Genomic DNA, 44,688 nt, shown 5'->3' with positions numbered 1-44,688 from the left:
TTGTTTCTCTTTTGTTAACTCGTTTCCTTGTTAGCGGGTGCAAATATAAAACCCTTTTTTAACTCTCACAATAGTTTTTTGATTTATTTTAAAAAGTTTTTTTTAACTTCCTAAAAACAACATCCAAACCTTTAATATGAGCGTTTTGCTATCTGCGATAATTACCGTTTTTAGCGGCTGCAAATCTACAACCTTTTTATTAACTCTTACAAGTGATTTTGATGTTTTTTTTGAAAAGTTTTTTCAACCTTTCTAAAACCATTAATCAACCTTTTATGAACGTTCCCTTAAACACTTATTGCGTTTTTAACGGGGTGCAAACTTACTATCCTTTTTTATTTTGACAATGACTTTTTTTATCTTTTTTTTACTTTTTTAATACCACTCCTTTAAAAGACTTATTTACTGCTATTTACAACACAAAAAAAACACTTTATAAAAAACCCCTAACCTCTTTTTATGTTTTACAGAATTGTTTACCCTGATATTACTTGTTTTGTCCCTTAATCTATCTTTACAATTACATATTATACCTATCTGATCTAGACTGTATTTATATGAGACTAGGTAAGTTTTTAATCGTTCTTGTTATTATATAGCGCATAGCCTCCTAATTACATATACATAATACACGGTGATAGACATTATTATTTACTCTACCTTAATACTAGTATGATTGGTTAGCTTTATTGTATAGAACAAGCTTACCTCCCTCCCAACCTTCCATATAATGTATGTTAAGCTTACTCCTTTAATAAACAGGATAAAAGATTCAGTTTTTATAATGTACTTATATAAAAGGATTCACTTATTGTTAATCGTTTAGCTAGACCATTACAGACATACCCGCGTTAGGGATAATAATGGAAAGCCCACAGCCCGACGAAGGAGGTGCGAGGACTTGAAATGGATAGCCCGACCCTTGGGTAACGCCCTATTTAAAAATTTATACCTATATATATATAGTGTTGGTTTGTTTATACTTTTATACTCATTATCTTTGCACCCGAATTTCAATTTAATTTATGATACATATTACTTTACCTGATGGTAGTGTGAAAACGTTTGACGAAGGCGTTACACCAATGGATGTTGCAAAAAGCATTAGTGAGGGATTTGCTAGAAATGTTATTTCGGCGAGTTTTAATGGTACAACTGTAGAAACGGTTACGCCATTAACAACGGATGGCTCTTTGGTTTTATATACCTGGAGAGACGATGCTGGTAAAACTGCTTTTTGGCATAGTAGTGCCCATGTTTTGGCTCAAGCTATTGAGGAATTGTATGATGGCGCGAAACTTACCATTGGACCTGCTATTGAAAATGGGTTTTATTATGATGTAGATTTTGGTGAGCATACGGTATCTGAAAAGGATTTTAAAGCTATTGAAACTAAAATGTTAGAGATTGCGCGTGGGAAACATGACTTTAGTTTAAGAGCGGTTTCGAAGGCGGATGCTTTATCCTTATATAAGGACAATGCTTTTAAAACTGAATTGATTGAGAATTTAGAGGATGGCACGATTACGTTTTGCGACCACTCTACGTTTACTGATTTATGTCGTGGTGGCCACATACCTAATACTGGTATTATAAAAGCGGTTAAGATATTGAGTGTTGCTGGTGCTTATTGGCGCGGTGATGAGAACAAACCTCAATTAACTCGTGTTTATGGAATTTCTTTTCCTAAACAAAAGGAGTTAACGGAGTATTTAGCCATGTTGGAAGAAGCTAAAAAACGTGACCATAGAAAATTAGGTAAAGAGTTGGAGCTTTTTACATTCTCGAAAAAAGTTGGACAAGGTTTGCCTTTATGGTTACCTAAAGGTGCTGCTTTACGTGAGCGTTTAGAAAATTTTTTGAAAGCTGCACAGAAAAAAGCTGGTTACGAAATGGTAGTTACACCACATATTGGACAAAAGGAGCTTTATGTGACTTCTGGACATTATGAAAAGTATGGTGAAGATAGTTTTCAGCCCATTTTAACACCTAAAGATGGCGAAGAGTTTTTATTAAAACCTATGAATTGCCCACACCATTGCGAGATATATAATAGTAGCCAATGGAGTTATAAGGATTTACCTAAGCGTTATGCTGAGTTTGGTACTGTATATAGATACGAGCAAAGTGGCGAATTACATGGTTTAACCCGTGTACGTGGATTTACTCAAGATGATGCTCACTTGTTTTGTATGCCAGAACAATTGGATAAAGAATTTAAAGATGTTATTGATTTGGTACTTTATGTATTTGGATCGTTAGGGTTTGAAAACTTTACTGCACAGGTTTCTGTAAGGGATCCAAAAAATCCAGACAAATATATAGGTGATGTAGCAAACTGGGAAAAAGCCGAACAAGCTATTATAAATGCTGCAACTGATAAAGGTTTAGATTTTGTTATTGAAGAAGGTGAAGCTGCTTTTTATGGCCCTAAGTTAGATTTCATGGTGAAAGATGCTTTAGGAAGACGTTGGCAATTAGGAACCATACAGGTAGATTACAACTTACCAGAGCGTTTTGATTTAACGTATAAAGGTAGTGATAACGAGTCGCACCGACCAATTATGATACACCGAGCTCCTTTTGGAAGTATGGAACGTTTTGTAGCATTATTGCTAGAACATACTGGAGGTAATTTCCCGCTTTGGCTAATGCCAACTCAGGCTATTATATTATCAATTAGTGAGAAATATGAAAAATACTCTGAAAAAGTTTTAAATTTGCTAGAAAATGACGAAATTCGCGCCCTTGTAGATCATAGAAATGAGACTATAGGTAAGAAGATTAGAGAGGCCGAAATGCAAAAACACCCGTATATGATTATAATTGGGGAGCAAGAAGAGCAAGAAGGCAAAATAACTGTAAGACAACACGGTGGAGAAGATTTAGGCATGATAAGTGTAGAAGCCTTCTCTGAAATAATAAAAGAAGACATTAAAAAAACGTTGAAAACGTTTTAATACATAAAAAGATAATAAGTTTAATTTAAAACCATAAAGCCATAGCAATTAGAAGAAGACAGCAACCTAGAAGGGTTTCGCAAGAAGATAAGCATAAAATCAACTCGAAGATTACTGCTCAAAAAGTACGTCTAGTTGGAGACAACGTAGAAATTGGAATATACACCAAAGGAGACGCTATGCGAGTAGCCAGTGCACAAGAGTTAGATTTAGTGGAGATTTCTCCAAATGCTGACCCACCTGTTTGTAAAGTTATGGACTATAAAAAGTTTCTTTACGAACAGAAGAAACGTGATAAAGCTTTAAAGTCTAAAGCGACTAAAGTTATTATTAAAGAGATTCGTTTTGGTCCTAATACAGATGATCATGATTACGAATTTAAAAAGAAACATGCTGAGAAGTTCTTAAAAGAAGGTGCAAAGCTAAAAGCATTTGTATTTTTTAAAGGACGTTCGATCATATTTAAAGAAAAAGGGCAAATCTTATTATTAAAGTTAGCTCAAGATTTAGAGGAATATGGCAAGGTTGAACAAATGCCTCGATTAGAAGGTAAACGTATGACCATGTTTATTGCTCCAAGAAAGTAATAAAATTTAATTCTGAATACTACATTAACTTAAGTTGATAGTGTAAATAAGAATAAAGATAAGATGCTGAAACACCAACAGCACTAAAATAATTAAGCGAAATAATTAAAAACTAGGAAAAGAAAATGCCTAAAATGAAAACAAAATCGAGTGCCAAAAAGCGTTTCAAGCTTACAGGTACTGGTAAGATTAAAAGAAAGCACGCTTTTAAGAGTCACATCTTAACAAAGAAGTCTAAAAAGCGTAAGCTTAAGTTAACTCATGATGGTTTAGTACATAAAGCAGATGAGGATAACATTAAAACAATGATGCGTTTAAAGTAACATTCGTTTTAATCGGTTAAAACAATTAATAAACCCTGGAGTTAGGCTCAATTAAAAGTGTCATGTATTTGACCGCCTACTACAAAACACATTTAAAATTATGCCAAGATCAGTAAATTCTGTAGCCAAAAGAGCCAGAAGAAAAAAGGTGCTTAAACAAGCAAAAGGTTACTTTGGAAGACGTAAAAACGTTTGGACAGTAGCAAAAAATGCGGTTGATAAAGCGATGCAATACTCGTACAGAGACCGTAGAGCAAAAAAGAGAACATTCCGTGCATTATGGATTACGCGTATTAACGCTGGAGCCAGATTACATGGTTTATCTTATTCTCAATTTATGGGGAAATTAAAAGCTAATGAAATTGAATTAAACCGTAAGGTTTTAGCAGATTTAGCTATGAATAACCCTGAGGCTTTTAAAGCCGTAGTTGACAAAGTAAAATAAGGCGCTTAGCCTATTGTAAAACATATTATTCGCTTAATAAAAAATCCGATTCGAAAGAATCGGATTTTTTTGTACTTATATTAGTTCTCGATACATTTTTTAGTTGAACTACCACTCAAAATGACATAAGAACATAATTAATATTAAAATTAGCCTATGGATTTATCGAACATAAAACTTGTTGTTACCGATTTGGATGGTACTTTACTTAACTCCAAACATGAAGTTAGTCCCTTATTTTTCGAATTATTTAAATCTTTAAAACAACACAACATTTTGTTTGTCGCTGCAAGTGGAAGACCTTATTACAGCATTACAGAAAAGCTACAAACCATAAAAGATGATATTATAATTGTTGCCGAAAATGGTGGCATTGTTATTAATAAAGACAAGCTTTTACTATCAACGCCTATAGAAACCAATAACTTAATTGAGTTAGTACATTTAATAGATAGCAATAACCACATTCATCCTGTTTATTGTACGCCATCAAAAGCTTATTTTAGTAAAAAATCTATATCCAATGGTTTACTAAATACATTGGAAGAGTATTATCCTAACCATTCAGTAATTGAAAATATAAAAGAGATTGAAGAGGATATAATAAAGATAGCTTTATACCACTCTCAAGATTCTGAAAAGTATATTTACCCCGTATTTAAACCTTTTGAATCGCATTATAAAATAAAAGTATCGGGAAAAAACTGGGTTGATATCTCCGATGATTTAGCAAATAAAGGTCATGCTATAAACATGCTACAGGAAAATTATAATATTTCTCAGGATGAAACTTTAATATTTGGCGATTACAATAATGATATTGAAATGCTAAAACTAGCTACCTATAGCTTCGCCATGGAAAATGCTCATGATAATGTGTTAGCCATAGCCAACCATAAAACAAAAAGTAACGATAATTTTGGTGTGGAATACATTTTAGATAAACTAATAAAAGCTAAACGTTAAGTGCCATAAACTGTAATTACAAGATTTCTTGATCCACCATAATCGCGATGTTCACATAAATAAATACCTTGCCAAACCCCTAAATTGGGTGTTCCGTTTGTAACTGGTATCTGCACAGATGTACTTAGTAGTGATGCTTTAATATGCGCAGGCATATCGTCTGGACCTTCATAGGTGTGTTTGTAATATGGTGCATTTTCTGGAACCAATTTATTAAAATGACTCTCAAAATCCAACCTTACGGTGAAATCTGCATTTTCGTTAATGGTTAAACTAGCAGACGTATGTTTAATAAACACCTGCATCTGCCCTATTTTTATTTCTTTAATTTCAGGAATAGCATGTAAAATGTCGTCTGTAATTAAATGAAAACCTCTACTAAACACTTTAAGTTTTAACTCTTTTTGGAACCACTTCATATTTGCAACACAGAATTAATCAATATCTTTTGCCATTTCTGCTATTGCTTTTTTAAATTCTTTCCAGTTTATTTCACCATCTCCATCTTTATCATAACCACTAATAAGTGTAGAGCCTACTAAGCCTCGAATAAAACCACTAATTTCTGCTTCCTTTAAAAGCTTTACAATTTCAGCTTTAGACAATTTACCATCTCCATTTTTATCAAAAAAATTAAAAGCAGCTTGAGGAGAATCGAAATGCTTAGTTAAAACAATTTGTATTTTTTTTATAATTGCTTTTTTAGATGCCATAGTATTATATTTTTATTTTTAAACACAGAAAAAGTGCCTTATTTGAAATTAGTATATGTTAAAGGGATAATTAAAGAATCTAAATTTTACACCCCACTTATATACTATATTACTAAAATTATGTAACTTAAACAAAATTTTAGCTTACATAGTATGAGTATAAAGGGCACACAAAATTAAATAATAAATTTTAATGCTTTTATAAATGATTCAATCTATGCCGTTTTGCAAGACTTGAATATTTGTTATGTATTAATATAGATGCGATTAACTAATAATTAAAACCAAAGATAATTTACTTAAACCTGTTGTAGATAAAATTTATAAACCCTAACAACATTTATAAATCTCCTTTTTTTCTCCCCTAAAAACATACAGAATATTTTAAAAATGTTATGGATTAATAGCGTTAACTATAAACCAACATTTATAAAAAATGAAACAACTAATCCAACAACCCAATACTTTGGAGCTTATTGTTAAGTTAGTAGAAATTCTCATTTGGCCATTAACCCTGCTTATTATTCTGTTTCTATTCCGGAAATATCTAGCAAAAACTTTTGAGCGCTTAGGTTCTATTAAAGCAGACCGTACTGGACTTTCGTTAACTTTCGAAAAAAAATTAACCGAAGCAAAACAACTATTACAAAACATACAGCCCAATGCTGTTTCTAAATCGGCTCCTCAAATTTCCATTACACCAAATGGCTCTAAATCACCCTACCAACAACTAGTAGATTTAAAAGTAAATTTAGAAAACCAATTGGTGTCTTTAGCAAAATCAAATACGGTGGATCCCGAAAATTTAACAAGCATCATGCTAAGCGACAAACTTAAAGAAACTGGTGTATTAAGTATAAATAACGAAAAACTAATTTCGGCCATTTTAGATATAATTAATTCGGCAGACTCATCAATAAGCCAACAACAAGTAAACGAGGTAAAAACACTATACAATAATGTAAAATTTAATTGAACATAACTTATGTCGACTTTAAAAAATGCTTACGCTTTACTTATTGGAATTGGAAACGATTTACCTGTTACTGTTAAAGACGCCAAGGCTATATATAATATTTTGGCCGATGAAAAACTAGCTGGTTATCCTCCTGAAAACATTATACTTTTAACCGAAAAGGCCGCCACAAGACAAGGTATATTGGATGCTTTTGATGAATTAATACAAAAAACGGCCCCATCTTCTTCCGTTATGCTTTTCTATTCCGGACATGGTGGTTTTTACGAACCTTGGAAACAATTTTATTTAGTTCCAAATAATTTTGATCCTGTAAACTATGAAAGCACTTGGGTAAAAGCTGAAGAGTTAAGAGAAAAAATAGCCCAAATAAAATCCAAACGCTTAATCTTTTTTCTAGATTGCTGTCATGCCGCTGGAATGACTAAATCGGTTGAAAACGCATCTACCCAAAACCCAGAAGACCATTTGGATCAGGCCGATGGTTTGGCGCAGCGTATTGACGATGGACAAGGCATGTCAATTGTTTCATCGTGCAGAGAAAACCAACTTTCGTATATTTTAGAAGGGGACAGCAACAGCCTATATACAAAATGTTTAATTGAAGTTTTAAAAGGAAAGCACAAAAACCATTTTGACGAACCTTTTGTGAGGATTTCTGAAGTGGTGCAGTATATATTTAAAAAAGTACCAGAGCGCAACCCTATTCAAAATCCGTATGCCAACCTTCAAATTTATGACGATTTCATATTAAGTAGCATTCCAACTAATTCAAAAAACATAATAAACCAAACCGTTACCGCTGCCATTGAAGCAGATAAAAGTACACAAAAAGAACTGATTACTGTATATAAGGAAACCGAAACTGCTAACAATGTTATTTTGTTTGTACATGGATTTTCAGGAGATGCCACTGAAAGTTTTGGAAACATACCAAATTATTTGGCAAAAGAAAAAAAACTAGACGGATGGGATATGTTTCCTCTTGGATACAGTAAAAATGTGCATCCCGAACTTGGAAAAAGCATTTGGGCCTCTAAAAACGACATTAATATTAATACCGATTATTTAAAAACATCGGTTAAACATAAATTTGGTAAATACAGCCGCATAGCCATTGTTGCTCATAGTTTGGGCGGATTGGTTGTACAACGGGCTATTTTAGATTTGGATAAAAGTCTGCGAGATAAAATAAGCCATGTTTTTTTATTTGGAACACCCAATAATGGCTTAAAACAATCTACAAAAAATAACGCGTGGCAAACCATTTTAAAAGATTTAAGTAAAAACGCCCCTTTTATAAAAACCCTTAGAAACGATTGGAAGCAACATTTTAAAAGTGGCTATCCGTTTACCTTAAGAGTTGTTTCTGCAACCCACGATGAATTTGTATCTACAAAATCGAACTTTAGCGCTTTTAACCCAGAAGAATGCGTAACGGTTGCTGGCACTCATTTTTCAATGGTTAAACAATTAAAAAAAGACAATGATACCTACACTTTAATAAAAAACACACTTACAAATAACTCATTTTCTAACACATACACTTCAGAAGAAGAAATAAATATTTTACTTGGCCAATACAATACCGTAATAAACAAACTTTTACCAATAATAGAACATATAGATAAACGTGGACTTGAACAATTAATTTTTGCATTAGAAGGCATGGGCAGAAACGAAGAGGCCTTAAGCCTATTAAAAACACATCCGCTGGCCAAAAACAATTCGAACTTATTAGGTATTTTGGCTGGACGATATAAACGAAAATATTTAAACGATTTTACTTCTAATGATGGTAATGAAGCTCTTAAGTTTTATAGCAAAGCACTAGAAATTGCTAACGAAAACAAAAATTACGACCAAATATATTACCACGCCATTAATTTAGCTTTTTTAAACCTACTTATTAATCAAGATTATAACCAAACAAAAACCTATGCACAACTTGCCATTGATGCAACCGAAAAAATACCGCTAAACACCATGTGGAAACTTGCCACCTTAGGGGAAGCTAATTTATATTTAGGCGATTTGGAAACCTCTAAAGCTTATTACGCTAAGGCCTCAAAAATGGCTGGAATTCGAGAAAAAATATCCATCCACACCAATGCTTTTACTGCCTACACAACCATGATGAACACGGAAAACATTGATGATGAGTACATTAAATTCTTAAAATTGAAATTTTTGTCGTAAATTAATTAAAATTTTATAAGATGCTCAAATTTACAAAAGGTAAGCTTCCAGAATTGGAATTCAAAAAAGCGGTAAAGAAGCCTATTCCTGTAAATTGCATTCAAATAAAAGAGCCTTTTGAAGTAGAAACCATGGAAGGCATAATGAAAGGTAAAAAAAACGATTGGCTCATGATTGGTATACATGGTGAGATGTACCCATGCGATAACTCAATTTTTAAAGAAACCTACGACCTGTTATAGATATACTTATTATTAGAATTAATTAATAGCACAAATTTTAATCTAATATTAATATAACATATAAACATGTCAAAAAACAAAATTTTTTTCAGCTACTCGCGTGATAATTCGGAGTTCGTGTTAAATCTCGCTAAAGATTTACGATTAGCAGGAGCCGATATTTGGTTGGATCAACTAGACATAAAACCAGGGACACGTTGGGATAAATCCATAGAAAAAGCATTAGCCGATTCCAATACCCTATTAGTTATTTTATCGAAAGGTTCTGTAGAATCTACCAACGTCATGGACGAAGTTTCTTTTGCCCTAGAAGAAAACATGATAGTGGTTCCTGTACTTTTAGAAACCTGCGATATCCCATTCCGACTAAGACGTCTGCAATATGCAGATTTTAGTCAAGACCATAAAAAAGGAATAAATGCCTTAATAAAAACCCTTGGTTTAGAGCAAAATGTCGCATCTAAATTGGTTGATGTAGCAGCATCAAATAGCAGTAATGTTACAGCCGCAGAAACCCAAAAAGCAGAACAGATAAAAAAGGAAATCCAAGAAAAAAAAGAAACTACCGCCCATACCAAACCCATAACCCATACCTATCAGCAACCTACAACTCCTACTCTATCCAAAAACAATACAGTTTACTATGCTATAGGTGCTATCGTTTTGTTATGTGGCATATTATACTTTTCGGGAGTTTTTAATTCAGCCCCAGGCGATAAGAACCAAAAACTTGTAAAAACGAGTATAGAAAAGGCAGATGCTTTTACAAAAGCAGATTCCGTGAAAAAAGCGGACTCCATTAACAAATTAAATTTGGTAAGAAAAGCAGACTCTATTAATAAAGCAAACTCCATTAGAGAAAGAGACTCTATTAAAGAAAGAGATTCTATTAAAAATCTAGAAGTCATAAAAGATTCAATAGCGAAGGCAGCTCCTCCAAAACCTGTTACTAATATTTATGATGCAGATTGGGCCTTTGCAGCACGTACGAACTCTATTGATGAGTATTTAAATTACATGAAAAAATACGGTTCAGATAACCCGCATTTTGATGAAGCCAACACAGCCATAGATTCAATTTTTGAAAAAGAAGGCTTTATTCAATATAAAGAATCCAATGGTAACAGTTTATTTTTAAAATATTTTTGGAAAGATGTCAATGGAGAATTCAGCTTTAATGAAGACAGAGGAAACCCCAACAAAGAAGACATTGTTATAGCAAAACAAGCAAGAAATGTTAGAAAAGGCGTTATTGGTGTGCATTCAAACTCTGCTAGAAATGGTGACGTTATAAAAAAAGGTGAAAAAGTACGAGTAACAGATGTAATTAAAAGCGGTAGCACTATTTGGGTAAAAATTATCTATAGTAAATAAAAAAATATAAATCATGTCTTCAAGAATTTTTTTTAGCTACAGTAGAGATAATTCAAAATTTGTATTGAATCTCGCCAAAGAGCTGAGGAGTGCTGGTGCAGACATTTGGCTTGATCAACTAGACATTGACCCTGGAGCGCGCTGGGACAAATCCATTGAAAAAGCGTTAAAGACCTCGCCAGTTCTTTTAGTTATTTTATCCAACAGCTCTGTAATGTCCCATAACGTAATGGATGAGGTTTCTTATGCCCTTGAGGAAAACAAAAAAATAGTTCCTGTACTTATGGAAGCCTGCGAAATTCCTTTTAGGCTACGCCGTTTTCAATATGCCAATTTTACCGAGGATCACCAAAAAGGTATTAATAGTCTTATAAAAGCTCTTAATTTAGAAACCGAAGTTGCAGAAAAACTATCGGATATTTCTGTAGAAGTTGACAACCACGAACAGAAGAAAAAAGAGGAAGAAGAAAAACTCAAACGGGAAGCGCAAGTAAAAGCAGAAGCTAAATTAAAAGAAGAAAAGCTAAAAGAAAAACAACAGAGAGAGGAGCAACAAAAAGCCCAAATTTTAAAGGCCCAACAAAATAAAGTAACTAAAAGTTCTGGTTGTAGTACAACGGTAATTATCATTGGAGCTATAATTACTATCATTTTTTGTTTTCTAGTATTTTTATTCGTCCTTGGCTCTATGGATGAAGGTGATTACGATACCGTTACCCCTTATCAAGAAGTAAATTCCACAGTATATGATGCAGATTGGAATTTGGCTGTGAAAACAAATACGTTACAAATGTATTTGACCTACGTCTCTACATACGGCCAAGGAAACGAGCATTATTTGAAAGCTGCAAATGCAATAGAAAAATTATTAGTAAAGTCTGGCTACATCCCATACACAAATGCAAATAACACGCAACGCTATTTTAATCGTATAGATGAAACAGCTATAGATGACTTTCCTAGGCCAAACGATTTTATTATTGCGCTTACCAATTCCAAAGTTTGGACTTCAATGCCTAGTTATGATACAAATGCTAGCCTTAACGGCGACATTATTTATTCAGGTGAAATCGTTTTTGTAGTAGATGTTATATATGAAGGTTTGGCGGCATGGGTACAAGTACGTTATCCAAATTAAAAATATTTAAAGCATTTCCCTGTCTTAAAATAAACCTGCATAACATTTAAAAATTAAAAACACATGAGTAACAATCAACCAAAACGAATTTTAGCTTTAGATGGTGGCGGCATTAGAGGCGCTATTACACTTGGCTTCCTTGAACGTATTGAAACCATTTTACGCGAACGGGAAGGAAACCCAAATCTTAAATTATGTGAGTATTACGATTTAATTGGGGGTACTTCTACAGGAGCTATAATTGCATCTGGGTTGGCCATTGGCATGACTGCTTCAGAGATTAAAGATTTGTATCTAAATATTGGAGATAAAATTTTTGGTGTAAAAAGAAGCTGGCTCTTAAACCCCTTAAAACGGTATAAAGCAGAATTTGATTTTAAGCCTCTTGAAAACGCATTAAAAGAAGTATTTGGAGACATAACAATGGGAAGCGACAAAATAAAAACAGGGTTATGTTGTGTTACCAAACGTGCCGATACCCTAAGTACCTGGCCTATTCTTAACCATCCTGAAGGAAAGTTTTTCGAGCAAAATAAAGACATTTTACTAAGAAATGTAATACGTGCAAGTGCGGCAGCTCCAAGTTATTTTATTCCTCAGAAAATTGATGTTGGAAATGGAGAGATTGGAGCTTTTATTGACGGTGGAGTTAGTTTAGCAAACAATCCCGCATTGCAATTATTTTTAGTGGCTACCTTAAAGGAATATCCTTATAAATGGGAAACTGGTGAAGATAACCTATCTCTACTATCGTTAGGAACCGGAACTTTCACAAAACGTTATAATGCCGAAAAAATTTCAAAAAAAGGACTTTTAGGTTGGGCTACCTTAATACCCGAAATGTTTATGGAAGATGCCAATTACCTAAACCAAACGATATTGCAGTATCTTTCAAATTCCCCGGTTCCGCGGAAAATAGATTCTGAAATATTAGATTTAAAAAACGATTTACTCACTCCAAAACCCGCTTTAAGTTATGTAAGATACAATGTTATGCTTGAAAAAGAAGAAATGAATATGTTGGGATTGAATTATACTGAAATAGACCTGATGTCACTTCGAGAAATGTCGGATTCTAAAAATAAAGATAAGTTGTACGAAATAGGCTCTAAGTCCGCTGCAATTCAAATTAAACCAGAACATATTGTATAATATAACAAGAGCTCAAACAACCTATATAATTATAGACTAACGGCATTAAGAGCTATAAAAATTAACAGATGAAAAAAACATGTTTTGTAATCATTGGATTTGGAACGAAAACCGATTTTGAAACGGGACGTACCATAAATCTCGATAAAACCTTTGAAAGCATTATTAAACCAGTTTTTGAAGACTTAGATATTTTTTGTTTCAGATCCTGCGATTTGCCGCAATCTGGCGTAATAGATGTAAAAATGTATGAAAGTATATTTAAAGCAGATTTTGTAGTAGCAGACATTTCAACATTAAATGCCAATGCCTTGTACGAACTGGGAGTTAGGCACGCCTTAAGACCAAACACAACTATTGTAATTGCCGAAAACAAGGTTAACATACCATTTGATGTAAACCATATTCTAGTTCATTTTTACGAACATTTAGAATCGGATATTGGGTATTCTGAAGTTGTAAGGTTTCAAAAACACCTAAAAATACAAGTCGAAAGCTTTTTGTCTAAACCTGAAACTGACAGCCCTATTTACACCTTTCTACCAAATTTAAAACCGCCTAATTTTTCGGAAAATGAGATTGAAAAAATAGAGGAAACCGTTAAAAGCGAAAGCCATTCAGTTTCGGATTTATTGGATCTGGCCGAACGTAAAACAAAGGCTAGGGAATTCCAATTTGCCAAAGATTTATTTAAAGAAGCCATTAAGAGCAAACCCAATGATAGTTTTATTATTCAACGATTTGCATTAACGACCTATAAATCCAAACAACCATCGGAAGAAGAAGCTTTAAAAGAGGCTCTTAAAATATTAGAATCGCTTAATCCAAAAACCACTACCGATCCCGAAACATTAGGTTTATTGGGCGCCATTAACAAAAGGCTTTACGAAAACAAAGAAAATTTATCGTTTTTAAATGAAGCTATCCATTTTTACGAAAGAGGCTATTACGTAAAACAAGATTATTACAATGGTATTAACGTTGCTTTTCTTTACACTATAAAAGCTAGTTTAAGTACAGATCAATTTGATAAATATGCCAACTACGGACAAGCCAAAAAAATATGGAAAGCGTTACTAAACAAGTGGAGTAAAATTGTGGAAGCTCCAGAGTTTGTAAACAGAGGCGATAAAGAGTGGATTTATGTTACACTTGCAGAAGCCTGTTTTGGTTTAGGCGATTTGGCCAACGAGCAAAACTATTTAAATATGGCTAAAACCATTCCTGATACCGATTTTGCCATAAACACTTATAACGAACAAAAAAATAAGATTCAAAACGCAATGGATACCCTAGACATTATTGAATAATAACATAGATTATGTTTTTTGCTTCTTCTTTTTTGCGGCAGGAAATAAAACATTGTTTAAAATAAGTCTGTAACCTGGTGAAGTAGGGTGCAAATCTAATTCGGTTTTAGCATCCCCTACTCTATGCTGGTAATCTTCCGGATCGTGACCACCATAAAATGTAAAAAAACCTTTCCCTTTTATACCATGGATGTATTTGGCTTCGCCATTTATTTTAGTTTCACCAAGTACCAAAACGTTAGATTTTATTTCTTCTCTATTAAAAGATGTAGTTTGCCCCATAAAACCTTTTACTAAGGCCGTATGATTTTGACATAACATAGTTGGTATTGGATCCCATTTAGCTGAAAATTCCATTAAAGAAAAGTAGTCGGTTGTTTTAGGAATCTTACGTTTTCTCGTCATATCGATGGATGAAAACTCATAAACTTTTGGATTTGTTTCTAGAATATAATTTTTAAATGCAAAGGTTTTATTAAAATCTATTTTGTTTTGATAGCCCGCATCGCTACCATCGCCATCAAACATAGGTTCGCAAATATCAATACCTTCTGCAGAGAGTGCAATATCAAAACTATCAGTCGCACTGCACATGGCAAACATAAAACCACCACCTACAACATAATCTCTAATTTTTAATGCTACGGCCAACTTTTCGTCCGACACTTTACTATATCCTAATTTTTGAGCTAAAGCTTCAGCTGCTTTTTTTTCTTCTATGTACCATGACGACGCTCGATATTGCGAGTAAAACTTCCCGTATTGTCCCGTAAAATCTTCATGGTGAAGATGCAACCAATCGAAAAGTAACAAACCATCGTTTAAAACCTCTTCATCGTATACGGTTTCATAAGGAATTTCGGCATATTTTAAAACCATAGTAACAGCATCATCCCAAGGTTGCTTCCCATTTGGTGTATAAACCGCAATTTTTGGAGCTTTTTCTAAAACCACAGCTTCCATATTTTGACTTGGGCTCGCTATGTCTGCTAAAATTTGTTCTGCTTTAGCATTAGAAAGCACCTCGAAAGACACGCCCCTAATTTGGCATTCTCGCTGAATAGATTCGGTATCTGGTAACAAAAAAGAACCTCCTTTATAATTAAGTAGCCATTTTACCTTTAGCTGTTTATTGAGTGTCCAATACGTTATTCCGTATGCTTTTAAATGATTTTTTTGACTTTCCACATCCATAGGAATTAGGATGTAAGACGCAAACATTTGTGTAGAACAGAATATTATTAATATGAATAGGGCTTTCTTCATAGGTTGAAAGATACTCAAAAAATATGCCTGATTAAAAATTTTATAAAAATATTAGATGTTAAAAAATACCGCTACAACTAGAACCACGTTCACTTAAAAAAATGAAAGGAATTAAGGTTATTCAATTTAAGTTCTTCGATAATTAAAACGGTACTTCGTTATCATCGTCATCATTAAACGAACTTCCAAAAGCTTGATCTGGACTTGCTTTAAAATTATCTGTTTTAAAAGTATCATCATTAGCGGCCGCATTCATTTTAGAATGAAACTCGAATGGTGAATCAAAATCTTCTAGGTTATCAAATTTACCTAAGTGTCCAATAAACTTTAAACGAATATTTTCTAAACCACCATTACGGTGCTTTGCTACAATAAATTCGGCTTGACCTTCGGTTGGCGAACGCTCTTCATCATCCCATTCGTCAATTTTATAATATTCTGGTCTAAAGATAAAGCTTACAATATCGGCATCCTGCTCGATCGCTCCAGATTCACGTAAATCTGAAAGTAACGGACGTTTACTTCCTCCACGAGTTTCAACCGCACGCGATAACTGCGAAAGTGCGATAACCGGAACCATAAGTTCTTTTGCTAAGGCTTTAAGGTTTCGAGAAATCATCGATATTTCTTGTTCACGGTTTCCACCATGATTACTACCACCCGTCATTAACTGTAAATAATCAATCATGATTAATTTAATACCATGTTGCGAGGATAAACGACGTGCTTTTGCTCTTAAATCGAAAATAGAAAGTGATGGCGTATCATCAATAAACAATGGTGCTTTTTCTAAGCCCTTAACTTTAACGTTAAGTTGCTCCCATTCATGTTTTTCAAGTTTACCTGTTCTTAATTTTTCAGAAGAAAGCCCGGTTTCACTTGAAATTAAACGGGTAATTAATTGTACAGAAGCCATCTCTAAAGAGAAAAATGCCACTGGCATATTTTGATCTACAGCAATATTTCTAGCCATAGATAATGTTAAAGCTGTTTTACCCATACCAGGACGTGCAGCAATAATAATTAAATCTGAAGGTTGCCAACCAGAAGTTAACTTATCTAATTTATTGAAACCAGTTGGAATTCCACTTAGACCTTCTTTATTTGAAATTTCTTCAATTTTCTTTTTAGCCTGAATTACTAAATCTTGCGCAGTTTCACTTGACTTTTTAATATTACCCTGTGTAACTTCGTACAATTTGGATTCTGCTGTATCTAATAAATCGAAAACATCTCTAGTTTCATCGTAAGCCTCTTCAATAATCTCACTTGATATTTTAATTAAACTACGCTGAATAAATTTCTGTAAAATAATACGTGCATGGAACTCGATATGTGCAGAAGAAGACACCTTTTGAGTAAGAGAAATTAAATAAAAATCGCCTCCAGATAATTCTAGTTTTGAGTTTTTCTTTAATTGCGTAGAAACGGTTAATAAGTCGACCGGCTCGCTATTTTCAAATAACTGAAAAATAGCTTCAAAGATATGTTGATGGGCTTCTTTATAAAATGCATCTGCACTTAAAATATCGATAACTTCATCGACACCTTTTTTATCAATCATCATTGCACCTAGCACAACCTCTTCTAAATCAAGAGCTTGCGGTGGTATCTTACCTTTTTCTAGGTTGATAATAGTACTTTTATCAACTTTATAGCCTTGTAAATTATTGGGTTGTTTCATAGCAACGAAAGTAATTAAAAAGAAAATGGTTTTGGTAAATAATCGTATTTCAATGTTCACCACTCGTTAACAATTGAACTGTTAATAAGTCATAAATATTGTGAATAAGCATAAAAAAACTGAAGTTATTCACCTCAGTCTTTTCTAATAAATTTTGTTTTAAAAGTTCTAGCCTTTGTATACGCCCATTTGAGCATATTTATCCATACGTTGTGCTACTAAATCTTTTGGAGATAAGTCTTTTAACTCATTATAATTTTTCACGATGGCATCGCTAACAGATTTAAATGTTTTTGCTCTGTCTCTGTGTGCACCTCCTAAAGGTTCTTTTATAATACCATCAACTAACTTCAGTCTTTTCATATCTGTAGCAGTTAATTTTAACGCTTCGGCAGCTTGTTCTTTATATTCCCAGCTTCTCCATAAAATAGAAGAACAAGATTCTGGCGAAATTACAGAGTACCACGTGTTTTCCAACATTAAAACTCTATCTCCTACTCCTATTCCTAATGCACCTCCTGAAGCTCCTTCTCCTATAACAATAGTTATTACAGGTACCTTAAGGCGTGTCATTTCTAAAATATTTCTAGCAATAGCTTCTCCTTGTCCGCGCTCTTCAGCTTCTAAACCAGGATAAGCACCAGGAGTATCTAAAAGCGTTACTACAGGAATGCCAAATTTTTCGGCAGACTTCATTAAGCGTAAAGCTTTTCTATAGCCTTCAGGATTTGCCATCCCGAAATTTCTATATTGTCTTGTTTTAGTATTAAAACCTTTTTGTTGACCAATAAACATAAAGCTTTGGTCCCCAATTTTACCTAAACCACCAATCATTGCTTTATCGTCTTTAAAGCTTCTATCGCCGTGTAATTCTAAAAAAGAAGAACCACAAATGGCTTTAATATGATCTAAAGTATATGGGCGTTCTGGATGGCGTGACAATTGTACACGCTGCCAAGGTGTTATATTTTTATAAATTTCTTTTTGAGTAGCCGCTAACTTCTTTTCAATCTGTTTACAAGTTTCTGTAACATCAACTTCACTTTCATCTCCAATGACCTTACACTTTTGTAACTGGTCTTCTAGTTCTTTTATTGGCAATTCAAATTCTAAATATTCCATAAGAATTTCTTTTTTGGCTATTAGCTTTAGTTAGATGGCAAATATAAAAACTTTAATTTTGTTTAAGGGCTATGGCGTCTTTCTTTTTAACTTTTTACTGTTTTTAAGTATCCCGTTTAAAAGCACAACACTAATTATAACAAGTGCTCCATAATAAAATGATGTACTCATTTTTTCTGTTTCTGGAAATAAAATAAAGGCCATTGCAATACCATAAACAGGCTCTAAATTATAGGTTAATACCACAGTATAAGGACTTATGCTTTTCATTATATATACTGAAGCTATAAATGCATAGGCCGTACAAACAGAAGCTAGAATGAACAAACTCCAAAAATCTGATAGGCTTAAAATAAAGAAATCCTTGGTAAACCCTTCGCCAAATAACATAATATAAATACTAATAAATGCTACGCCACTAATAAACTCGTAAAAGGAAATAACAGTTGCAGAATGTTTTTTTAAAAAATGACCGTTTAGAACAGCAAATAACGAAGACAAAAAGGCCGATAAAATCCCTAAAACAATTCCTGTAAGGTATTTTATTTCACTTTGTGTAATAATGAACACTCCTATTATTACAATAACGCCAAACAGTATTTCGTACCAAATAATGGAACGCTTATAAATAATAGGTTCTATTAATGATGCAAAAAAAGCACCTGTTGAGAACATGGCTAATGTTATGGATATATTTGAGGCATCGATGGCCCCAAAAAAGGTAATCCAGTGTAATGCAATAATAACTCCAGCCACAAATAGGCTTAAAAACGATTTTAAAGTTATTTTCAGTTTAACTTTAACTAATAAAACATAAATAAAAATTAACACGGTAGCCATTACCATTCTAAACCAAACTAAAGGAATAGCCGTAATAGTTATTATTTCACCTAAAATAGCTGTAAAACCTGCTATAAAAACTAAAAGGTGAAGGTGAAGAAAGTTTTTTATTTTATCGCTTAGCATTATACAACATATATGCTGCTAAAATACCAAATAAGATATTAGGAAACCATACCGCAATAATTGGGCTGAAATCGGATTGCTCTGCCATAACACCAAAGATTTTATCAAAAAAAACAAAAACCATAGCAATACATATACCTATAGCTAAGTTAACGCCCATTCCACCACGTCGTTTTTTTGAAGACACCGCCAAAGCAATAATAGTTAAGATAAAAACAGAAACCGGTAAACTCCATTTTCTATATAATACCAATTTAAAACGCCCCACGTTTGAGGATCCTCTTGCTTCTTCTTTATCTATAAATTCTTTAAGCTCGCCATACATTTTAGTTTCGGCAGCATAAATTTCAGGGATTAGCTCATCGACATCAAAAGCGAACAATGTATCTTTTCTTCTTAGAACTTCGATTTCATCCTCGTGTTCTCCAATATCACGCTTTAAATAGTTTGTTAATCTATAAATAGTATCTTCGGGCAAGTATCTAATATTACTAGCTGTAATTTTATATTTAAGTTTATTATCTTCAAAATGCTCTAAAGTAAAGTTATTACCTACTTTGTTTTTCACATTAAAATTACTAACATAAATAATTTCGTTGTCATTAATTTGCCTAAACACATTGGTGTTATCGACAGCGCTTTTTCCTTTTTTAAAGTACTTATAACTAAAATCGTTAAAACCTTCGCTAGCTTTAGGTGCTAAATATAAACCTAGAATTATTGAAAAAACAGCAACAATAGCAGCTCCAATTAAATATGGTCTTAAAAACCTAGAGAATGACACTCCAGAACTTAAAAAGGCAATAACCTCTGTATTGTTAGCTAATTTTGAAGTAAACCAAATTACAGAAATAAATAGAAAAAGAGGAAAAAGTAAATAACTAAAGTAAATAGTAAAATCTAATAGGTAAGCCATTACCTCTCCAAAAGGCACTTCGTTTTCAAGTATTTTACCAATTTTTTCAGCAAGGTGAACTGTTATCATTATTGGTATAAATAATAATAGCAACATGGTAAAAGTAAACAAATACCGTTTTAATATGTACCAATCAAGTATTTTCATTTTTTGCTTTCCTTCAAAAAAAAGATATCAATAACGCTTAAATAATTAATATCTATTTATGTTTTACAAACGGTTATCCATTTGTTTAACCATTTTATCTTTCCAGGTTCTAAAATCTCCTGCTAATATATGTTTTCTTGCTTCTCGAACCAACCATAAATAAAACCCTAGATTATGTATTGTTGCTATTTGTTTACCCAACAACTCATTAACAGTAAATAGATGTCTTAAATAAGCTTTACTATATTCGGTGTCCACGAAAGTAATTCCCATGTCATCAATAGGAGAAAAATCGTCTGCCCACTTTAAGTTTTTAATATTTATGCTTCCATGCGCTGTAAATAACATACCATTTCTAGCATTACGAGTTGGCATAACACAATCAAACATATCTACACCTAACGCAATATTTTCTAAAATATTGATTGGTGTACCCACACCCATTAAATATCTTGGTTTTTCTTCGGGTAAAATAGAACACACTACATCGGTCATGGCATACATTTCTTCTGCAGGTTCACCTACTGAAAGTCCTCCAATAGCATTACCAACAGCTCCCGAATTTGCTATGTATTCTGCTGATTGTTTACGTAAATCTGTATATGTACTTCCTTGAACAATAGGGAAAAACGCTTGGTTATAATCGTATTTCAAAGGTGTTTTTTCTAAATGATTTATACATCTATCTAACCAACGATGCGTCATGTGCATAGATCGTTTTGCATAATTGTAGTCGCATGGATATGGTGTACACTCATCAAAAGCCATAATAATATCGGCTCCAATGGAACGTTGAATTTCCATTACATTTTCTGGTGTAAATGTATGGTAGCTTCCATCAATATGCGATTTAAACTTTACACCTTCTTCCTTAATTTTTCTATTGGCCGATAAAGAATAGACTTGGTAACCTCCAGAATCGGTTAAAATATTTCTATCCCAATTCATAAATTTATGAAGTCCGCCAGCCTTTTCTATAATATGAGTTTGAGGACGTAAATACAAATGATAGGTATTACCTAAAATAATATCGGGATTTATATCATCTTTCAATTCGCGTTGATGCACTCCTTTTACTGTTGCTACAGTACCTACTGGCATAAAAATAGGCGTTTCTATAACACCATGATCTGTAGTTAATTTCCCTGCTCTTGCTTTGCTTTGAGCGTCTTTTGCTAGTAATTCGAATTTCATTATTTCAACAGTATAAAGCGGCAAAGATATAGAATACCCATTACCAAATAAAATAAGTGCAAGTAATAAGTTTTTTTATTTTAGAAATACGTAATATTTGTATTATTTTACCATTTGAAAATAAGGTATATGAATACTAAAAAACAAAAATGATAGCTTAAAAACGAAATAAATTACTTTTGGCAACGTTTTTGTTACTGTTAATGAAATCTAAAAAAACGAACATTATGAAAAGTTTACAAAACTTTCACGACCACTTTAAAAATTATAGTGGCGTGAGTAAAAATCTATTTTTAATTTTAATTACTGCTATTGCTTTACCTATAACTGCAATGGCTCAAACACAGCAAGGTATTGGAATAAAAGGTGGACTAAATTACAATGCTAATGGCGATTATTTTGAATCTATTAGCGATAATTACAGCAACCCAGATAGAAATGTAGGATATCATATTGGGTTATTTGGTAAAGTTGGAGAAGACATTTACTTTAAACCAGAAGTAGTTTATACCAGCACAAAAAGTGATTATAATGACGACACGTTTAGTATGCAAAAGTTAGATGCACCGCTTTTGGTTGGTATAAAAATTTTAGGGCCAATTAGTGTTTTTGGAGGACCTTCGTTACAATACATTTTAGATACCGAATTTGAAGGTATTACTATAGATAATGTAGAAGAAGATTTTTCGGTGGGCTTAAACTTTGGAATTGCTCTTAACTTTAAAAAGTTAGGAATAGATTTAAGATACGAACGCGGATTTAGTGAGAACGAAGCCACATTTATAGGTAACAATGGTATTAATGTGGATAGACTAGATACAAGACCAGATCAGCTTATTTTAAGTTTATCGTTGTTGCTTTAATAATTGCAATTCTTATAAAACTAAAAAACCTCGCTTTTGCGAGGTTTTTTAGTTTTATAAAGTGTTGTTGCTTTACTAGTAATCGTCAGTATTATTTATTTCTATAATATCTGCATCTAAATGATCTCCAATATTATTACCGTTTGAATCTACAATTTTTAAAGTTTTAATAGTAATTACACCTTCAACTTCAGTTCTCCCTACTTCAAACTCCATGGTATCATCTAAAGTTGGTTCTGCGTCACCATTATTAGTATCTACTACATAGGTATTAGATTGTAATTCGTCTCTAGTTAATACACCATCGGCATCATCATCAGAATCACCATAATTTGCAAAGCCATCACCATCAGTATCATCATCAGTTTCATCTGTTAAATCTTCGTAATTAACAGTGTATTCACCGTCGCTTCCTGGTGTACCATCTGCTTTATATAAATCTTCAAGATACGATGGGATACCATCAAAATCATGATCATTTTCAAATGTTTGTAACAAATCAAACTTAAATACTAAAGGTGAGTAAGAAGAAATACCCGTTGTAGCTCCAGAAAAATAACCTAATCCAGAAGGTAAAAACATAACACCTACACCACGGTTGGTAAAGTTAACAACACCATCGTCTCCATCCATAAAACCTTCTGCTACGTTAAAATCTACAAGAACTTTTCTCCAAGCTGGAATTAACGAAGTTAAATCAAAATCTACAGGGGTAGCCGCACTATCAAATACACTATTCTCTAGAGTAAACCCCTCATAATTAACACGAACTGTATCAGAAAAGTTTGGAGAATCAGCCCCTCCACCTTGATTTAATTTCAAAATATAAATTTTGTATTCTGTATCTAAATATTCAACTGTTTTAGTAATTAATGCAGAACCAGGAACATCTAATAAATCGCCTAGCAACGTGTTACCATCTTCTAAAGTTTCTCCATCTAGAAGTTCTTCTATATTTAAATCAGCAAGACTTGGGTTGGTATTAGAGTCGCCAAAAGCACTAGAGTTATAATAGTGTCTTTCTAAATAATCAACTAATAAAGAATCGTCTATAACCTGTTGTTCTGTTCTATCGGCAACTTCAATGGTAACAGTTGTACTACCATTATCGTCGTCTTTCTTACAAGAAGAAAATATTAAAACAAAACTTAATATAAAAAAACCTATTTTTCTTAAACTCATTATTACGTATTTTTGAGGCTGCAAGATACAATTTTAATATAATCTTGCACAACATTATTAACGCCCTTTAACACATTAATTATATGCGTGTAGATAAATATTTATGGTGTATTAGATATTATAAAACAAGAACAATAGCCACAACTGCTTGCAAAAAAGGACAGGTTAGGGTGAATGATGATGTTGTTAAACCTAGCCGCGAGGTTTACCCTTTAGACACTATTCAATTAAGAAAGGAACAAATAAATTATAAGATAAAGGTTAATGATATTCCAGAAAGTAGAATTGGAGCAAAACTCGTAGACCTTTACCGAACAGATATTACACCAAAAGAACAATTTGAGGCCAAGGAACTTTTAAAATACTCTAAAGACTATTATAGAAAAAAAGGAACTGGAAGACCTACTAAAAAAGATAGACGAGATATTGATGATTATACAGATGAAACAACGATAACTGATATATAACTATTTACTATAATTTATATTACTGTTAAATTTGACCGCCGAATAAAATATAATAAACAAATAAAAATGAGTAATTTTAACCTTTAATTTATATAACCAAAATTATGACTGTTAAGACTAATGTTATTCTTAATCACAACGAAATTAACCATAAAATAAGACGCATTGCCTTTCAAATTTATGAAAGTAATGTTAATGAAAAAGAGGTTGTTCTTGCTGGAATAGACAAGAATGGTTATGTATTTGCAAAAAAATTAAAAACTGTACTTCAAAAAATATCTGATATAACACCAGTACTTTGTAAAGTTAGTATTGATAAAAAACACCCTTGGCAAGAGGTAAAAACATCTATTAAAGAAGAAGAATACAAAAACAAATCTATTGTACTCGTGGATGATGTTTTAAACTCTGGCACCACTTTAATTTATGGTGTAAAACACTTTTTAAATGTGCCATTAAAACAATTTAAAACAGCTGTATTAGTAAATAGAAACCATAAAAAATACCCTGTAAAAGCAGATTTTAAGGGTATTTCATTATCTACCTCGCTACATGAACATATAGACGTGGTTTTAGAAGGTAAGGTGTTTAGTGCTGTTTTAGAATAGTTGAAGAACGATATCCTCGACAACATCATCTTTAGTTTTATTATCAATTGAAACTTTAATTTCAGCTCGACTGTAATACTGAGAGCGCTCAAACAAATGCTTCCCTATAAACTCGGTCATCTCCTCTATAGTTTCTATATGAGAAATTAAAGGACGTTTTGCTTTTTTTAGCAATAGTTTATTTGCCAATGTTGGTAATGTGGCCTTTAAATAGATACACTTAGCATGTTCTGATTTTAAAATAACATCCATATTACCACTATAACACGGTGTTCCTCCACCAACTGATAAAATAGTGTTATTTTCAGACTCCAATAAAGCTTTTAAATAATGCGCTTCTTGCTTTCTAAAATAGATTTCTCCTTTGGTTTTAAATATCTCACTAACCGACATATTTTCTTTTTCTTCTATAAAATCATCTAAATCTAGAAAATTATAATTCAATTTTTTTGCTAATTTCTTTCCAATTGACGTCTTTCCAGATGCCATATACCCTATTAAAATAATTATCATTTTCTCGTTATAAATTGATTCTTAAAAACATACGTATTCCGAGTGCAAAAAAACAAAAATTTATTTAAAAAAACCCTTGTATAATTAAAAATAGGTACTATATTTGCACCCGCTAACAACAACGTATGTTATGTTAGTTTGGAATAATGACCTGGTAGCTCAGTTGGTAGAGCATCTCCCTTTTAAGGAGAGGGTCCTGGGTTCGAGCCCCAGCCCGGTCACAAACAGAAAGCCTGAAACTTTAGTTTCGGGCTTTTATATTTTTAACTCTTTTCTATTTACCTCCTCCCTATTAAAGCTCAAGACATCTGTTTTATTAATATTTTTATTCTAAATATTCAAACTCAAACTTAGGTTCCACGTGCCTCAAATTCCGTTTCCAAATATTGAAGTTAAAAAATCCTTGCATAATTAAAAATAGGTACTATATTTGCACCCGCTAACAAAAACACATGTTATGTTAGTTTGGAATAATGACCTGGTAGCTCAGTTGGTAGAGCATCTCCCTTTTAAGGAGAGGGTCCTGGGTTCGAGCCCCAGCCCGGTCACAAACAAAAAGCCTGAAACATTAGTTTCAGGCTTTTTTATTTTAATCTCTTATTTTTTCCAAGTCCTAATAGCAAATTAAACTTTTTTAAATTGCGTTAACCACAGTAAACCAACTAAATATTGGCTTATTAAACAGTAATTCGCTTACATACAACCAAAAACCCCACATTTCAAAAGATTAAATTATTTAATTATTTTGGAAAAATTAAGTTACCCTATATTGCTTAACTTTTTATACTTTTGCCATCCTTATAATGCGCACGTGGCGGAATTGGTAGACGCGCTGGCTTGAGGGGCCAGTATCCGTTTTAGGATGTGGAAGTTCGAATCTTCTCGTGCGCACTTTTTTACCAAAAACAACACTACAATTTTTCCTACTCTTACTTCGAAATATACTTTTTATTACTAAAAATTAGAGAATTCACATTAAAAAAACATACTTTTGTTTAACTTAAATTCATTTTAGATGAACAACATTAAAGTTAACTTTAGTATTAAAGACCTCGAAAACCTTACAGGAATTAAGGCACATACCATTCGTATTTGGGAAAAACGCTATAATTTACTTAGTCCACAAAGATCTGACACCAATATTAGAAACTACAGTTTATCTAGTTTTCAAAAACTATTAAATATATCTTACCTTAATAATAATGGATTAAAAATTTCGAAGATTGCAGACCTTAAACCCGAACAAATCCCTATTAAAGTTAGAGAAATAGCCTCTAGAGCTCGCGCCGAAGACTACTCCATTAACGCACTAAAAATGGCTATGATAAACTTTGATCAAGTTTTATTTTATAGCACTTATAATAATCTTTTAGATTCAAAAACATTTAGCGAAATTTTCTATTCTGTATTTCTTCCATTGCTAGAAGAAATAGGCATGCTTTGGCAAACAAACACTATAACTCCAGCTCATGAGCATTTTATATCGGTACTTATAAAACAAAAAATCCTTATAAACACAGAACGTTTACAACTATTAGAGCCCAAACCAAGTACTAGTACTTTTGTTTTATTCCTTCCGGAAAACGAAATTCATGACATAGGCCTTCTATTTATTAATTACCAACTTAGAAGTAAAGGCTACCATACTATTTTTCTTGGTGAAAGTGTACCTATGGAAAACTTAAATAATTTACTTGAATTCTTCGATGAAATTACTTTTGTATCCTATTTTACAGTATATCCGGAAAGTAAAGACATTCAAGATTATTTAGATAAATTTAAAAGTTTAATTTTAAATAAGGAAAACACCAGACTCATGCTTTTAGGTAAAAAATTTTCTGATGTGCATGTAGAAAATATTCCGGAAAAAATATCTATCTTTAATTCAATTGAAAATTTAGTTAAACCTTTATAAAAATTTTAATATTGTTTAATTTTTAACTAAATTTGTTAAACAATATGAAAACAACTGTAAATATAATAGGTTCTGGTTTCTCCTCTTTAGCATCAGCATGCTATTTAGCTAAAGCTGGCTACGAAGTAACAATTTTCGAGAAAAACAAAACCATTGGTGGTCGTGCAAGACAACTACAAACCCAAGGTTTCACTTTTGATATAGGTCCAACATGGTATTGGATGCCCGATGTTTTTGAGCGTTTCTTCTCAGATTTCAATAAAAAACCTTCCGATTACTATACTTTAGAAAAATTAAATCCAGCGTATAGCGTTTACTTTGGTAAGGACGATTTTATTACCATAGAAGATACCTTGGAAAAAATTATAATAGCTTTCGAGAAGGAAGAACCTGGAAGTTCAAAAAAACTTAAAACGTTTATTGAACAAGCTAAACACAATTATGATATTGCCATTAAAGATTTAGTATACAATCCTGGTGTCTCGCCTCTAGAGCTAATAACACCGGCTACTATTAAAAAGATAAATCAGTTTTTTAGCACCATAAAAAAAGATGTTAGAAAGTCTTTTAAAAATGATAGGTTAGTAAAAATACTTGAATTCCCTGTATTATTCTTAGGCGCTAAACCTAGTGATACGCCATCATTTTATAGCTTTATGAATTATGCCGATTTTGGACTCGGCACATTTCATCCTAAAAAAGGGATGTATCAAGTTATATTAGCCATTGAAAAGTTAGCAAAATCACTTGGTGTTATTATTAAAACAGAAAACTCTGTTGATAGAATTATCGTAAATAACAAAAAAGCAATAGGTATAGAATCGAAAGGAACAAAATATTATTCTGATGTTGTAGTAAGTGGTGCAGATTACCACCACACCGAAACCTTACTTGATAAATCTTTAAGACAATATACGGAGTCCTATTGGCAGAAGAAGACCTTTGCACCTTCTTCTCTCCTATTTTATGTAGGATTCGACAAGAAACTAAAAAACGTAAACCATCACACTTTGTTTTTTGATGTAGATTTTGATGTACATGCAAAAGCTATTTATGACCATCCCAAATGGCCAGAAAATCCGCTTTTTTATGCGAGCTTTCCCAGTATAACAGATGAGCATGTAGCGCCAGAAGGAAAAGAAGCCGGTATATTTTTAATACCATTAGCTCCAGGACTAGAAGATACTCCTGAATTAAGAGCAACCTATTTTAATAAAATTATAAAACGATTTGAAGAACTAACCTCTCAAAACGTAAAAGATCATGTAATTTTTAAGGAAAGCTTTTGTATTAACGATTTTATAAAAGATTACAACTCATACAAAGGGAATGCTTACGGAATGGCAAATACATTGTTACAAACCGCCTTTTTAAGACCTAAACTAAAAAGTAAGAAAGTAGATAATTTATTTTTTACTGGACAATTAACGGTTCCTGGACCAGGTGTACCACCATCGTTAATCTCTGGAAAATTAGTAGCAGATTTAGTAACAAAACACCATAAACTATTAGTATGAAGTCCTTATTTGATACCGTTTCTTACAGCAGCAGTAAGCTTGTAACTAAGACTTATAGCACATCGTTTTCTTTGGCTACAAAAATGCTATACAAGTCCATTCGTGCCGATATTTATAACATATATGGCTTTGTTAGGTTTGCCGACGAGATTGTTGATTCTTTTCATGATTATGATAAAGAATTATTATTCAATAAATTTTCTGAAGACTTAGAATCAGCATTAACGCATAAAATTAGTTTAAACCCTATATTAAATTCTTTTCAACATACGTTTCATAAATACAACATTGACAAGTCGTTTGTAGATGCCTTTATGAAAAGCATGCGGTTAGATTTACATAAATCCAATTATTTAACCGAAAACGAATATAAAGACTACATATATGGTTCTGCCGATGTAGTTGGCTTAATGTGTTTACGCGTTTTTGTAAATGGAAACGAAGAGAAATTTAACGAGCTTAAAGACACTGCTATGTCTCTTGGCTCTGCGTTTCAAAAAGTGAATTTTTTAAGAGATTTAAAAGCCGATTTTGAAGGTTTAGACCGTACCTATTTCCCCAATACCGATTTAAAAAATCTAGACGAAACATCCAAACAATGTATTATTGACGATATTGAAGCCGATTTTAAAAAAGGATTAAGCGGTATTAAAAAACTACCTATCGAAGCTAAATTTGGCGTTTTTATGGCGTATAGGTATTACAGTCAACTATTAAAAAAGCTTAAAAAAACACCAGCGCTTAAAATTAAAGATTCTAGAATTCGGGTTTCTAATCCGAAAAAAATAGAACTTTTAATGCGTAGTTACGTAAAATATCAATTAAATTTAATGTAAAATTACAACATGCAAACTTTGTATTGGATACTCATATTTATAGGCACCTATTTGTTCATGGAATTTATGGCATGGTTTACACATAAATACGTGATGCATGGTTTTTTATGGCGTTTACACAAAGATCATCACCACAAAGATCATGATAGTTGGTTTGAACGAAATGACGCCTTTTTTATATTTTACGCCGTAGTTAGTATAGGGTTCTTTTTACTATGGAAACATACAAGCTTTTGGGCAGGCTTACCTATAGGTTTAGGTATTTTTGCTTATGGCCTTTCCTATTTTATAGTGCATGACATTTTTATCCATCAACGATTTAAACTTTTTAGAAACGCCAACAATTGGTATGCAAAAGGGGTAAGACGCGCTCATAAAATGCACCACAAGCATTTAGGAAAAGAAGATGGAGAATGCTTTGGCATGCTGTTTGTCCCTTTTAAATATTTTAAAAAATAGATTTCCCAACTTGCATTAACAATGAGTAAAACCCATTTCGACTATATTATTATTGGAAATGGATTGGCTGGTTTACAATTGGCATTAAAAATAGCATCCGATTCTTATTTTAAAAATAAAAGCATAGCGCTTATCGATCCTTCTAGAAAAGATACGAACGATAAAACCTGGAGCTTTTGGGAAACCGAACCGTCAGCATGGAACCATTTACCCCATAACTCGTGGGCTAAAGCTTCAGTTATTACAACAAATAAACACATTGATTTAACCTTAAAACCTTACAGCTATAAATCAATACGCTCTATAGACTTTTATAAGCATGCAATTAGCACGCTCTCGAAAAAAGATAATTTTACGTTCATTATAGAAGAGGTGACGGAGGCACAGGAAAATCAAAATGTACGTGTTTCTACTTTAAAAAACATCTATACGGCCTCTCATGTTTTTGACAGTCGAATTCCTGAGTCTTTTTCAATACATTCAGAAAAAAACATTTCTATAATTCAACATTTTAAGGGATGGGTTATTAAAACCGATAAAAACACTTTCGATAAAAACAGGATTATCATGATGGATTACAGACTGAAAGACGGCGAGCAAACCACATTTACATACGTATTACCATTTTCTGAAACCGAAGCCTTAGTTGAATTCACCTATTTCACCTCCAATATAGTTTCTGAAGAAACTTATGATAATTATATAAAACAATATATAGAGAAGTATTTAAAACTTGAACGTTATACGATAACTGAAACGGAAAGCGGCCAAATACCTATGACTACTTTTCCTTTTGAAAAATTTAATACTAAAAAAGTAACTAAAATTGGTACAGGTGGTGGTTGGGTTAAAGGATCTACAGGCTATTCCTTTAAGCATACCGAAAAAAAAGTAGCTCAAATTATTGAAAATATTAAAACAAACAACACGCCATCTAAACAGCTTTTTAAGGCCCGCTTCAAGTTTTACGATAAGATATTTTTAAAAGTTTTAAAGGATGAAAATTATAAAGGCGAATGGATTTTTGAAAAATTTTATGATAAAAACAGCATTCAAACTATGTTTCGCTTTTTAGACGAAGAATCCACTTTCGTTGAAGAATTAAAAATAATGAGCTCTTTATTTTCGTGGAATTTTATAAAGGCATTCTTTAAAACACTATAATTAAATGTTTAAAAAACGAATTACTTATTAACCACATTAATAGGTTTTCCTTCTAAATAAGCTTTTAAATTTTCAACAGCAGTTTGCATCAATCTGTTTCTAGATGCTTTTGATGCCCAAGCAATATGAGGTGTAATAATACAGTTTTTAGCGCTTAATAACGGGTTATCTGCCTTAATAGGCTCCGAGGAAACAACATCGACTGCAGCTCCAGACACCTTTCCTGAATTTAGAGCATCTTTTAAATGATCTTCAACTATCAACCCGCCACGAGATGTGTTTATAATCATTACGCCATCTTTCATTTTATCAATATTTGTTTTATTGATAATTCCTGTTGTAGCATCGGTTTGCGGACAATGTAAACTAATAATATCCGATGTTTCTAGTAATTCATCCAAAGACACATATTTACAAGTTTCTGTTTCTAGATCTGGATTTTTACTTCGGTTAAAGGCAACAATATTTAAGCCAAAAGCCTCTCCTATTTTCGCAGTAGCTTGCCCAATTTTACCAAAACCAATAATTCCTAAAGTTTTGCCGTCTAGCTCTATAAGTGGTGAATTCCAAAAACAAAAATCTTTAGATTTCGTCCATTCCCCATCCATTACAGCAGCGGCATGATTACCAACATTATGGCACAACTCTAGCAGTAAAGCCATGGTAAATTGCGCTACAGCCTGAGTACCGTAAGTAGGTACATTAGCAACTGTAACACCCAAATCTTTGGCAGCATTTACATCTACCACATTATAACCGGTAGCCAAAACTCCAATATATTTTAATTGTGGCACTTGTTTTAATACCTCTTTAGGAAGTGGTGTTTTATTGGTAAAAACAATTTCGGCATCGCCAATATTCTTTACGATTTCTTTGGTATTATTTCCTGTTCTGTCATAAACAACTACATCACCAAATTGTTCAATACCTTCCCAACTTAAATCTCCTGGATTAAGTGTAAAACCGTCTAATACAACTATATTCAATTTGCTATTTGTTTTTAATTACACAATAAAATTATAGTAAAATTTACGAAAAATTTAGATGGCATAGCTATTTATTTTTTAAGCAAAGTATCAATAGTCTCCCTAACGGTTTCACTATTCCAGTTAGAAGCGCCTGTTTTATCAATTACTATATTTCCTTTTTTATCAATTAGAAATGTTCTAGGAATACTAGAAACATTAAAAACTTCAGGAAATTTGGAAATGGCTTTATACGAACTAAATGAAAATTTATTTTTAATTAGGAAGCTATGCGTAGTTTGAAAATCTTCATTGGTAACAAAAACAAACTCTATTTTATCTTTATAATCCTCATACAATAATTGCATACTAGGCATTTCTGCAATACACGGCGGACACCAAGTGGCCCAAAAGTTTAGCAAAACGACTTTGTTCTTGGTTGTAGTAAAGTTAAAGTTCGTATTGTTTTCACCTTTTAATAGCCATTTATAATCTGTTATTGTACTTAGGTTTGAAGCATCAATTGTAGACGGAGCAAAAAGCGCAAACCCTTTATTTACTAGTATTTGAATAGGTTTTCGAGTTTGTGCCAATAACAAGGCCCCAATTAAAACGAAAAAAACAATATTCTTTATTCTACTTTTATTCAATGTCATATATTAAATCAATAAGGCACAGTTTCAATAATTGAAACCATGCCTTAAATCTAACAAAAAAGTTTAGGTCTATCTAGTAACTGTACCTGTTAAAATAGTTACAGGACCTGTTCCCATAGAAATTACAGTATGGTCGGCTGCGTTATCCGGTACAACATGCGCTAATGGTTTTAAAGTAAAAGGCGCTGCACTATTATCTGGACTTGGCTCTACAGAAATAACAACCGTTTTACCTTTTAAATCCGTTGGAAATGTTACTCCTGTGGCAGTACCCATTACGTAATCCTCTCCTGGATACCCTGGTCCGTTACCTACACTACCTTTAAAAGGTGAAGTAGCTGCATTATCGTCTGCCATAGCAGGATCTAAAAACGTGCCAGTTGATACCGGAGTGCCATCAAAAACAACCCATCCTTCGTATTTCCAGCCCGCCGAAAGGGTTGGTAAATCAAGACCTGCAACGGCAGAGCCACTAGAGTTATCTAAAAACCAAACACCACTAGACTCATTAGTATCATCTTCATCTGTTGGAGTTGCCAAAATATAGTTTCCGGAAACGGAAGCAAAATCTGCAACAATGCCCGCAGAACTTACATTTGCAGAATCTCCTGAAAAATCTCCAATTAACAATTTAGTTTCTGCTGGTGCTGGATCTGGATCGACTGCTGGTTCAATGGTTAATACAAAATTTGTTGCTGCATCAAGCGTCTCTTTTAAAATTGAAAAACTAGTTTCAGATAAATTTCCGTTATCATCTACTGTAAACACGCCCGTAGACACCGGATTCCCATCAACAATTATCCATCCTTCATAGACAAAGTCGTTTCCTAAATTTTCTAATCCATCTAATGAAATATTTAATCTTGATGTTACGGTTCCGTCGTCATCATTACTACAAGAAGTGGCAAAAACTCCTGCCACTAATACTGCTAAAAACATTTTTTTAATCATGATATATTTATTTTAGTTATTTTATACTTCAAAAATATATCACCTATGTTTTATAAAATGTTAGCTATCTAACATTAAGCCGTTTTATGATGGATTCTTATCTCTTTTCTAGTAAATTGAATGATATTTTCTTCCTTTAATTCGTTTAGAAGAATATTTAAAGTGGGTCTTGATGTACCTATTAATGATGCAATATCTTTTTGAGTATATGGATGATGAATAATTTTATCGCCCGTTTTTTCGCAATCGTATCCGTAATCTGAACATAACTCGTCTAAAAACTCAATAAGTCTAGTTTTTGCATCTTTAAAAAGTAAAAGCTGTAATCGTCGTTCTAGTTTTTTGAGCCTAAACCCAATAACCTTATATATTTTTAAACTGAAGGTTTGATTGTCTCGCATTAAATTATGCATGGTATTAACTCCTACAGGGCAAATGCTCGTGTTATTATCTACAGATTGGGCAAATTCTTCTCGCTTTTCTTCACCTAGAATAGCAGTTTCTCCAAAAATTTCGCCACGAGTTAAAATGGCTTTAATAACCTCATTACCATCTTCGCTGTAATAGCCAATTTTTACTTTTCCTTTTTCTATTAGATATACTTTGTTTGCAGAATCCTCCTCAAAGTAGATGTAGTCTTTCTTTTTATAGGCATCAAAATCATGACCTTTTTTATAGGCTTTAAACTTATGCGGACAAAGTACCTTAAATAGGTTTACATCGTCAAAGAACCAGAGAGATTTCATTATGTAAGATAGTTTTGTTAGGTACTAACTGGTCGTAATTTTTTATAACACCTTACAAAAACGCATAAAAAAACCTTCAAGATTTGAAGGTTTTAATTGTAATTATTTATTTTATTTATTCTTCTTCGTCTGCAACAGTTTCAGCTTCTGTAGCTTCTAAACCATCTAACATGTTATGCTCTTGCAATAAGTTATACCACTGAATTACTTTTTTAATATCGCTAGCATACACTCTATCTTCATCGTAATCGGGTAAAACATTAAAGAAGTATTCTTCTAATTTATCTTTACTGTCTTTAGGCTTTACAGATGTTTTCTCTCCGTTTTCCTTCTCTTTAATACTTTGAAAAACTTGACGTAAAGGCACCTCTTCGGTTAATGTATAAATAGCAATTTCACTTAATACACTTACATTGTTTTGCATACTAACCGAAATACGTTTGTTATCTATTAACGATTCTGCTACAAAACCTCCTCTTGTTTGGGTAATTAATTTGTATAACCCTGGTTTTCCTGAAATTGAAATTACTTTTTCTAAGCTCATAAATTATTTTTTGAAAGAGACAAATATCAACTGTTTATTGATGTATTGCAAATATTATCGTTTCTTTTTTTGGTCTGGAAATCGCATGCGGTAGTCTACATTTATTTTCCCTTTAGAAATGTTAGTAAGTCTACCTTTTATTAAACGCTTTTTTAAGCTCGATAACTTATCGGTAAACAAAACACCTTCAATATGGTCGTATTCATGCTGAATTACTCGAGCAATTAACCCATCAAAAGATTCTTTATGTGCTTTAAAGTTTTCGTCTAGATATTCAATAGTAATTTTAGGTTTTCTAAACACATCTTCTCTAACGTCTGGAATACTTAAACAACCTTCGTTAAAAGCCCACTCATCACCTTCTTCTTTAGTAATTTGAGCATTAATAAAAACGCGTTTAAATCCGTTTAGCGCTTTTTGCTCATCTTCACTTAAATCTTCATCTTCTGAAAACGGCGTAGTATCAACCAAAAACATACGAATAGGCAATCCTATTTGAGGGGCCGCAAGACCTACGCCATAAGCATTGTACATGGTTTCGAACATGTTTTCTAGCAACCCTTCAAAATTGGGGTAATCCTTAGTAATATCTTTTGCTTTTTTCTTTAAAACGGCGTCTCCGTAAGCTACAATAGGTAAAATCATTCTCTAAATTATTATTCTTTGCAAAAATACAATACTTATAGTTTATGCTTTGTATTTAATAAAAATTTATTCTCTTTTTTGTTTAGCTATTTAGAATATAAATAACTCTGTAGAATTAGTGTTGCACTAATTTCGTCAATTAATGCTTTGTTTTTTCTCTGGCTTTTTTTCAAGCCACTATCTATCATGGTTTGAAATGCCATTTTAGATGTAAAGCGCTCGTCTACACGTTTAATTGGTATGTTTGGGATTGCTTTTTCTAATTTAGCAAGAAACTTTACAATATGAACTTCGCTTTCGGAAGCAGAATTATCCATTTGTTTTGGTTCGCCAACTAAAAACAACTCAACACTTTCTGTAGCCACGTAGTCTTTTAAAAATACAATTAACTCTTTAGTATTAACTGTAGTTAAACCCGATGCAATTATTTGTAACTCATCTGTAACAGCTATTCCTGTTCTTTTAGTACCAAAGTCTATTGCTAAAATTCTTGACATATTTTTTTTTCAAAAATAACTTAATAAAACAAGAAAGGCCATCCTAGTGGACAGCCTTTTTCGATATTTAACCTTAATTATTAATATTTGAACATTATCGTTTATGCTCTAGTAGCTTTATTCATTTCTCTAAAAAGTAAATTGATATTACTTACTTTTCTTTTGCGATTTAAATATACTCTAATATCGCTAGAACTACGAGCAATTGTTTCGTTTATTTGAGAGGCATCAATTAATAATGAATCATTTTTTACAGTAGAAACTTCTGTTTCGTTTGATACAGAAACTATCACATTAGTATCATTACTTACAACTTCATTAGTGCTTTGTGCATTTCCTAAAGAGAAGCTTAATAATAAGATGAATAAGATGTAAAAATTAGTTTTCATTGTGTTTATCATTGTTTGATGGTTCAAATATATAACCACAACCATGTTCAACTACAAAAAATTAGTCGTACGCCACGAATTTTCGTTTATAAGAGAACCGACATGTTTTTGACGATAAACAGACCAAAAACCAATTTAAACGCTAAAAAACACAAAACCACACTGCAATTTATTATTTGTCTGCATTTCTAGGAGTATATATGTATTTCATCTTAAAAACAGCATTTTCCTAATTGTTTTATGAAGCTTTTTTACTTAAAAAAATTCAATTTAAACGCCTTTTTAAATGATAGCCATTATATTTGCCAAAAATTATTATAGCAATGACTGAATTACAACAAACAATCGAAAGCGCTTGGGATAATAGAGATCTTTTAAAGGAAGAAAAGACCACCACAGCAATAAGACACGTAGTAGATTTATTAGATAAAGGCGAGTTAAGAGTTGCAGAACCAGTAGCAGATGGTTGGCAAGTAAACGAATGGGTTAAAAAAGCTGTTGTTTTATATTTCCCAATTCAGAAAATGGAAACCTTAGAGGCAGGCATTTTTGAATATCATGATAAAATTCCGTTAAAAAGAAACTTTGCAGAGCGTGGTATTAGAGTTGTACCTAATGCTGTTGCAAGACACGGTGCTTACATTTCTGCAGGTACTATTTTAATGCCTAGTTATGTAAATATTGGAGCTTATGTAGACGAAGGTACCATGGTAGATACTTGGGCAACTGTTGGTAGTTGTGCACAAATTGGTAAAAATGTACATTTATCTGGTGGTGTTGGTATTGGAGGTGTTTTAGAGCCTTTACAAGCTGCTCCAGTAATTATTGAAGATAACGCATTTATTGGTAGCCGTTGTATAGTTGTAGAAGGTGTACGTGTAGAAACCGAAGCTGTTTTAGGCGCTGGAGTTGTATTAACTATGAGTACAAAAATTATTGATGTTACTGGTAATGAGCCAAAAGAATATAAAGGTGTTGTTCCTGCAAGATCGGTAGTTATTCCTGGTAGTTACGCAAAAGAATTCCCTTCTGGAAGTTACAATGTACCTTGTGCTTTAATTATTGGAAAACGTAAAGAAAGTACTAACAAGAAAACTTCGCTTAACGATGCACTTCGTGATCACAGTGTTGCGGTTTAAATTTTAAAGCTCCAAAAACTAAATTCCAAATTCCAACACGTTAAAAGTTGGAATTTGGGATTTTTTGTTTGTAATTTGATGCTAGGATGAAAATTTTAATAATTCAACAAAAAATGATTGGCGATGTGCTTACAAGTAGCATATTGTTTGAAAGTCTTCGCCATAAATTCCCTGAAGCACAATTGGATTATTTAATAAACACACACACCTACCCAGTTGTTGAGAATAATCCGTTTATAGACAATTTTATTTTTATTACACCTGAAATAGAAAAAAGTGAACTAAAGTTTTTTGCTTTTTTAAAAACATTACGGAAAGCAGAATATGATGCTGTAATAGATGTTTACGGAAAAATAAGTAGTGCTTTAATATGCCTATTTGTTAAATCTAAAATAAAAAGTGCTTACTATAAAAAGCATACAGCATTTATTTACTCCCATACAACTAAACGCTTAAAACACCCCGAAAACAATTCTAGTCTAGCCTTTGAAAACAGATTCAAACTTCTAGAACCCCTTCAAATAAATTTTAATACTATAACACCAAAAATTTATTTAACGGCTACCGAGATTAAGGACGCTAAATTATATTTAATCAAACATAATATAGATCTAACAAAGCCATTATATATGATAAGTGTTTTAGGAAGTAGCGAAAATAAAACCTACCCTAAAAATTATATGGCCCAATTGCTAGACACAATAGTAGAGCAAAAACCAGATTCTCGAATACTTTTTAATTATATTCCGAAACAGAGAGAAGATGCTAAAGCCATCTTTGATGCTTGTAACCAAATAACACAACAACATATTTTATTTGATATATTTGGTAAAAGTTTACGTGAATTTTTAGCTATTACAAAACACTGTACAGCACTAATTGGTAATGAAGGTGGTGCTAACAATATGGCAAAAGCTTTAGGTATTAAAACTTTCACTATATTTTCGCCTTACTTAAATAAAAAGAATTGGTTTGGAGATGTAGAAAGTGACAACCAACATGTAGCAATTCACATTTCAGATTTTATACCATATTCTGAAAATGATATCGCATTGGCTAAAAAAAATATAGAAGCCTATTATTTAAAATTTAAACCAGAGTACATAAAACCAAAGCTAATTAGCTTTTTAAATAAATAACTACCAATGGGTTATAAGTTTTTAATTTACATATCTTATAGTTACGCCATTCCTATTGGTAACCCTTTGGAACAAGAGATTTTAAAACGAGGTTATGAAGTTAAATGGTTTAGTGATCTTGATAAAAATAATCCTGATTTAAACCTCAAGGAAAATGTTTTAAATGATATTACAGAAGTTATAAATTACCAACCTGATATCGTTTTAGCGGCTACAGATGATGTACCAGATTTTATTTCGGGTATAAAAGTTCAGATATTTCATGGATTTTTATCTTTTAAACGTCCGGAAAAAAATAACGGAGAAGCTCATTTTAGAATTAGAGGTTTCTTTGATTTGTATTGTACACAAGGCCCTTCGAGTACAAACGGTTTTAAATTACAACAACCTAAGCATCCGCATTTTGATATTGTAGAAACAGGTTGGAGTAAGGTTGACCCTTTATTTCCTATAACGGAAAAGAACCACTCCAAAACACCAACTATACTTATTGCTACAACTTTTACTAAACGATTAAGTTTAGCTTATAATAATGATGTTTTTAACGAAATAAAACAGTTATCAAGGCAAGGGAATTATAACTTTTTAATGGTAATGCATCCTAAGTTACCAGAAGAATTGAAGTTGAAATGGCAAAGTTTAAATGGTGAAAATTTCACCTTTTTTGATACCACTAATTTAATTCCGCTATTTAAAAAATCGGATATCATGTTTGCAGATACCACTTCTGCAATTCAAGAATTTTTATTACAAAAAAAACCTGTAGTTACTTTTAACCACACGTTTAATCACAATTATTTAATAAATGTTACAGAAACAAATGCTATTGAGTCTGCATTTAAAAAAGCATTAACCGCCCCTAATAGTTTGATTAAAAACATAGAAGATTTCATTAATAATTTACACCCCTATTTTGATGGAAAGTCATCCGAACGTGTTATTACGGCAACCATCGATTTTTTACATAAAAACAAAAACCACCTTAAAAAGAAACCTTTAAATCTAATTCGAAAATATAAAATTAGAAAACGCTTAAATTACTTTACTCTTAAAAGTTATAACAGCCCTTTTACTAAATAATTTTAACCTGACTTTTTTTTTGAAAAACAAGCAAAACATAACGGCTTTAATAATCACTTTTAATGAAATAAAACACATTGAGAGCGTAATTAAAAATATAGATTTTGCCGACGAAATTATAGTAGTAGACTCTTTTAGTACCGATGGCACATTTGAAAAACTTCAGCAATTAAAGAACGTTAAAACTATACAACGGAAATTTAAAAACTTTGCTGATCAACGAAATTACGCTCTTAAACAAGCGACCCACGAATGGATTTTATTTATTGATGCAGATGAGCGTATTACTGAACCTCTTAAAAATGAAATCCTAGAAGCAATAAACACGCCTAAAGATAGTGTTGCATTTATGGTTAAACGCCTCTATTTTTTTAAACAGAAAAGAATTCGTTTTAGTGGCTTTCAAACTGATACCACTTATAGGTTATTTAAAAAGGGAACAGTAAATTATATTGAAGATAAAATTGTACATGAAATGCCTGAAATTGATGGCGAAAGCAAATTGTTTAAAAACACGATGTTACATTATTGCTTTGATAGCTCTGCTCATTATAAATCTAAAATGGAACGTTACGCTAAGCTAAAAGCTTTAGAACTATTTAATAAAGGTAAAAAATCGAGTCCATACCATTTATACTTACGCCCTGTAATTAAATTTGTAACTAATTACATTTTTAGGTTGGGTATTTTAGATGGTAAAGAAGGTTTTCAAATATGTTATTTAAGCGCTTATGGTGTCTATTTTAGATATCAAGAATTAGAAAAATTAACACGCTGATTTCCAAAAGCCGTTTTTGTTAATTTCTGTGTTTTTGTTACTAACCTAATAGACTTATTTACTGCTATCATTTCTGGGTTTACATAACCTCTTTCATGATATAAATGTAAACATATCGCACTATACCTAACGCGCTTAGCCTTCATTCCTGCGTTTACCAAACGTTCTCCTAATTCTCTGTCTTCACCACCATATTGCATACGTTCGTCATAGCCATTTACATTAAGAATATCTTTTTTGTATGCTGAAGAGTTGTGGCCATTCCAAGTGCTTTTAGTTGGAGTTATAAAATTTAAAATATTCATTTTCAAACCCCTAGCTGTTAATTTATTATTTTTAAAAGAAGATTTTAAACCATGCTTTTTAAGCCATTTTATGTCGAAACAGGATTGATTATAAATATCGTCCTTAGAAATTAACTTACTTATGTGTTCTGGCAATTTAAAATAACCACCAGATAAATAACATCCCGCCTTTCTATTTGCCACGTGTACTTCTAAAAAATCTTTTCTAGCAATACAATCTCCATCTGTATAAACTAAATAATCACCTTTACTCGAAATAGTAGCTTTATTTAAAATAATCGTTTTTTGAAAACCATTATCCTCATGCCAAATATGTTGTACAGGATAACTCAACTTGTTCTTTATAGAAGCAATAAGTTGCATAGTTTCTTCGCCTGAACCGTCATCTGCAATAATAACTTCAAAATTTTTATAAGTCTGCGTATCATAACTCCATAAAACCTTTTCTAACCACAAAGGACTATTGTATGTGCTAATAATTACAGATACTTCAATTTTCATAGCATCAAAAATAATTTAATTTATACCTAGACACGAATTTTCTAAAATAAATTTTCACATGAATGAAAATCGTTCATTTCAGTCTTCCTGATTTGCAAAATCACTCCTCTAAATAAACTAATTACAATTGGAATTTATTTTTAACACGAGTAACAAAACGATTAAAATTAATGGAGTTATTTCCAGAATTTCATTTTGGTTTTTAACCGTCTCTTTCGGTGGTATCTAGCTTGAAAGTCTTCAGTTTCTTGCCACATTAAATTAAATACCTTATTATAATCTTCACCGGAGCATTTTGCATATTCATCGCTCATTACCTCAACCATAGATTTATGAACTGTTAAGCGAGCAAAATTTTTAATTCGCGTTTCAAAATTCATAGCTTTAAATTCCATTCGGTTTAAATCAACTAAATAAAACAAATACTTTCCATCGACTTTCTTTATTAAAGTATTACCTGGGGAATGGTCTAAAAAATTAATACCATTTTCATGCAATTTATAAGTAAACCTTGTAAACTCGCGTAAAATAGTTTCATGATCTGGATAATTAAAATCTGTAGTAAGTTCTCGATAAGTTATATCGTAATTTAAATGCTCACTTATATAATAACTTTTTTTGAATAAAAAAGGCGTTTTAAACTCGAAATAAGCAATTGGCTGTGGTGTTCCTATATTTAATTCGGTAAGTTTTTTAGCATACTCGAAAGAGCGTTCCGCTTTACTTTTTCTGAAGAATTTATAAGCAATTTGGTTTACAATATTGGGAATTCTAAAGGACTTAATATTTACCAAACTATCATTTAAGGTAAACAGCTTTAAACTGTTACGCTGTTGATTGCCAAAATCTTCTCCTTCATTATCAAAGTTGAAAATAAAGTTATCTATTTCCGTTTTATAAGGCTTAAAATGATCATGAATTACTGAATTCTTCATACCGCAATATTACAATATTTTACGTTTTTTATTATAAAGTTTCAACAATTTAGATATATTATTTTACATTTGATGAATACAAATTTATATGAGATTACTTCAAATAACAGCTTCTAGTGTATGGCGCGGTCATGAACAGCAAATTGTTTATTATTATGACGCTTTCGATAGTAAAATAGAGCATCAAGTTTTAATTTGCCCTACCGAAACCAAATTAGCTGAAATTGCGGCTTCAAAAAATTATAATGTCCATGCGCTTCCTTTAAAATCGGAATATAGTAGAAGTTGGATAAAAAAAATCAAACAAGTTGTAAAGGAAGAAAAAATCGATTTGGTTTTAATCCATAATAGTACCGCACATACCTTATGTGTTATTGCTTCGCTCCTATCCATTAAGAAAACACCATTGGTATTTTTTAGAACCTTAATAAAGGACATAGCAACTAATCCATTACGTAAATGGAAATACAACTATAAGCATTTAGTAAAACTTATTTGTGTTTCTCAGGCTGTTATCGATGTTCTAGGACCATCAATAAAAGACCATTCGCGATTTTCAATTGTTGGAAGCGCCACAAATTTGGATGACTTTAAGCTCACTTCAAAATCATACAAACTACATGACGAGTTAGGCTTACCTCACACCACACAATTAATAGCCAACATATCGGCCTTTGTGCCTTTTAAAGATCATTTTACATTTGTAAAAACAGTAAGTATTTTAAAAGATAAACTACCAAACGCTAAATTTTTATTAATTGGTACTGGTAAAATGGAAGATGAAATAAAGGCGTTTACTAAAGAATTAGGGCTTGAAAACCACATTTTATTTTTAGGTTTTAGAAACGATATTCCTGAAATATTTGCTGATTTTGATCTGTTTTTGTTCACATCAAAACTAGAGCCAACAGGAGGTGTTCTTTTAGAAGCTTATGCTAGCCACGTGCCTATTGTAGCCACCAATGCGGCTGGTATTCCTGAAGTAGTAAACCATAACCAAACAGGTTTGCTTTGCGAAAAAGAAAACCCAGAATCCTTTGCTGAGGCGGTATTAACTGTTTTAGAGAATAAAGAACAAAAAGAAAAGTTTATTAAAAATGGGTTTAAGCATTTAAAGGAGAACTTTACAAAAGAGGTTATTACAGAGAAAATGTATGACGAGCTTTTAAAAATTCATAAAAACCATTCTTAAACGGAAAACCTTGGAACATCCTACTTTTTATGATTTAAGGAAACAAAAAGTTATCGTCAATTCATGTAAGGTTTATTTAAAGAAGGCTCTATAGAGCTTTTAAAACGCAATCTCACAATTTTTACTTAATTTCGGATATAAGTGTGCTCAATTAGAATTGTTTTCCACCTTCCACCCCCCATAAAACACATATTATCAGCATATTAGATATGATACTTTTAACAAAACAACTATGCTTTAACGATTTTTAAGATAGCCCCTAAATTTTTCTTTTTGAGCTTTAAATGCGTACTTCCTGTAACGCTTTAAAAGAATCTTGTTGATATGAGCTGGTAATATGTTACTTTTAATAAGCATATCTAAGCCTATTAACGTCATTTCAATCATTTTAGCTTTATCTTTTCCAGACCATACACCTTCACTATGAATTCTGTAAACCCCCATAACATCATCAATATACTTCACCTTATTATCCTTTATCATAATTAGATACATAGGCCAATCACCAAACGGTAATTGATTGAACCACTCAGGTAACGTAAAATTATTTCGCATAACAACAGTATTGGTTCTTATATAGTTTTTACGTGCTAAATCTTTGATAGTTAATATTTCTGGAAATTTTCCTCTAAAAGGATCTTCTTTAAAAGTATTTGTATCTTGTATATAAATTTTTGAAGCATTAAAACAAATATTAAAATCGCTATGTGTTTCCAAAAAATCCACTTGTTTTTGAAGTTTTAAAGGGTCTATCCAATAATCATCACCCTCGCAAAGTGCTAAATATTTACCTTTTGCCATTGGAAAAAGAAAATTGGGCCATGGTTTGATTTTTTTTGAATATTGATTTTCGGTTTGAAGTATCGTTATTATCCGACCATCTTTTTGTGCATATTCCTTAATAATTTCCGCAGACCTATCGGTTGAAGCATCATCATGAATTAAAATTTCTATAGGAAAATTGGTTTTTTGCATTAAAAAACCATCAAGAGTTTCCTTAATATAGTTTTCATGATTATACG

Annotated in this window: 46 protein-coding genes and 3 tRNA genes (1 of these 49 only partly in view); 28 read left to right on the top strand and 21 right to left on the bottom strand. The window is 32.2% G+C overall.

Annotated features, from left to right (window positions below; translation table 11 throughout):
- The first annotated feature begins 1,025 nt into the window (after window positions 1–1,025).
- The 5 genes from thrS (at window position 1,026) to HNQ90_RS15565 (ending at window position 5,281) form a co-directional block, all read left to right on the top strand.
- A complete protein-coding gene (thrS, locus tag HNQ90_RS15585; RefSeq protein WP_144116413.1) occupies window positions 1,026–2,960 on the top strand; it encodes a threonine--tRNA ligase in 1,935 nt (644 codons plus the stop codon).
- 41 nt (window positions 2,961–3,001) lie between these two features.
- Entirely contained in the window at window positions 3,002–3,547 is a 546-nt protein-coding gene (gene infC, locus HNQ90_RS15580; protein WP_222103375.1) for a translation initiation factor IF-3, read from the top strand.
- Between the two features lie 125 nt (window positions 3,548–3,672).
- Complete coding sequence (gene rpmI, locus HNQ90_RS15575; protein ID WP_067150881.1) at window positions 3,673–3,870, top strand: 50S ribosomal protein L35; 198 nt, start codon at window positions 3,673–3,675, stop codon at window positions 3,868–3,870.
- Window positions 3,871–3,970: 100 nt separating this feature from the next.
- Window positions 3,971–4,315 carry a 50S ribosomal protein L20 gene (gene rplT, locus HNQ90_RS15570; RefSeq protein ID WP_092853079.1) on the top strand — a complete coding sequence of 115 codons (345 nt, stop codon included), beginning with the start codon at window positions 3,971–3,973 and terminating at the stop codon, window positions 4,313–4,315.
- Between the two features lie 156 nt (window positions 4,316–4,471).
- The gene (locus tag HNQ90_RS15565) at window positions 4,472–5,281 is read left to right on the top strand and encodes an HAD family hydrolase (RefSeq protein ID WP_144116415.1); all 810 of its coding nucleotides are present in this window, start codon (window positions 4,472–4,474) and stop codon (window positions 5,279–5,281) included.
- On the opposite strand, the gene HNQ90_RS15560 is transcribed toward HNQ90_RS15565, so the two are convergent.
- Together HNQ90_RS15560 and HNQ90_RS15555 are read right to left on the bottom strand one after the other, a co-directional pair.
- Window positions 5,278–5,700, bottom strand: coding sequence for a secondary thiamine-phosphate synthase enzyme YjbQ (locus HNQ90_RS15560; RefSeq protein ID WP_144116416.1), 423 nt, complete (start codon window positions 5,698–5,700; stop codon window positions 5,278–5,280). The genes HNQ90_RS15565 and HNQ90_RS15560 overlap by 4 nt on opposite strands.
- Before the next feature lie 15 nt (window positions 5,701–5,715).
- The gene (locus HNQ90_RS15555) at window positions 5,716–5,994 is read right to left on the bottom strand and encodes an EF-hand domain-containing protein (protein ID WP_144116417.1); all 279 of its coding nucleotides are present in this window, start codon (window positions 5,992–5,994) and stop codon (window positions 5,716–5,718) included.
- A gap of 436 nt (window positions 5,995–6,430) precedes the next feature.
- Between HNQ90_RS15555 and HNQ90_RS15550 the strand changes: the two genes are divergently transcribed.
- The 7 genes from HNQ90_RS15550 (at window position 6,431) to HNQ90_RS15520 (ending at window position 14,385) form a co-directional block, all read left to right on the top strand.
- A complete protein-coding gene (locus tag HNQ90_RS15550) occupies window positions 6,431–6,970 on the top strand; it encodes a hypothetical protein (protein WP_144116418.1) in 540 nt (179 codons plus the stop codon).
- A gap of 9 nt (window positions 6,971–6,979) precedes the next feature.
- The gene (locus HNQ90_RS15545) at window positions 6,980–9,169 is read left to right on the top strand and encodes a caspase family protein (RefSeq protein ID WP_144116419.1); all 2,190 of its coding nucleotides are present in this window, start codon (window positions 6,980–6,982) and stop codon (window positions 9,167–9,169) included.
- A 20-nt stretch (window positions 9,170–9,189) separates the two neighbouring features.
- Window positions 9,190–9,411 carry a hypothetical protein gene (locus tag HNQ90_RS15540; RefSeq protein ID WP_144116420.1) on the top strand — a complete coding sequence of 74 codons (222 nt, stop codon included), beginning with the start codon at window positions 9,190–9,192 and terminating at the stop codon, window positions 9,409–9,411.
- 66 nt (window positions 9,412–9,477) lie between these two features.
- Window positions 9,478–10,785 (top strand): toll/interleukin-1 receptor domain-containing protein, encoded by a 1,308-nt coding sequence (locus tag HNQ90_RS15535; RefSeq protein ID WP_144116421.1) that lies wholly within the window; start codon window positions 9,478–9,480, stop codon window positions 10,783–10,785.
- Between the two features lie 13 nt (window positions 10,786–10,798).
- Complete coding sequence (locus tag HNQ90_RS15530; protein WP_144116422.1) at window positions 10,799–11,923, top strand: toll/interleukin-1 receptor domain-containing protein; 1,125 nt, start codon at window positions 10,799–10,801, stop codon at window positions 11,921–11,923.
- 63 nt (window positions 11,924–11,986) lie between these two features.
- Window positions 11,987–13,075: a patatin-like phospholipase family protein gene (locus HNQ90_RS15525; RefSeq protein WP_144116423.1), complete on the top strand. Its 1,089-nt coding sequence runs from the start codon at window positions 11,987–11,989 to the stop codon at window positions 13,073–13,075.
- A gap of 68 nt (window positions 13,076–13,143) precedes the next feature.
- Window positions 13,144–14,385, top strand: coding sequence for a TRAFs-binding domain-containing protein (locus HNQ90_RS15520; protein ID WP_144116424.1), 1,242 nt, complete (start codon window positions 13,144–13,146; stop codon window positions 14,383–14,385).
- Between the two features lie 9 nt (window positions 14,386–14,394).
- Here the strand turns inward: HNQ90_RS15520 and HNQ90_RS15515 are convergent, their stop codons facing one another.
- The 6 genes from HNQ90_RS15515 to tgt all read right to left on the bottom strand — a co-directional run bounded on the left by HNQ90_RS15515 (window position 14,395) and on the right by tgt (window position 21,680).
- Window positions 14,395–15,651 carry an asparagine synthetase B gene (locus HNQ90_RS15515; RefSeq protein WP_172625874.1) on the bottom strand — a complete coding sequence of 419 codons (1,257 nt, stop codon included), beginning with the start codon at window positions 15,649–15,651 and terminating at the stop codon, window positions 14,395–14,397.
- 142 nt (window positions 15,652–15,793) lie between these two features.
- Entirely contained in the window at window positions 15,794–17,335 is a 1,542-nt protein-coding gene (gene dnaB / locus HNQ90_RS15510; protein ID WP_144116599.1) for a replicative DNA helicase, read from the bottom strand.
- Between the two features lie 168 nt (window positions 17,336–17,503).
- Complete coding sequence (locus HNQ90_RS15505; RefSeq protein ID WP_144116425.1) at window positions 17,504–18,457, bottom strand: acetyl-CoA carboxylase carboxyltransferase subunit alpha; 954 nt, start codon at window positions 18,455–18,457, stop codon at window positions 17,504–17,506.
- Window positions 18,458–18,526: 69 nt separating this feature from the next.
- The gene (locus HNQ90_RS15500) at window positions 18,527–19,423 is read right to left on the bottom strand and encodes a DMT family transporter (RefSeq protein WP_144116426.1); all 897 of its coding nucleotides are present in this window, start codon (window positions 19,421–19,423) and stop codon (window positions 18,527–18,529) included.
- On the bottom strand, window positions 19,410–20,486 hold the full coding sequence (locus HNQ90_RS15495; RefSeq protein ID WP_144116427.1) for an LptF/LptG family permease: 1,077 nt from the start codon (window positions 20,484–20,486) through the stop codon (window positions 19,410–19,412). Before HNQ90_RS15495 ends, HNQ90_RS15500 begins: the two co-directional genes overlap by 14 nt.
- Window positions 20,487–20,549: 63 nt before the next feature.
- Entirely contained in the window at window positions 20,550–21,680 is a 1,131-nt protein-coding gene (gene tgt / locus HNQ90_RS15490) for a tRNA guanosine(34) transglycosylase Tgt (RefSeq protein WP_144116428.1), read from the bottom strand.
- Between the two features lie 227 nt (window positions 21,681–21,907).
- Between tgt and HNQ90_RS15485 the strand changes: the two genes are divergently transcribed.
- Window positions 21,908–22,543 (top strand): PorT family protein, encoded by a 636-nt coding sequence (locus HNQ90_RS15485; RefSeq protein ID WP_260847850.1) that lies wholly within the window; start codon window positions 21,908–21,910, stop codon window positions 22,541–22,543.
- A gap of 75 nt (window positions 22,544–22,618) precedes the next feature.
- Here the strand turns inward: HNQ90_RS15485 and HNQ90_RS15480 are convergent, their stop codons facing one another.
- The gene (locus HNQ90_RS15480; protein WP_144116430.1) at window positions 22,619–23,725 is read right to left on the bottom strand and encodes an FKBP-type peptidyl-prolyl cis-trans isomerase; all 1,107 of its coding nucleotides are present in this window, start codon (window positions 23,723–23,725) and stop codon (window positions 22,619–22,621) included.
- An 83-nt stretch (window positions 23,726–23,808) separates the two neighbouring features.
- On the opposite strand from HNQ90_RS15480, the gene HNQ90_RS15475 reads away from it, so the two are divergent.
- Entirely contained in the window at window positions 23,809–24,192 is a 384-nt protein-coding gene (locus tag HNQ90_RS15475; protein ID WP_144116431.1) for an RNA-binding S4 domain-containing protein, read from the top strand.
- Between the two features lie 104 nt (window positions 24,193–24,296).
- Complete coding sequence (locus HNQ90_RS15470; RefSeq protein WP_144116432.1) at window positions 24,297–24,800, top strand: phosphoribosyltransferase domain-containing protein; 504 nt, start codon at window positions 24,297–24,299, stop codon at window positions 24,798–24,800.
- Here the strand turns inward: HNQ90_RS15470 and HNQ90_RS15465 are convergent.
- A complete protein-coding gene (locus HNQ90_RS15465; RefSeq protein WP_144116433.1) occupies window positions 24,792–25,313 on the bottom strand; it encodes a shikimate kinase in 522 nt (173 codons plus the stop codon). The genes HNQ90_RS15470 and HNQ90_RS15465 overlap by 9 nt on opposite strands.
- A 148-nt stretch (window positions 25,314–25,461) precedes the next feature.
- On the opposite strand from HNQ90_RS15465, the gene HNQ90_RS15460 reads away from it, so the two are divergent.
- The 8 genes from HNQ90_RS15460 to HNQ90_RS15425 all read left to right on the top strand — a co-directional run bounded on the left by HNQ90_RS15460 (window position 25,462) and on the right by HNQ90_RS15425 (window position 31,204).
- Window positions 25,462–25,534, top strand: a tRNA-Lys gene (locus HNQ90_RS15460).
- Between the two features lie 254 nt (window positions 25,535–25,788).
- Window positions 25,789–25,861: transfer RNA gene (locus HNQ90_RS15455), tRNA-Lys, on the top strand.
- A gap of 257 nt (window positions 25,862–26,118) precedes the next feature.
- A tRNA-Leu gene (locus HNQ90_RS15450) sits at window positions 26,119–26,204 on the top strand.
- A gap of 124 nt (window positions 26,205–26,328) precedes the next feature.
- Window positions 26,329–27,228 (top strand): MerR family transcriptional regulator, encoded by a 900-nt coding sequence (locus tag HNQ90_RS15445; protein ID WP_144116434.1) that lies wholly within the window; start codon window positions 26,329–26,331, stop codon window positions 27,226–27,228.
- Between the two features lie 44 nt (window positions 27,229–27,272).
- On the top strand, window positions 27,273–28,745 hold the full coding sequence (locus HNQ90_RS15440) for a phytoene desaturase family protein (protein WP_144116435.1): 1,473 nt from the start codon (window positions 27,273–27,275) through the stop codon (window positions 28,743–28,745).
- Entirely contained in the window at window positions 28,742–29,581 is an 840-nt protein-coding gene (locus tag HNQ90_RS15435) for a phytoene/squalene synthase family protein (RefSeq protein WP_144116436.1), read from the top strand. The genes HNQ90_RS15440 and HNQ90_RS15435 overlap by 4 nt, the downstream gene beginning before the upstream one ends.
- A 9-nt stretch (window positions 29,582–29,590) precedes the next feature.
- Window positions 29,591–30,040, top strand: a complete 450-nt coding sequence (locus HNQ90_RS15430) for a sterol desaturase family protein (protein WP_144116437.1) — start codon at window positions 29,591–29,593, stop codon at window positions 30,038–30,040.
- A gap of 21 nt (window positions 30,041–30,061) precedes the next feature.
- The gene (locus HNQ90_RS15425; protein ID WP_144116438.1) at window positions 30,062–31,204 is read left to right on the top strand and encodes a lycopene cyclase family protein; all 1,143 of its coding nucleotides are present in this window, start codon (window positions 30,062–30,064) and stop codon (window positions 31,202–31,204) included.
- A gap of 20 nt (window positions 31,205–31,224) precedes the next feature.
- On the opposite strand, the gene HNQ90_RS15420 is transcribed toward HNQ90_RS15425, so the two are convergent.
- From HNQ90_RS15420 to HNQ90_RS15385, 8 genes are all read right to left on the bottom strand, one after another.
- Window positions 31,225–32,190 (bottom strand): D-2-hydroxyacid dehydrogenase, encoded by a 966-nt coding sequence (locus HNQ90_RS15420; RefSeq protein ID WP_144116439.1) that lies wholly within the window; start codon window positions 32,188–32,190, stop codon window positions 31,225–31,227.
- Window positions 32,191–32,261: 71 nt separating this feature from the next.
- Window positions 32,262–32,825, bottom strand: a complete 564-nt coding sequence (locus HNQ90_RS15415; protein WP_144116440.1) for a TlpA family protein disulfide reductase — start codon at window positions 32,823–32,825, stop codon at window positions 32,262–32,264.
- A 69-nt stretch (window positions 32,826–32,894) separates the two neighbouring features.
- On the bottom strand, window positions 32,895–33,776 hold the full coding sequence (locus HNQ90_RS15410) for an anti-sigma factor (protein WP_144116441.1): 882 nt from the start codon (window positions 33,774–33,776) through the stop codon (window positions 32,895–32,897).
- Window positions 33,777–33,850: 74 nt separating this feature from the next.
- Window positions 33,851–34,522 carry a Crp/Fnr family transcriptional regulator gene (locus HNQ90_RS15405; protein WP_144116442.1) on the bottom strand — a complete coding sequence of 224 codons (672 nt, stop codon included), beginning with the start codon at window positions 34,520–34,522 and terminating at the stop codon, window positions 33,851–33,853.
- A 115-nt stretch (window positions 34,523–34,637) separates the two neighbouring features.
- Complete coding sequence (locus tag HNQ90_RS15400; RefSeq protein WP_144116443.1) at window positions 34,638–35,066, bottom strand: DUF5606 family protein; 429 nt, start codon at window positions 35,064–35,066, stop codon at window positions 34,638–34,640.
- A gap of 54 nt (window positions 35,067–35,120) precedes the next feature.
- Window positions 35,121–35,711, bottom strand: a complete 591-nt coding sequence (def, locus tag HNQ90_RS15395) for a peptide deformylase (RefSeq protein ID WP_144116444.1) — start codon at window positions 35,709–35,711, stop codon at window positions 35,121–35,123.
- An 86-nt stretch (window positions 35,712–35,797) separates the two neighbouring features.
- Window positions 35,798–36,208: a Holliday junction resolvase RuvX gene (gene ruvX, locus HNQ90_RS15390; RefSeq protein WP_144116445.1), complete on the bottom strand. Its 411-nt coding sequence runs from the start codon at window positions 36,206–36,208 to the stop codon at window positions 35,798–35,800.
- A gap of 101 nt (window positions 36,209–36,309) precedes the next feature.
- A complete protein-coding gene (locus HNQ90_RS15385) occupies window positions 36,310–36,597 on the bottom strand; it encodes a hypothetical protein (protein WP_144116446.1) in 288 nt (95 codons plus the stop codon).
- Between the two features lie 323 nt (window positions 36,598–36,920).
- On the opposite strand from HNQ90_RS15385, the gene HNQ90_RS15380 reads away from it, so the two are divergent.
- The 4 genes from HNQ90_RS15380 (at window position 36,921) to HNQ90_RS15365 (ending at window position 40,733) form a co-directional block, all read left to right on the top strand.
- A complete protein-coding gene (locus HNQ90_RS15380; RefSeq protein WP_144116447.1) occupies window positions 36,921–37,736 on the top strand; it encodes a 2,3,4,5-tetrahydropyridine-2,6-dicarboxylate N-succinyltransferase in 816 nt (271 codons plus the stop codon).
- Between the two features lie 86 nt (window positions 37,737–37,822).
- Window positions 37,823–38,875 (top strand): glycosyltransferase family 9 protein, encoded by a 1,053-nt coding sequence (locus HNQ90_RS15375; protein ID WP_144116448.1) that lies wholly within the window; start codon window positions 37,823–37,825, stop codon window positions 38,873–38,875.
- A gap of 6 nt (window positions 38,876–38,881) precedes the next feature.
- Entirely contained in the window at window positions 38,882–39,955 is a 1,074-nt protein-coding gene (locus HNQ90_RS15370; RefSeq protein WP_144116449.1) for a CDP-glycerol glycerophosphotransferase family protein, read from the top strand.
- Window positions 39,956–39,974: 19 nt separating this feature from the next.
- The gene (locus HNQ90_RS15365) at window positions 39,975–40,733 is read left to right on the top strand and encodes a glycosyltransferase family 2 protein (protein WP_144116450.1); all 759 of its coding nucleotides are present in this window, start codon (window positions 39,975–39,977) and stop codon (window positions 40,731–40,733) included.
- Here HNQ90_RS15365 and HNQ90_RS15360 read toward each other — a convergent pair.
- Together HNQ90_RS15360 and HNQ90_RS15355 are read right to left on the bottom strand one after the other, a co-directional pair.
- Window positions 40,706–41,539 (bottom strand): glycosyltransferase family 2 protein, encoded by an 834-nt coding sequence (locus HNQ90_RS15360; RefSeq protein WP_144116451.1) that lies wholly within the window; start codon window positions 41,537–41,539, stop codon window positions 40,706–40,708. The genes HNQ90_RS15365 and HNQ90_RS15360 overlap by 28 nt on opposite strands.
- A 176-nt stretch (window positions 41,540–41,715) precedes the next feature.
- A complete protein-coding gene (locus HNQ90_RS15355; protein ID WP_144116452.1) occupies window positions 41,716–42,474 on the bottom strand; it encodes a lipopolysaccharide kinase InaA family protein in 759 nt (252 codons plus the stop codon).
- A gap of 88 nt (window positions 42,475–42,562) precedes the next feature.
- On the opposite strand from HNQ90_RS15355, the gene HNQ90_RS15350 reads away from it, so the two are divergent.
- Window positions 42,563–43,666 (top strand): glycosyltransferase family 4 protein, encoded by a 1,104-nt coding sequence (locus HNQ90_RS15350; protein WP_144116453.1) that lies wholly within the window; start codon window positions 42,563–42,565, stop codon window positions 43,664–43,666.
- A 237-nt stretch (window positions 43,667–43,903) separates the two neighbouring features.
- On the opposite strand, the gene HNQ90_RS15345 is transcribed toward HNQ90_RS15350, so the two are convergent.
- Window positions 43,904–44,688 carry the 3' portion of a glycosyltransferase family 2 protein gene (locus HNQ90_RS15345; protein WP_144116454.1) on the bottom strand. 31 nt of this gene lie beyond the right edge of the window, so 785 of the gene's 816 nt are visible here — the last part of the coding sequence; the start codon falls outside the window, past its right edge; the stop codon is at window positions 43,904–43,906.

The organism is Algibacter amylolyticus, assembly GCF_014202225.1.
Classification (GTDB): Bacteria; Bacteroidota; Bacteroidia; order Flavobacteriales; family Flavobacteriaceae; genus Algibacter_B; species Algibacter_B amylolyticus.
This window is presented reverse-complemented; position numbering and strand designations above follow the sequence as displayed.

What these genes read in the sequence shown, in the direction of transcription:
- thrS (WP_144116413.1), top strand. Translation starts at nt 1,026, where the DNA reads ATGATACATATTACTTTACCTGATGGTAGTGTGAAAACGTTTGACGAA.
- HNQ90_RS15445 (WP_144116434.1), top strand. Translation starts at nt 26,329, where the DNA reads ATGAACAACATTAAAGTTAACTTTAGTATTAAAGACCTCGAAAACCTT.
- HNQ90_RS15495 (WP_144116427.1), bottom strand. Translation starts at nt 20,486, where the DNA reads ATGAAAATACTTGATTGGTACATATTAAAACGGTATTTGTTTACTTTT.
- ruvX (WP_144116445.1), bottom strand. Translation starts at nt 36,208, where the DNA reads ATGTCAAGAATTTTAGCAATAGACTTTGGTACTAAAAGAACAGGAATA.
- HNQ90_RS15565 (WP_144116415.1), top strand. Translation starts at nt 4,472, where the DNA reads ATGGATTTATCGAACATAAAACTTGTTGTTACCGATTTGGATGGTACT.
- rplT (WP_092853079.1), top strand. Translation starts at nt 3,971, where the DNA reads ATGCCAAGATCAGTAAATTCTGTAGCCAAAAGAGCCAGAAGAAAAAAG.
- HNQ90_RS15400 (WP_144116443.1), bottom strand. Translation starts at nt 35,066, where the DNA reads ATGAGCTTAGAAAAAGTAATTTCAATTTCAGGAAAACCAGGGTTATAC.
- HNQ90_RS15385 (WP_144116446.1), bottom strand. Translation starts at nt 36,597, where the DNA reads ATGAAAACTAATTTTTACATCTTATTCATCTTATTATTAAGCTTCTCT.
- HNQ90_RS15465 (WP_144116433.1), bottom strand. Translation starts at nt 25,313, where the DNA reads ATGATAATTATTTTAATAGGGTATATGGCATCTGGAAAGACGTCAATT.
- HNQ90_RS15355 (WP_144116452.1), bottom strand. Translation starts at nt 42,474, where the DNA reads ATGAAGAATTCAGTAATTCATGATCATTTTAAGCCTTATAAAACGGAA.
- HNQ90_RS15550 (WP_144116418.1), top strand. Translation starts at nt 6,431, where the DNA reads ATGAAACAACTAATCCAACAACCCAATACTTTGGAGCTTATTGTTAAG.
- HNQ90_RS15505 (WP_144116425.1), bottom strand. Translation starts at nt 18,457, where the DNA reads ATGGAATATTTAGAATTTGAATTGCCAATAAAAGAACTAGAAGACCAG.
- tgt (WP_144116428.1), bottom strand. Translation starts at nt 21,680, where the DNA reads ATGAAATTCGAATTACTAGCAAAAGACGCTCAAAGCAAAGCAAGAGCA.
- HNQ90_RS15475 (WP_144116431.1), top strand. Translation starts at nt 23,809, where the DNA reads ATGCGTGTAGATAAATATTTATGGTGTATTAGATATTATAAAACAAGA.
- HNQ90_RS15545 (WP_144116419.1), top strand. Translation starts at nt 6,980, where the DNA reads ATGTCGACTTTAAAAAATGCTTACGCTTTACTTATTGGAATTGGAAAC.
- HNQ90_RS15370 (WP_144116449.1), top strand. Translation starts at nt 38,882, where the DNA reads ATGGGTTATAAGTTTTTAATTTACATATCTTATAGTTACGCCATTCCT.
- HNQ90_RS15560 (WP_144116416.1), bottom strand. Translation starts at nt 5,700, where the DNA reads ATGAAGTGGTTCCAAAAAGAGTTAAAACTTAAAGTGTTTAGTAGAGGT.
- HNQ90_RS15470 (WP_144116432.1), top strand. Translation starts at nt 24,297, where the DNA reads ATGACTGTTAAGACTAATGTTATTCTTAATCACAACGAAATTAACCAT.
- HNQ90_RS15415 (WP_144116440.1), bottom strand. Translation starts at nt 32,825, where the DNA reads ATGACATTGAATAAAAGTAGAATAAAGAATATTGTTTTTTTCGTTTTA.
- HNQ90_RS15555 (WP_144116417.1), bottom strand. Translation starts at nt 5,994, where the DNA reads ATGGCATCTAAAAAAGCAATTATAAAAAAAATACAAATTGTTTTAACT.
- HNQ90_RS15485 (WP_260847850.1), top strand. Translation starts at nt 21,908, where the DNA reads ATGAAAAGTTTACAAAACTTTCACGACCACTTTAAAAATTATAGTGGC.
- HNQ90_RS15540 (WP_144116420.1), top strand. Translation starts at nt 9,190, where the DNA reads ATGCTCAAATTTACAAAAGGTAAGCTTCCAGAATTGGAATTCAAAAAA.
- dnaB (WP_144116599.1), bottom strand. Translation starts at nt 17,335, where the DNA reads ATGAAACAACCCAATAATTTACAAGGCTATAAAGTTGATAAAAGTACT.
- rpmI (WP_067150881.1), top strand. Translation starts at nt 3,673, where the DNA reads ATGCCTAAAATGAAAACAAAATCGAGTGCCAAAAAGCGTTTCAAGCTT.
- HNQ90_RS15425 (WP_144116438.1), top strand. Translation starts at nt 30,062, where the DNA reads ATGAGTAAAACCCATTTCGACTATATTATTATTGGAAATGGATTGGCT.
- def (WP_144116444.1), bottom strand. Translation starts at nt 35,711, where the DNA reads ATGATTTTACCTATTGTAGCTTACGGAGACGCCGTTTTAAAGAAAAAA.
- HNQ90_RS15350 (WP_144116453.1), top strand. Translation starts at nt 42,563, where the DNA reads ATGAGATTACTTCAAATAACAGCTTCTAGTGTATGGCGCGGTCATGAA.
- HNQ90_RS15480 (WP_144116430.1), bottom strand. Translation starts at nt 23,725, where the DNA reads ATGAGTTTAAGAAAAATAGGTTTTTTTATATTAAGTTTTGTTTTAATA.
- HNQ90_RS15380 (WP_144116447.1), top strand. Translation starts at nt 36,921, where the DNA reads ATGACTGAATTACAACAAACAATCGAAAGCGCTTGGGATAATAGAGAT.
- HNQ90_RS15435 (WP_144116436.1), top strand. Translation starts at nt 28,742, where the DNA reads ATGAAGTCCTTATTTGATACCGTTTCTTACAGCAGCAGTAAGCTTGTA.
- HNQ90_RS15440 (WP_144116435.1), top strand. Translation starts at nt 27,273, where the DNA reads ATGAAAACAACTGTAAATATAATAGGTTCTGGTTTCTCCTCTTTAGCA.
- HNQ90_RS15515 (WP_172625874.1), bottom strand. Translation starts at nt 15,651, where the DNA reads ATGAAGAAAGCCCTATTCATATTAATAATATTCTGTTCTACACAAATG.
- HNQ90_RS15430 (WP_144116437.1), top strand. Translation starts at nt 29,591, where the DNA reads ATGCAAACTTTGTATTGGATACTCATATTTATAGGCACCTATTTGTTC.
- HNQ90_RS15525 (WP_144116423.1), top strand. Translation starts at nt 11,987, where the DNA reads ATGAGTAACAATCAACCAAAACGAATTTTAGCTTTAGATGGTGGCGGC.
- HNQ90_RS15375 (WP_144116448.1), top strand. Translation starts at nt 37,823, where the DNA reads ATGAAAATTTTAATAATTCAACAAAAAATGATTGGCGATGTGCTTACA.
- HNQ90_RS15405 (WP_144116442.1), bottom strand. Translation starts at nt 34,522, where the DNA reads ATGAAATCTCTCTGGTTCTTTGACGATGTAAACCTATTTAAGGTACTT.
- HNQ90_RS15500 (WP_144116426.1), bottom strand. Translation starts at nt 19,423, where the DNA reads ATGCTAAGCGATAAAATAAAAAACTTTCTTCACCTTCACCTTTTAGTT.
- HNQ90_RS15520 (WP_144116424.1), top strand. Translation starts at nt 13,144, where the DNA reads ATGAAAAAAACATGTTTTGTAATCATTGGATTTGGAACGAAAACCGAT.
- HNQ90_RS15530 (WP_144116422.1), top strand. Translation starts at nt 10,799, where the DNA reads ATGTCTTCAAGAATTTTTTTTAGCTACAGTAGAGATAATTCAAAATTT.
- HNQ90_RS15535 (WP_144116421.1), top strand. Translation starts at nt 9,478, where the DNA reads ATGTCAAAAAACAAAATTTTTTTCAGCTACTCGCGTGATAATTCGGAG.
- HNQ90_RS15360 (WP_144116451.1), bottom strand. Translation starts at nt 41,539, where the DNA reads ATGAAAATTGAAGTATCTGTAATTATTAGCACATACAATAGTCCTTTG.
- HNQ90_RS15410 (WP_144116441.1), bottom strand. Translation starts at nt 33,776, where the DNA reads ATGATTAAAAAAATGTTTTTAGCAGTATTAGTGGCAGGAGTTTTTGCC.